Here is a 51725-nt window from a genome sequence, read left to right on the forward strand (position 1 = left end):
AGATGATAGATGATAGATGATAGATACAAATTTACTTTAAATAAAAAAACCTTGTCAATATTTTGAAATTTGACAAGGTAATTATATAAGATAAAAGGAATTTATCCCATTTTTCGGTGCGTACTTTTCGGCGCTCCTTTCGCAGACGACGTTGAAGCTTTTGCTTTTGGAGACGTTGTTTTTTCAGCTTTAGTAGCACCTTTTTTAGAATCAATTTGATCTGTAATTGAAGGCTCTTCTGTCGCTGATTCTTCAGACTTAACAAAACTGTCTGGAGTGATGTATCCCGCTTTGTGAAGAATATTATACCATTGTGCCAGTTTTTTGATGTCAGAAACATACACTCTTTCATGATCGTAATCAGGTAGAGAAACAGTCATAAATTCTCTCAATTCTGCATCAGTTGATTTGTGAGAAATCGTTTCTTTATACTCACTGTTTTTTGCAACGTTTTCGAAAACTTCAAACAAAGGAACTTCTTTGTCGAAAGTAAACATCGCAATATTGTCAAGCAGACTTACTTGTGAAGAATTAGAAATACTTACTTTTTTCTTGGTTAACACATCTTCGATAATGAAACCATTTTTCAACTGCGAAATCAACTTGTAAAGTCCTGGTTTCCCGGAAATTGAAATTATCTTTTCTAACTGCATTTTATTATTATTTTTTTGAATTTAAATATTTTTGGGTCCAAATTAAATTGGATCTATTTAGGAAATCTCATCTTATAATTCACAGAAACATCTCCCTGCGAAATCTTCGCTAATTTTCCTTTGACTAATTTTTTCTTTAAAGAACTTAAATGATCGGTGAACAAAATCCCTTCGATGTGATCGTATTCATGCTGAATAACTCTGGCGCGCATGTCGGAAAAAGTGTCGGTATGTTTAACGAAATTTTCGTCATAATATTCGATAACGATCGTTTCTTTTCTTTTCACATCTTCGCGAACATCTGGAATCGACAGACAACCTTCATTGAATTTCCATTCTTCACCACTTTCTTCCAGAATTGTAGCGTTAATGAAAACTTTTTTAAAATTTCTAAGTTCATCAGCAATATCTTCGTAATCCTCATCATCCGCCAACGGGGAAACATCAACTACAAAAAGTCGAATATCCAAACCAACTTGCGGTGCAGCCAACCCAATGCCATTAGCGCTATCCATGGTTTCGAACATGTTCGCAACAAAGGTTTTCAGCTCGGGATAATCTTTATCGATCTCGTGGCAATGTTTTCTTAAAATAGCATCTCCAAATGCTCTTATCGGTAATATCATCTTTGTTTTTGCTCTAAATAATTTTGCAATATAATCGTTGCACTTACTTTATCAATCAATCCTTTTTCTTCTCTTTTCTTCTTGGTCTTTCCACTTTGAGAGATAAAAAAAGAGGCCATCTTAGAGGTGAACCGTTCATCAAAACGATCAACTCCAACGGTCGGAAATTCGGATTTAAACTTGTCTATAAACTTTAAAATATGAACTTCTACGTCATTAAGATTTCCCTTTAAATCTGTGGGAAGTCCTACTACGATTTGTTCTACCTTGTTTTCAATAAAGTACTTTTTTAAAAATACAAATATATCTTTTGTAGGCACAGTATCCAAACCGCTTGCAATGATTTGCATATCATCGGTGACTGCAATACCGCACCGGGCTCTTCCATAATCAATTGCTAATATTTGTGACATCGTGTGCAAATTTAATAAAATTTTGTTGAAATGGTTTTCAGCATGTTAATATTTCTTTTTCAGAATCTGATACATTCCTTATTGTAGATCAAATATTATTCTATTGAGTTAAAATGAATTTGATCAACTTTAAATTTTATGCAAGTTCTTATTAAAATAATTTATAATTTTAATGTTTTAAAGAATTCAGCATGAAGACATTAATTCTCGTAAGACACGCTAAAAGTGATTGGCCAGAAAATACAGAAGATTTCGATCGGCCTCTAGCCGAAAAAGGATTGCACGATGCCGAAAAGATGTCTCACTTCTTAAAAAACAACAATATCGAAATCGACAAATTCTTTTCGAGTCCAGCCTTACGGGCTTTAACAACCTGTGAAATTTTCAATAAAGAATATCAAATAGAAATTGAGACGATACCAAAACTTTACAATGCGTCTGATACCAATTTCGAAAATATTACTCTTGGTTTAGATGATTCTTTAAATAAGGTCGCCATGTTTTCTCACAACAACGGAATTTCCAACTTCGCCAACAGCATGTCAGACATTATGTTTATGTTCCCAACTTGCGGCGTGGCAGGTTTTCAGATTGACTGCAACTCCTGGTCCGATTTTCACGATGCAAAAAAGAAGTTGATTTTCTTTTATGAACCAAAGAAAATTTAACCAGACTTTAAACACAAAAAAAAAACTCATCAAAATAAATTGGTGAGGTTTTTCATTGCTAAATGATCAGCTTATTTTGTTCTCTGTAAATCCAGATCTTCAAAATCAAAGCTAAAGTCCGTGATATCAGAAATTGGCTTTAATTTCATTCCTTCCGCTTTTCCGTTTTCATCTAAATTAAAATTAACAAACGCATCTGCATCGTAACTTCTATCATCCCATTTTGCGATCATTACATTAGGTGAATACGGCAACAACTCCCCTTTTAATCTCGGAGAATTCTTACAAAAAATTCGGAAACTGTTTCCTTCTTTTGAAATCATAACATCACCAAACCATGGATCGGTATAAGTTCCTACAATTTGCTCACTTTTGATTTGGCTGTTTTTATCTTTTTTAAAAGTATCCGATTTTGCAAAAATTTCTTTCTTTCCTTTTGCATATTCGTCGTTTATTTTAGACATTCTATCGCCATAGGTTTTTAGCCAGTTTCTATCTGCAACTCCTAAATAAGAATCTTTAATAGTGTTGGTAATTGCACTGAAGGCCGCGCCACTTTGTTGATTGGTCAATACTACGATCCCTAACTTCATGTCTGGAATTAAAGTGAACTGCGTCACCGTTCCAATTAATCCACCCGTATGATAAACCTGTTTGTGACCTTTTACATCGGTTACAAACCAACCTAATCCATATCCATTAAAATTCGTGTCGTACGGATTTTTTAAAGCAACAGGCGTAGAGATCTGCAGATTCCACAATTGCTGAATTTGTTTATCGGTCACGAGCTTCTTACCGTCTTTGGTGGTAAAGCCATTCATTAAAAATTCTGCCCAAATGTTCATATCTTTAATGTTACTCATAATTCCACCGGCTGCATTTCCAGTTTCATTCCAGTCATGTGGAACGGCGACAACTTTCCCATCAACTGGCGCGTGAGCATCAATGATGTTTGGAACGTTAGCCGCTTTCGCTCTGTTATAACTTCCGTAACTGGACGTCATTCCAACTGGTTTTAAGATTTTCTTTTCAATAAATTCTGCCCAAGAAAGTCCGGAAACTCTATGAATCACTTCACCAGCAACTATGAACATAATATTATTATAATCTAAATTACTACGAAATGAATTTTCTGGTTTTAGATATCTCACGTTGTGTATAATGTCATTCACAGTTAACGGTCCACCTTCTGGAAAAAACATCAGATCGCCTTGACCTAAACCAAGTCCGGCACGGTGCGTAATTAAATCTTTGATGGTTACTTCCTGAGAAACATAAGCATCATTCATTTGAAATTCAGGAATATATTTGGACACTTTATCTTCAAACTTTAATTTACCTTCATCAGCTAACATTGCCAGTGCAGTTGCTGTAAAACCTTTTGAATTAGAAGCGATTCCCACTAAAGTTTCATCGGTCATCTTTTGATTATTGGTAAGTGATCTTACACCAAACCCTTTTGAATAAATTACTTTTCCATCTTTTATAACTCCAACCGACATTCCGGGAACATCGAAAGTTTTTAAAGTATTTTGAATGAGTTCGTCGAGTTTCTTTTCCTCCATCTGCGAAAAAGCAAAGAAGGAAATAAAGATAAAGAGAAGTGAAAGTTTTGTTTTCATTGAATTTTTGATTTGCACGAAGATAGATAATTTTAGAAATATTTCATCATTCTACTGAAGTTCTTATGCTAAGCTTACTACAGGTTTAACTGCCAGGAAGTCGCATTTTACTATTGTCAACATTCTTAAAAATGTTATATTTGTTATCTTTTGTGTTTAAATTTAAATTGATTAAATGATTTTAATTGTCGATGATTCTCCGGAAAATATAATTTCCTTACAGAAAGTGCTTGAAAAAAATGATTTCGAGGTAGATACCGCATCTTCAGGAGAAGAGGCATTAAAAAAAATTCTTAAAAAATCTTACGTTCTAATCATCCTGGATGTTCAGATGCCTGGCATGGACGGCTTTGAAGTTGCCGAAGCAATTTCGGGGTACAGCAAGGCAAAAGAAACAGCGATTATTTTTCTTTCTGCCGCCACAGCAAATATCAACCTCATCACTAAAGGTTATTCATCTGGTGGTTTGGATTATATCAGCAAGCCAGTTGATATGAATATTCTTCTGCTAAAAGTAAAAACATTTTACCGTATTTACGAGCAAAGTCGCGCCCTGAACGAAATGCAAATCGCTTTACGGGCAGAAATTGAATTTCGAAAAGAGGCCGAACGAAAAAAAGATGAATTCATCAGCATAGCGAGTCATGAGTTAAAAACGCCGATGACCAGTATCAAAGGATATATTCAATTACTGGAAAGAAGTTTGGATAAAAACGATAAAGAAACCATTAGACTTCGGTTACATAAAGTGCAGAATCAAATTGAAAAATTAAATTTATTGATTGCCGATCTTTTAGATATCTCAAAAATTGAAAGCGGGAAACTGAAGTTTAATAAAAAATACTTTGCGTTTGATGACTTATTGGAGCATATCATCGAGGTTATGCAGCAATCAAATCCCCAAGTAAGAATTTTGAAAAAGGGGGACTTTGAAGCGGATGTTTACGCCGACGAAATGCGCATCGAGCAGGTGATTATTAACTTTATAACCAACGCCATAAAATATGCGCCTGATGGTAAAGAAATTCACATCACCACTGAAATGCGCAACGACGAAATTTATTTTTCTGTGCGTGATTTCGGCATTGGAATGTCGGAGGAACACCAGCAGAAAGTCTTCGAGAAATTCTACAGAATAGAAGAAACTTCAGCCAGATTTCAAGGTCTTGGCATAGGATTATATATATGTCAGGAAATAATTGAACGACACAACGGAATTATTGGAGCAAACAGCATCCCTAATGAAGGATCTGAATTCTATTTTCAAATACCGACTCATCCTGCAAACGGTATATTAAATAACTAACATTATGACTTTTAAAAGAAATCTACTTTTTGGCCTGGGTCTATCCATGATCCTTTTATTAATAAGTGCTTTTGCGTCTTACTTCAGTATTAGAAATCTGATTGACAGTTCGCACATGGTTCGAAACAGCAATCGTATTATTAAGGATTTAGATCATGTGTTCTCATTAGTCAAAGACGCTGAAACTGGTCAGAGAGGATATTTACTCACAGGAGATCAAGTTTTTCTGGATCCTTATACCAAGGCAAAATCAAAAATATCCGTTTCAATCAATGATCTCGCTGGCGAATTTACAGATACCAAAACACAAAGTGAAAATTTTGAAAAATTAAAACTTAATGTTGAGAAACGTCTCAGAATATTAGATCAAAATTTAGGTGAAAAGAAATCTAAAAATGACGTTACTACAGACCAACTTCTAGCCGGTAAGGAGTACATGGATGAAATCCGCAGGTTGGTTGATAATATGCAAACCGAGGAACAGTCCATTCTTAAATCCCGTACAGAAACACTGGATGAAATGGCCTCTTACACGCCATTGCTTATTATCTTTTCGGCCTTACTTGCAATAGCAATTACCCTTATATTCTTCCGTAAAGTTTCTCTGGATTTTGATGAAAAAAATAAGTTGACCGAAGAATTAGAACATAAGAATGAAGAAAGTGAAAACCGACTTTCTGCTATTGAAAAAGTGACTTCCCAAATTTCAGCTGGTGATTATAATATTCTATTAGATCAAAATGCTAAGAAAAACCTTGGCAGCGTGGCAGAATCGCTGAATAAGATGGCTCAATCACTTCAAAACTCCTTTAATTCCTTAGAGGAAAAAGAATGGTTAAGCTCTTCTATTTCAAAGTTGAATGACCGTATGATGGGTGAAAAAAGTATACAAAAATTGGCGGACGATATTCTGGAAGGGATCATTGGAAAGACCCAAAGTATGATTGCCGCGATTTATTTACAAGACGATGACAATAGACTTCATTTAACAGGAAGCTACGCAATGGTCGGCAATGACACTAAAAAAACACTTAAAATTGGTGAAGGAATCGCTGGTGAAGCCTTTAAATCAAGAAAGCAAATAGTGCTATCCAATATTCCAGATAACGAAGCGACCATTAGTTACGCAACTGGAAGTACCAAACCGAAAAACATTATTGCCATTCCAATTACAAGATATAATGTTCCGTTGGGAGTAATCGAATTAGGAACTATAGGCGATTATTCACCTTTGCAGTTAGAATTTCTTCACGCAGTAGCCGGGAATATCGGTTTAGCATTTTATGGTGCACAAAGCAGAATTAAAATGCAGGACTTGTTAGAGGAAACTCAGGCACAGTCGGAAGAACTTCAGACTCAGCATGCAGAACTGGAAAACATCAATGAAGAACTGGAAGCTCAATCGCAGAAACTGCTCGCCTCCGAGGAAGAACTACGCGTACAGCAGGAAGAACTGATGCAGAGCAATCAGGAACTGGAAGAAAGGACCGGTTTATTAGAGGAAAAAAATGTACTGATTGAAGAACGCAATGCTTCAATTCAGCAGAAATCAATGGAGTTAGAGCAAAGCACCAAATACAAATCAGAATTCCTGGCCAATATGTCCCATGAGTTACGAACGCCGCTTAATTCTATATTATTACTTTCTAAATTGATGACAGAAAGTGATGATCTGGATGAAACCTATGTGGAATATGCTTCGGTAATGCAAAGCTCGGGACAAGGTTTATTAACACTCATTGACGAGATTTTGGATCTTTCTAAAATTGAATCTGGAAAAATGACTTTGGAAATCAGCGAGGTTCCTTTAGAGGAAATTGCTGCGGATATGAAAATGCTGTTTAATCCAATGGCTAAGCAAAAAGATCTTGCTCTAAATATTGAAATTGAGTCTGAAACTTCAAAATTTTTGCACACCGATAAACTGCGGATCGAGCAAGTATTGAAAAACTTACTTTCTAATGCCATTAAGTTTACCTCGCAGGGAAGCATCACTTTGAAAATCGAAAATGATGATACCAAGGAAAAAATTCGCTTTAAAGTAATTGATACCGGCATTGGTATCGCCAAAGAAAAACTGCGTATGGTTTTCGAAGCTTTTCAACAAGCGGACGGATCTACCCAGCGAAAATATGGCGGAACCGGTTTAGGACTTTCTATCAGTCGGGAACTAGCACGATTGTTAGGTGGCGAAATTGAGTTGACAAGTAAAGAAGGCGTTGGTAGTGAATTTACACTTACTGTGCCCGTTCATATTACAGAAGGAGCCATAGAAGAATGGCAACCATCAGCTCAGAATATTGTCTATCCTGTTGTTGAAATAGCAAAGCAGCCAGAACGTTTTATTGCAGAACATATTCCGCAACCAATTCAGGATGATCGCGACCATATTGTAGAAGGAGATAAAATTATTTTAATCATTGAAGATGATACACCGTTCGCCAAAATACTGATGGATTTCGCGAGAAAGAAAGGTTACAAAGTAATTGCTGCCGTTCGCGGTGATGTCGGGATTGAACTGGCTCAACATTATAAACCGATTGCCATTTTACTCGATATTCAGTTGCCAATTATGGATGGTTGGCAAGTGATGGAAGCGTTGAAAACGAATCCAGAAACAAAACCAATTCCTGTTCATATTATGTCCTCCATGAAATTTAAACAGGAAAGTTTATTAAGAGGTGCGGTGGATTTTATCAATAAACCTTTCGCTCTGGAGCAAATGCAGGAAGTTTTTAAGAAACTTGAAAATGCGATGAACCGTTCGCCTAAAAAGGTTTTGATCGTAGAAGAAAATGAACAACATGCCAAGGCTCTAAGTTATTTCTTAAGTGCCAACAGCATCAGCACCGATATCGTGAGCAATGTTTCAGAAAGTATCGACGCATTACAAAAACAGGAAATAGACTGTGTAATTCTAGACATGGGAATGCCAGGTAAAAATGCTTACGACACTCTGGAAACCATCAAACAGAATAAAGGACTTGAGCAACTTCCTATTATCGTGTTTACCGGTAAAAGTCTTTCGCAAGGTGAAGAAAACCGAATTAAAAAATATGCAGATTCGATTGTCGTGAAAACGGCGTATTCTTATCAGCGTATCTTGGATGAAGCTGGATTATTCCTACATCTTGTTGAAGAAAAACAGAAGAAAAAAGGGGATAAGATCGGAAATTTTGAAAATCATGGAGAGTTAAGAAATATCTTAAACAATAAAACCGTATTGCTCGCAGACGATGATGTTCGTAATATTTTTTCACTAACCAAGGCGCTGGAAATTCAGGGAATGAAAATAATTCCTGCTATGGATGGAAAAGAAGCCCTAAAAATTTTAAAAGAAAATTCCGAAATCGATATCGTCTTAATGGATATGATGATGCCTGAAATGGACGGCTACGAAACTATTCGTGAGATTAGAAGCTCATCACAGTTTAAAAACCTACCCGTTTTGGCAGTGACTTCAAAAGCAATGATGGGAGATCGCGAGAAGTGTATTGCCGTAGGTGCTTCAGATTATATTTCAAAACCAGTAGATATTGATCAAATGGTTTCTTTGTTAAGAGTTTGGTTATACGACAAAATCTAAAATTCAGTTTATGAACAACGAAAAAGAGATCCTCATCATCGATGATGACAGTAAAAATATATTTGCGCTCAGCGCTGTGCTGAAAGCAAAAAAATTCCAGTGTATTTCTGCCTTGAGTGCGCATCAGGGATTGAAAATGCTTTCATCCAATAAAAATGTTGGCGTGGTTCTCATGGATATGATGATGCCTGAAATGGACGGCTATGAAGCGATCGAAAAAATGAAAAGCGACCATCAGCTCAAAAATATTCCGGTTATTGCGATTACTGCACAAGCTATGACTGGCGATCGGGAAAAGTGCATGGAAGCTGGTGCAGATGGCTATATATCAAAACCGGTAGATGTAGATGAACTTCTTCTACTACTCAACCAATTAATCGATTAAAAAGTGAATTCAACGGAACACAGTGATGAATATGTCGAAACCCTACTTTCAGATGTCCTGGAAGTGTATGGTTACGATTTCACGGGATATTCTCGTGCTTCTGTAAAGCGCAGAATTCTGCGACTCTATGCTTTAGACGGCTTTGTAAGTTTTGCTGAATACCGATATAAAATTAGAACCGAACCCGCTTACTTTAAAAGATTTTTAGAACAGGTAACCATCAACGTTACCGAAATGTTCAGAGATCCGGAGTTTTACAAAACTTTGAGGAATGATATTCTTCCCAGATTAGGAACCTACCCTTTTATCCGAATTTGGATTGCCGGCTGCAGTACCGGCGAAGAAGCCTACTCTGTTGCTATTTTTTTAAAGGAACTCAACCTTCTTCACAAGTCGCTGATTTATGCCACAGACATCAACAGTGCAGTTTTAGAAAACGCCGCACAGTCTATGATTCCCATGAACAAAATTCAGTTATATACCGAAAATTATATTGCAGCGGGAGGAAGTGAACAATTCTCTGATTATTACACCGCCAACTATTCGCTCGGAAAACTGAAAGACGATCTGAAAACCAAAATTATTTTTTCTACGCACAATTTGGTTTCAGATAATTCCTTTAATGAGTTTCAATTGATTTTATGCAGAAATGTTATTATTTATTTTGACAGACCTTTGCAAACAAAAGTGTTCGAATTATTTGATAATAGTTTAGAAAAATTTGGCTATCTTGCTTTGGGCACTAAAGAAACGCTGGATTTCTCTCCAGTTTCTAAAAATTTCGAAAGATTAGATAACGCTAAAATTTGGCGTAAAATTCAATAAATGAATAATTGTGAAGCATTGATTATAGGCGGATCCGCCGGCAGTCTGGACGTGCTTATACAGGTATTGCCCGACATCAATCCTACGCTTCCATTTCCTATTATTATTGTACTTCATCGAAAATCAGGAAAAGAAAGCTTGTTAACCAACGTGTTGAGTACCAAAACAAAATTGAAGGTAAAAGACCTCGAAGAAAAAGAAAGGATGATGGCTTCTACCATCTATATTGCGCCTCCAAATTATCATTTACTGATTGAAAACAATCAAACATTTTCACTCGATGCTTCTGAAAAAGTTAACTTTTCCAGACCTTCCATTGATGTTACTTTCGAAAGTGCCGCACAGGTATTTGAGGAAAATCTCGTATGTTTGCTGCTTTCTGGTGCGAACAGCGATGGCACTTCTGGTTTGCAGACTGTTAAAAAATACGGCGGCCGGGCAATCATTCAAAATCCAGGATCTGCAATTGTCCCTTTTATGCCAGAATACGCAATGGAGCACGTCGCGATCGACGCAATTCTGGACCCGAAAGAAATGGCGAATTATATAAACCAATTACAAAATGACTGACCAAGTTGCTCTAAAAGCGAGTAAAAAAGTATTTATTTTTGATGACAATCTGGAAATTCTGGAGTTGTGTACCGAAATTTTAAAGGATATCGGATTTCAGGTAAAAACATCGCCGACTACCAACGGAATTGAACAGCAGGTTAAAGAATTTTTGCCAGATCTTATTTTCATGGATAACTGGTTGCCAGATATCAGCGGAATTGAAGCGACCAGATTGATAAAAGCCAACGAAGAATTAAAAAATATACCTGTCATTTATTTCTCGGCGAACAGTAATATCAGCGAATTAGCCGCTGAAGCACAAGCTGACGATTTTATTGCTAAACCTTTCGACATCGATCATTTTGAGGAAATAGTGTGTAAATATATTGGTTGCTAACCGATAATTTAAATCATTGAAAAATTATTCATTGTCCAATAGCATTTTTAAAAAAACACGAAATCAAAGTAATCTACTTTTAGCATTTATTAACCTTTTATCTATCTTCGAATTTGCCATAAAATCTTAACTTTGTGATAAAGTAAAAAGTACATGGAAACTAAGAAAGAATTTTTTCTGGAGTGTTATAAGCTCGGCATCATTAAGTTTGGGAGATTTACCCTGAAATCGGGAATCGAAAGCCCTTTTTACGTGGATTTACGTCCGCTTGCTTCTGATCCTAAAATCCTAAAATTGCTCGCTAATTATTTGTTGGATATGCTTCCGTTAGATAATTTCGATCTGATTTGTGGCGTTCCTTATGCGGCACTTCCGATGGCTACAGCGATGTCTCTGGAAAGTTATCTTCCTTTGATCATCAAACGGAAAGAAGCCAAACAATACGGTACCAAAAAAATACTCGAAGGTATTTATACTCCTGGTCAAAACTGTCTTTTAGTAGAAGATGTAATTACTTCTGGAGCTTCTTTGCTTGAAACTATTCCTGAAATTGAAAACGAAGGAATTACGGTTTCTGATATTGTCGTTGTTTTAGACAGACAACAAGGCGGTAGAGAAATGTTGGAAAACAAAGGTTTCCGGGTCCATTCTCTTTTCACTATTTCTGATGTTTGCAAAATCTTGAAAGATGAAGGCCATTTAACGGATGAGGAAGTCGAGAGAATCAACGATTTCTTAGCCGGAAATGTTGTCAAATTTGAAGAAGAGAAAAGAATTTCTTACGAAGAAAAATTAGATATTTGCGACCATTCTGTGGCGCAAAAGTTATTGGAGATCGCAATTGAGAAAAGATCAAATCTTATTGTTTCCGCAGATGTTACTTCAACTCAAGAATTATTAGCTCTAGCCGAAAAAGTAGGTCCTCATATTGTTGCGCTGAAAACGCACATGGATATTTTGATGGACTTCGATCCTGATGCTACAATTTTACCATTGAAAGATCTGGCGACCAAATATAATTTCCTTTTAATGGAAGACCGCAAATTTGCAGACATCGGGAACACTCAGGAACTGCAGTTTGCTTATGGAATTTACAAGATTTCAAATTGGGCTGACTTTGTGACCGCACAGGTAATTGCAGGTTATGAATCGCTCAACTGTTTCCGAAATGTAGGAGTTGTTGCCATTTTGGGCATGTCATCCAAAGGAACTTTAACAAATTCTGATTACCGTGAAGCAGCAACGAAAATCGCACTTTCCCATCCCAATGTGTTTGGCGGAGTTTCACAAAACAAAACACCCAACGAATTACTCCTATTCACGCCTGGAATTAACTTAGCTGAAGCTGGCGACGATAAAGGTCAACAATACAATACACCAGAATACGCTTTTGAACAGTTAGAAACTGACTTCATCATTGTAGGACGTGGCATTTATAAATCTCAAGATGCAGAAAAAGCGGCCTTAACTTATAAGATCGCAGGCTGGAATGCTTACGAAGCGAGTTTGTAAACCGTTCTTCATTTCATAAAAAATAATCTCTCGCACATTTTGTAGATGACACAGGTTAATAAAAAAAATCTGCACCATCTGCTTAATTTGCGGGAGTTTTGATATTATAGCAATATTCTTGCTTTTCAAAGTCAAATCAACATCTTAATAAAATTAAAATTTGTCGAATATAATTTTACTTTTTCTCTGCTTATTTCTGGGGTTTTTTCTGCGGAAAACCAAGCTGTTTCCAGAAAATGGACATCTTGCTTTGAACTCTTTTGTAATTAATATTTCTCTTTCCGCCTTATCACTTTATTATATTCCTAAAATCGCATTGAACTTCCAAGTGCTATTTCCAGTGATGGTTCCTTGGTTGAATATTATTTTAGCAGTTTTATTTTTTAGCTTTTTAGGCAAGAAAATGAACTGGTCAAAATCATTAATTGGCGCTTTGATTATGTGCGCCGGTTTCGGGAATACTTCTTTCGTGGGTATTCCGGTCATTCAATCTTTGTATGGCGAAAGCGGTTTAAAAACAGTAATGCTTGTTGATCAGCCTGGTTCTTTTGTCGCGCTTTCTACGTTAGGAATCACGATTGCCAGCTTTTATTCAGGTGATAAAATCGGAATCACCCAAATCATCCAAAAAATTTTAAAATTTCCACCATTTATCGCTTTTGTGATTGCCGTTATTTTAAACATTTTTAGTGTTGCTATTCCAGTACAAATTGATGAAGTGTTTGCTAAATTAGGCGCAACAACGGTTCCACTTGCGTTGGTTTCGGTGGGAAGTCAACTCCGCTGGCAAAAATTAGATCATGATTCAAAACCTTTATTTTGGGGTCTTTTATTTAAACTTATTTTATTTCCAACTTTTATTTTCACTCTCTATTTTCTGATCTTAAAACAGCGGGGAGAAATGATTGAGATATCGTTTCTAGAATCTGCGATGGGACCAATGGTTACCGCAGCAATAATCGCCTCAGCTCATCGGTTAGAACCTAAATTCTGTAATCTGATCCTTGGTGTCGGAATTCCGCTATCATTTCTGACTTTAACTTTATGGTATTTGGTGATGAAATATGCTGGAGTGTTGGGCATGTAAATTTCTCCATCTTTAGTTATAAAATTTCTTCACTTCAAAAAAAGTAAAAAATCTCTTCCTATCATAAGTCAAGGATTACAGATTTTAAGATTTGTATCTTTGTTATTCTTAAAAATTTAAAGTTATGAAAGTAGATATTTGGAGCGACATTCGTTGTCCGTTTTGTTATGTTGGAAAAAAGAATTTTGAAAAGGCTTTGGAACAGTTTCCAGACAAGGACAAAATTGAAGTAACCTGGCATAGTTTCCAACTGGATCCAGAATTAAAAACACAACCTGAAAAAAGTTCCTTGGACTATTTCTCTGAAGCAAAAGGAGTTTCTGCAGATGAGGCAAAAGCAATGTATGAAAACGTTTACAATGCTGGAAAAGGTGCTGGAATAGATTTTAATTTCGACCATCAGAAAGTTGCGAATTCTTATCGTGCGCATCTTTTACTGCAACTGGCTGCGACAAAAAATGTAGCCAACGAAACGGAAGAAGCATTATTTAAAGCACAACTCGTCGATGGAAAAAACATTGATGATGAAGCGACTTTAATTGAATTAGGAAAGTCTGTTTCTTTAACCGAAGAAGAAATCAAAGAAGCTTTGGTGTCTGATGATTTGGGAATGGAAGTCACACGCGATATGATGTTGGCGCGTCAAATGGGAATTAGTGGTGTTCCGTTTTTTGTGATTAATGATAAATACGGAGTTTCTGGAGCGCAACCTCCGGCAGCATTTACCGATGTTTTAGAAAGTTCGTGGAAAGAGTTTTCGGCTGGAGACAAAGGTTTGCAAATCATCTACAGCGGTGAAAGTTGTGATATTGATGGCAATTGTGATTAATTAAAAGTTCAATAAAATTTAAAACTTCTGAAGTCGCTGATTTCAGAAGTTTTTTTTTTGCATTGAATTCAGTAGAAATCAAGGTCTAAAAGTTGCATTAATAAACATTAAATCAAAACAATTATGAGCAGAGGATTTGTAAAAGAAGATGATCAGGAAGAAGTTCCTTTAGTTCCGCCCAGAGCCGATCTACCAACTGGAACGGAAAATTTCGTCACCCAAAACGGACTGGATTCGTTACTGGAAGAAAAAGAAATATTATTGCGTGAACAGGAAAACTTAGATGCATCACAAGAAAAAGAATACCGAATTTCATTTAATCATATCAATGCGAAACTGCAATTATTAAATGAAAGAATTAATTCAGCGAAAATAATCGACCCGACCAAATTACCGCAAGACGAAATTCATATTGGCGCGAAAGTTACTTTCAAAAATACAGCGAACAATTCGACCCAGACTTTTCAAGTTGTTGGCGTTGATGAAGCTAATATCTCAGAAAAGAAAATATCTTTTATTACGCCCTTAGCCAAAGCATTGATGCATAAAAAAGTGGGTGAACAGGCTATTCTAAACTTGGGTGAAAAGAAAAATACTTTTGAGATTTTAAAGATTGAGTATTGAAGATGTTTGAATCAAACAAAATTTTTGCTCTCGCAGAATTTGTTATTGAGCAGATCAATTCTATGCAGAATCATTTTAAATAGGTGTCATCTTGAAAACTTGAAAGAAAAATTTAATCTACTTATTTTAAATCGTCTTCTTATTGGTCAACAATTGTACAATCAAAATAATTCCAGAGAAAACTAAGCCTACAACAGAAACGCCAGTCCAGCCAAAGTAATTCCAAGCCAGTGAGCCGAAGCTTGTTCCCGCTGCACCGCCGATAAAAAAGCCGACCATGTAAATGGTATTCACCCTATTTCTAGCCTCTGTATTTTTAGAAAAAACGATATTTTGATTGGTAATATGAACGCCTTGGACCCCTAAATCAATCAGCACAACTCCGATAATTAATCCAATGATTGAATGAGACGAAACTAGAAATATCAACCACGATGCGATAATTAAGATCGCTCCAAAGATGATCAGTTTACTTTTCTTAACGCGGTTGTTCAATTTTCCAACAACGGTTGCACCCAAAGCGCCCGCAATTCCGAACAAACCAAATCCTCCCGCGATTGCACTTCCGTAGCCAAAAGAATCTTCCATCAGAAAAACGAAAGTGGTCCAGAACGCACTTAAACTTCCAAACGCTAAAGCTCCTCGTAAAGTTGCCAATCTCAAAGTTGGTTCGGTCTTTAAATAAAACCAAAGCGATTTCATTAACTTCACATAACTTTCGCCAAATTTTGGTTGAATGACTGGCAGTTTAGCATTTAATAAAAAGAATAACATGGTCATTAAAGCCGCTGCACCATAGAAAACGCTTCGCCATCCAAAATATTCGCCGACTAAACCACTCAAAACCCGACTTCCTAAAATCCCGATTAAAAGTCCGCTCATTACAATTCCAATAGCACGACCGCGGCCTTCATTATTACTGAGATGCGCAACCATCGGCACAAATAATTGTGGAAGTGTGGACGTAAAGCCTATTAAAAAACTACTGAATATTAGTAAGGATAAAGACTGCGAAAGGGCCGCTCCCAACAGTGAAAGCACCAGAATTAAAAAGTTAAGTCTGATAATTTTCAGATTATTCACTTTATCTCCCAACGGAATAATAAACAGCAATCCCAAAGCATACCCGATCTGAGTCGAAAGAGCAACGTTGCTCACTTTTGAATCGCTCACATTTAAACTTAAAGCAATATCGTGCAGCAACGGTTGATTGTAATACAAATTCGCCACGACCAAACCTGCTGAAACACTTAAAAGATAGAGTAAGGAATTGGGTAATTGATTTTTCATAGAATGGTCTGTAGAGCTATTTCTTAACAGAGTGCAAAACTAAAACTTCTCTACAAATAATAACTTACTTTATTCATCGCTTTCTCTAATTGCAAAAATGATAGGGTCTATTGCTTTTTTTAAATACACCTCAAAAATTAAGGAAGCGCATGAAATCTTTTGATAGAAGTCGGTTTGAAAATATATTTAGCAGTAACGGTTTGAGGCGCATTCACATCAAGTTCATACCAAGGTGAAAGTTTCGGATTTTTATGATTGACCAAAATATGAATATCCTGAGCTGGCATATAACTTTCGGCCAGCAAATACAATTTTTTACCCGCTACATTTCGGGCAACACCAACAATAATCACCGAATGACCAGGACTTCCGGGCTTGATGATGAAATCTCCAGCTTTGATAGAAGCATTATCTTTCACAGGATCAGATTCGACATCTAAAGAAATAGTACCTGCATATCGAAAAATCACTTCTAAATATTTTTGGAAGCTTTCGTAAGAATCATCAAATTTCCCGGTGTTGATAAAACTTACTTTCTTATTGACTTCTTTGGTGCGATAGCCGATTTTATAATCATCCCAGGCGAAAAACTGCGTGCTTGTAAATTCAAATCCGATATCATCGAACCGCTGATTGAGCCATAAATATTCTGCGTATAAACGGATCCAGGCATCTGCACACTGTTGCAGGTTTTTTTCACCAACATCAATTTTCAAAATCGCAACATGATGTTGTTGCTCTTCTATTGGAACTCCTGTAAAATCCCGTACTGGCAAGTTGGGCGGATGAAGGGGAAAGTTCGAAAGAAACTCACTGAAACTTCCAGGTTCTTGTTGTACCCACGAAAATCCATTTGGAGGATTAAAGCGGGTACGGATCGTAGATTTTGTTTGATCAATCTCCAAAGGTTGTGTAGTCACATAGATTTGTGAAAAGGAATTTTGAAAAACGACGAAAAATAGTAATAGCAAAAACTTTTTCAAATGGAACGATATTTCAAGTAATCAAAATTACCTATTATTTCTAAATATGGAAAATTAACACTAATTTTTAAAAAACATCGTTATATTTGAGCCACGTTTGAAAATGAAAAGATATTCTACAGCCCTCTTATTTCTTCTAGTTTTTGTTGGGATTTCTGCTCAACAGGATACCATTAACATTACTGCAAAAATTAGTGAAAACAGTAATCTTATTTCGGTAGATCAAGATATAATTTACTACAACACTACCGACTTACCGATAAAGAAAATTAAGCTACTCAACTGGATATCGGCGTATAAGAATAGAAACACTCCACTCCTTTCCCGAACTCTACAGGATCGAAAGACTGATATGTATTTTGCAACGAAGGAAGAATTAGGGGATACCGATGACTTAAAAATTAGAATAGGATCTTCCGGTTGGGATTATCTTTCAGGCAATGATGAAAACATTTATTATCCACTTGCTGAAGAATTGAAACCTGGCGAAAGCGTCAAAATATCTTTACAATATCTTTTAAAAATACCTCATAAGAAATTCACGGGTTACGGAATTGACCAAAATTCATTGTCATTCAAATATTTTTTCATCGTTCCCGACTCTTTCGAAAACCCAGATCAAAGTCCCCAATATTTTCAAAATATTGAAGAAAATCAAAGTCCTGGAAATTACTGGAAAATTAATTTTGACTTGCCAGCTACCTATTTTGTGGAAAGTAATTTAGAGCGAATTGAGCGAACTTCATTTGCCGGACCACTCAATAAAGATCCCGAATTTTTAATTACCTTAAAATCTACGGATCAAATGATCACGGAGATTGACGGTCAAAAAATCGAACTTGATTTCGGTTATAAGCTGAATGCTGATGAAAGACAAAATCTAGAATTTTATCTTCCGCTACAGCTTCATTTCATCAAAAATAAAATTGGAAATCTGCCAGCGAAAATTTTCATTACAGAAAAATTTAAAAAAGATGAAGATTTCATCGGCATTGACGATCTGCAATTTTGGAAATTTCACTACCAACTTTTTAAAAACCACGAGCAAACCGATCTCAATTATTTCAGCATCTTGTCTAAAGCAATTGTTCAGCGAAGTGTCATTTTTGAAAAAAGCAATGATCATTGGTTGATGAATGGACTGAAAACGTATTTGGAAATCGAATATCTGGACCGTTATTACAAGGACAGAAAACTCTTGGGAGATTTACCAGACCAACTGAAAATCTTCGGTTTGAAACCTTTGAAGTTTTTCCGTCTTTCTAAACTGGAGTTGAGTGAGAGATATGGTCTTGCTTACCAATACATGGTGACTCAAAATCTGGATCAAAAAATTGATGAACCGTTTGAAAAGATGAGCAATTTCAATGCAACTGCCATTAGTCATTTCGAAACTGGAAGTCTCTTTGCCTTCATCGCCGAAAAGATGGGTCAGGAAAAATTCGATGACTTTTTGAAAAACTATTTGACGAAATACGCTGCGGAACAGGTGGATCAAAAAGTGTTTTTAGACGAATTATCCTTAGCCTCAGGTTATTCCTCAGATTTTTTTGAAGATTTTATCAAGCAGAAAAACAGGGTCAATTTTAAGTTGAAAAGGTTTAGGAAAATCGATGATAATTTTCAGGTTAAAGTTTCAAAAAACACTCCACAAACGATTCCCTTTAAAATTGAAACAGAGGAACAGTCTGGCGAGAAACAGACTTTTTGGTTTGATACCGATACCTCTGAAAAAATCGTTGAGTACAATATTCCACAATCCAATGCCGAGAAAATAATCATTAACGATCATTATATTTTTCCAGAGAAAAACTTCCGCGATAATTATCTATATACCAAAGGAGTATTTTCTAACATGAAAAAATTAAAACTCAAAGTATTCAAGGACATTCCTAATCCAGAATACAATGAAATTTATGTGAATCCGCGGTTGAGCTTCAATGCGTATGACAAAGTTTTATTTGGAATTAACTTTAAGAACGGTTCTTTGTTTGACCGAAAATTTCAATATTCATTCACTCCTTATTTCAGCTCAGGTACCGGACAATTAGCTGGATCAGGAGGAGTTTCCTATTCTTTTCAGCCGGCAAATAGTTTTTACCGAAGTTTAGATTTTGGCGTTTCGGCTTCTCATTTTCATTATGATTTTGATCTAACGTACAGAAAACTGGGTGCATTTGTCGGTATTAATTTTGCGAAAAACCCACGTTCTGATATAGGTCGTGGTATCGGATTTTCTTATAATTATTTAGAAAAAGATTTAGATCCAACCAAACAGAACCAAACAGAATACGGCAAATACAACTTATGGAATTTAGGATACGGTTATTCTGATCGTTCTTTAATTCATGAAAAATCCAGCAACATCAATTTTCAGTGGATGGAAGATTTCCAGAAAATTTCAACAGAATTTTCTTATCGATGGGAATTTGCAGAAGATAAAAAAGTGAGCTTCCGATTTTTCGGTGGTTACTTCATCAATAATAATACGAAAAACGACCTGTTTAATTACGGTATTTCAAAAGTATCCAACTATGCTTTTTCTTATGGTTTATTGGGACAGAGTGCAACTTCTGGCGTATTTGCACAACAGTTAATTGTGGCCGAAGGTGGTTTCAAATCTTATCTTGGTTCCACCGCAAACAAATGGATTACCTCAGTCAACGTAGATTCCCATGTGTGGCGTTGGTTTAATGTTTATGCAGATGCTGGCGTTTACAAAAACAAAAATCAAAGTGCCGAATTCATCTGGGATTCTGGCGTTAAAGTAAAAGTAATTCCCGATTTTCTGGAAGTATATTTCCCGATTCAAAGTTCACTTGGGTTTGAACCTTCCTTTAAAGATTACGGACAAAGAATACGCTTTACGTTGGTGCTGAACTTTAGTGCGATCACGAGTTATTTTAGAAGAGGTTGGTTTTAAAAAACCCTTCCAAAGTCCTTTAAAACTTTTTAAAAACGAAGCAGTTATATTTTTATCATTTAACCATTAAGAATCCATTAAGCAGTTAAGAAGATTAAGGTTTCTGGAATTAGATCGTGTAAAAAATTTCAACCCATAAAAAAAGCGACTCCAAATTGGAATCGCTTTCATTTTTATTATAAAGAAATATTAGTTCTTCATTACTTTTCTGCTCACTTTCGCAGAACCATTGTCAACAGTTACAATATACATTCCTTTGGTTAAAGAAGAAGTGTTGATCGATTGTCCGCTGTCAATTCTGTTTGAACTTACTAATTTTCCTTCAGCAGTATAAATGTTTACCGTTGCTCTTGCAGGAAGAATTACGGTTAAAGCATTTCCTACATTAGTGTTCATTTTGATTTGTTTGTCGAAACCAGCGACGTCGGTAACTGCCATTGACGCTTTATCCTGAAACAAAATGTCGTCAAAGTACACAAGACCTCCTGAGGTGCCGTCTGCATCCTTGTAAGTTCTCAACGATAATCTTGCAATAGTTGCAGATGCGGGAGCTACGGCTTCTACGCTAAATTGAACCCATTGCGGAGCATCTGTAGAATAATCCGCGCCTTGCAAAGTAGTTTCTGTCAATAATGCGGCATCTGTTCTCCATTGCCCCCAATATCTGAATCGACCATTACTTACGTTGTCATAGTACCATCCAGAATAAACATAAGTTTTTCCTGCTACCACAGCTATATCTGGTGCACCAATATTACTGGTTGAATTAGCAGCCAACAAACCTACAGCAAACCCACCCGAATGTACCGGGTTCGTACTTTGAATAATTTGTGCAGGCGTTGCAAACCATCCATCTGGCTTACCATCCGCCCAGGTTTCAAATCCTGCGTTTGGTATTAAATTTTGAGCACCCATAAGGGCTACTCCTGCGATTCCTAAAATTGTAAAGATTTTTTTCATTGTATTGAAATTTAATTGTTTATGATTAATTGGTAATACGAATTTACAAAATTGTTTTTAAAATAACTAGTTTCAAAATATAAATCATGTTTAGCACAAAAAAAAGATTACCATTGCTGATAATCTTTTTTTTTATAAAATTTCTGAGAAATTATTTTTTGATAATTTTCTGAGAAACTGCTTTTCCATTCACGTTTGCAGTTACTACATACATTCCTTTAGCTAAAGAAGAAACCTCTAAAGAAGTATTTTCATTAACAGATGCAGTTTTAACAACCTGACCGTTCATGTTAAGAATCTGTACGTCAGCTTTAGCAGCAAACAAGATTGCATTTCCTACTACCGTGTTTTTTACCAGATTAACTTTTGCAGTGTTTACATCAACTACAGCAGCAGTTGCGTTAGCGGTCCAAGAAATTCCATCAATAGTGATTTGCTTGTTACCAGTTTGAGTTCCTGCAGGATAAGTGATTTTTACTTTAACAAGACCAGATTTGTTGATAGCCGTTGTAGAGGTATATACAGTAGAATCTTCACCTGCTGTACCGAATGCAGGAGTAACAGTTGTTTCAACTCCGTCAACAACTAAAGCTAACACTCTGTTATTTGTACCTCCTGTAAAAGCTTTTCTATACTTAAAAGTAAATGTACCTACTCCATTTGGAATTTCAAATTCTACAGAACTAGGTTCGTCAGATCTTCTAAGCATCAATCCCTTACCATTGATAGCAAAAGTGTCCTGGTCTCTAGAATGAACGTAATTTACAGTAACTCCACTAGTTTCTCCAGCAAAAGTGCCATCAGCATAAGTTGCAGTTAATGCAGTTTGAGTTTCAAAAGTTTCAGCACCTTGTGCGTTTACAGTTGCAGCTAAAATTACAGCTGCGAATAAAGAATAGAATTTTTTCATGTTTGAAAATTTAAATAATTAATAATTAATAGCACAAAAATACGAACAATTTTACTAATTCCCTAATTTCAACATGAATTAAATGTTAAATCTGCAACAACAATTTTAAAAAGACTTTTTCGTTACTTTTACACCACTGTTTTTAAAGCGCTTTGATTAAAAAAATACTATTCTTATTCATTTATGTATCTGCATTAAGTCTAATTAATGCTCAAATTTTTACGTGGCAAAATCCAAACATATCAAAAGATTCTTTAAAAAAAGATTCTATCCTTGCGGCAAAAATTGAACAAGACGTTTTTTCTAAAGACACTTTGGATTTTATCAGAATGCCGAATAAAACCATTATTGATGAAGGCGTTCTGGTTAAAAATACACGATCTCAAATTCTAGGCGATCTAAATTCAAAAGGTTCTATCATCCGAGGAATTACTTTTGGGAATAACCAGGGGCAAAGTGTGCAGAGTTCCATGGATCTGCAGGTTACCGGAAACCTGTCCAACGATGTTTCGATTCTCGCTTCTATTTCGGATCATAATTTACCTATTCAAGCCGATGGTTATACGCAAACGCTGGAGGAATTCGATAAAATTTATCTACAACTCAATATTAAAGACAACTCCATTCTGCGTGCTGGTCATTTGGATTTGCTGGATGAGAAAACCTATTTCGGACGCTTTCAAAGACGAAGTATGGGTTTAGAATATCAAACGCAATTTGGAATTGAAAATAAAACCTTCGCCAACATTTCTGCGGGTGTGGCCAGGAGTGAATTCCACCGAATCCGTTTTCAAGGCGTAGAAGGAAATCAAGGTCCTTATCGTTTAAATGGAAAAAATGGCGAACAGTTTATTACTATTATTTCTGGGTCTGAACAGGTTTTCATCGATGGAATTTTAATGAAACGCGGTGAAAGTCAGGATTACGTCATTAATTACAATACGGGTGAAATTACTTTTACCAGTTTTCGTCCGATTTTTAAACAGAACTTTATTACCATTTCTTATAATTACACCAATCGAAATTACTCCCGTTTTTTAGTGACTGGCGGAGTTCAGCATGAACGGGAAAAAGTAAAAATTGGTTTCAATTGGTTTATGGAAAATGACAATAAAAACGCACCACTTTCTTTAAATTTATCTAAAGAAGATGAGCAGATTTTAGCCAATGCCGGAAATAACACCGATTTAATGTATGCTCCTTCCGGAACAGTTTCCGAATATGATGTGAATAAAATTCTCTATCAACTTATTCAAAATCAAAATGGAAATTATTACGAATTCTCCAGCGATCAAACACAAACATTATATCAGGTTGCATTTACTTATTTTGGCGACAATTTAGGAGATTACCGTTTAAAGCAAACTACCAATAACGGAAGGGTTTTCGAATACGCTGGTCCAAATGCCGGAACTTACAAAGCCGTACGAAAATTACCATCACCACAGAAAGCACAGGTTTTTTCTACCAATGCCGAAGTTCTTTTAAAGGAAGGAAAAATCGGAGCAGACTTTTCTTTAAGCAATTACGATATCAATCTTTTCTCCTCGAAAGATGCGAGTGATAACATCGGCTACGCCGGCAGAGTTTTCGGTTACAAAACTTTTAGCAAAAATAACTGGAAAGGAACGCCGAGTTTTGAATACCAACACATTAATTCACAGTTTCATATTTTAGATAGAATCAATGATGTAGAGTTTTCACGGGATTTTAATTTGACTGAGGAATTTAATCAAATTACTCAAAACCGTTTAATTTTTAGTTTTCTGAATCAATGGAAAAACACTTCTTTCCTGAATTACAAAATCAATTATTTAGATGAAAAAGATTCTTATACTGGAATAAAAAACGATCTGGATTTTGGCTGGATCAAAGGGAAATTTAACACCAACGGAAATTTCTCTTACCTCGACACCAAATCAACTTTTCAGAATACCAACTTTGTCAGAACTGGCGTTGCGACAGAATACGAGGGCAAAAAAGGAAGTTGGGCAGTCGGCGCTGGCATGGAACAAAATATAAAAAACTTCAACCAAACCGATGTGCTTGATGTCACCAGTTATCGCTGGAAAGAGGTTTTTGTTCAGAAAAAAATTGGGGATTCAACCCGAACAAAACTTTTAGCAAAAATGTATTTGCGTGACAATGATTCTGTCAGAAATAATACTTTGCAAAATAGAAATCAAATTCTTGGTTTTATGGCTGAAAGTCAAATCATCAAAACAGAGAAAACCACGTTATCTGCACTCCTCCATTATCGAAAATTCTTTGAGAAAACGGATGATTTACAGTCCACATACAATCAGGACTTCATTGTTGGAAACATGACTTATCAGCAACAATTATTCAATAATGGAATGCGTTTGCAGGCTTTTTATGAACTCGGAAATGGACAGGAAGCACAACGCGAATTTCAGTATATCAAAGTTACGGACGGGCAAGGTGTTTATAAATGGACCGATTATAACGGTGATGGAATTCAGCAGTTAGATGAATTTGAAATTGCAGAATATGCAGATTTGGCGCAATTTATTAGGATTTACACGAATACCGTAAATTATATTCCATCCAATAAAAATAAAATGCAGTTGGCTTTATTTGTAAACCCGTCTGTAATTTTTGATTCTGAAAATCAATTTCTAAAACGCTGGAATTTTAATATTTCAATTAATTCTCAAAACTCTTACTTTAAAAAAGAAAAGGTTTTTGTGCTTAATCCTTTTGAAAAAAATGAAGATCAAATTCTAAAAAATCAAAATATTTTGGCATCGGCACAGTTTAATCCGACCGACAAATCGGGTTGGAATGGAAATTACCGCTTCATCGCCAACAATAATTTAATTAATGCTAACTTTAGCAATGAAGAGCGGACGCAGGTTTCTCATTCCCTGAATATCGGACATTGGTTTGGGAAAGATTTCCGGATAGATTGGGAGAATTCGCTTCACGATATTGACAACGCGTCGCAACTTTTTACCAGTCGAGATTATCAATTGCAAAATGTAGAAACCAAGCCAAAAGCAACCTATAAATTTACGGAAGCGATTCAGTCAGAATTTTCTTCGGCCTTTCGTCAGAAAAAAAGAATTGATGGTGAAGAGTTTTTAAAGACTTTTGACCTTACGGGAAGTTTGCAATGGGATTGGCGAAAAACTTCGGTTCGTGGGAATTTTTCTTTTATCAATAATGATTTCACGGGAAATAATTTTTCGATTGTCGGCAACCAAATGCTCGATGGTTTGAAGCCAGGGAAAAATCAGGTTTGGTCGGTATTTCTTCAACAAGCGATCAATTCATTTATTCAACTTGATTTGAATTATGAAGGCAGGAATTCTGGTGAAAGAACGATTCACATGGGATCAATGCAGGTGAAAGCAAGTTTTTAGATTATTGATATTTTTGCCACGAATGCAAGGATATTTTTAAAATTTTCCTTTAAACTTTCAAAAAATTTAAGATGAGATTTATGGTAGAAATTCGAAAAATGAAAAGATTACCGTTAATATTCTTTTAGGAATTAAGAAGATTAAGATTTCCTTCGGAAATTGAACCCGAAAGTTTTTGTCTCCTTCTATATTAAAAAAGAGTTCGAAAATTAACTATTCACAATTGACCATTCACGTTATTTCTTGGCTCTTTTTACTTTTTACTTGGCTCTTGAAAATTAATCTTCATACATCACATACTTCGCTCTGATTTTCTGAAAATTATCCAAATCACCTTTCCACGAATTCTTAATTTCAACAGCAGATTTTCCAGCTACCATTTGTTTTCTTAATTCATCAGTTCCCGCTAACTTATCAAAAAACAGATTCTTTAAAAAGAAATCCTGTTGTGGATTTTTATAATCTTTATACACTTTCAAAAGCCAGTCTATATTCAGAACTCGTAAATCTTCCGAATATTCTGACAGATTTTCGCCGTAACATAATTTGCCATTTAAGAAAGGATCTTTCGCACCTGCTGACGGTTTTGGTGTAAACTGATACGGCAAATCTTTAGTCCAGGGAGAACCATAAATCTGGAAAGGCAAAGCAGTTCCACGCCCAACAGAAACCTGCGTTCCTTCAAAGAAACATAAACTCGGATACAAGTTAATTGACTGATCATTCGGTAAATTCGGTGAAGGTTTATCCGACATTTCATAGCGTTGTTTCTTGTGATATCCCTGCATCGGAATCAAAGTATATTTCGCCTGAATTCCGTTATTCAACCACTTTTCTCCGTTCACCATTTTTCCATACTCGCCAATTGTCAATCCATAAACAACCGGAATTTGATGCATTCCGACAAAACTTTTCCACTGGTTTTTAAGAACTGGACCATCGATATATCCATCGTGTGGATTCGGTCGATCAAGAACGATTACTTCTACCTTATTTTCAGCAGCGGCTTCCATCACATAAGTCAACGTAGAAATATAAGTATAGAACCGCACGCCAACATCCTGAATATCAAAAACAACAATATCAATTCCTTTTAACTGTTCTGGCTTAGGTTTTTTATTCGATCCGTAAAGAGAAACAATTGGAATTCCCGTTTTGGTATCAACGCCGTTTTTGACATGTTCGCCAGCATCGGCATCGCCGCGGAAACCATGTTCAGGTGCAAAAATTGATTTTATTTTAATATTATTTTTTACCAGAAAATCAACCAGAAAAGTTTGATCTTTCATCAAACCTGTTTGATTGGTAACGATGCCAATGGTTTTATTTTTTAATAAAGGCAGATAGAGTTCCGGTCGGTCGGCTCCGGTTTTAAAACAGTTTTTATCGAGGTTTTGCGCAAAACTGATTTGGCAAAAACCAAAATAAATTAGCACAATCAGAAGTAAATCTTTATTTTTGAGGCTTAAAATCATACGATTGAACTTTCCGTTATATTTTTCTAAAAAAATTGCATTTTCCAAAGATAATAAAAATAATCTCTCACGGGTTATTGTCTTTATTGGTCGGCTTTCCGTCGCCTTGGGAGTTATTGTTTCGCTCATTACCGTTTCTACCGGAGTCGGGTCCAAAAAAGCGATCAAGGAAAGAATGGCCGATTTCTCCGGACACATTTCGGTAAAATCAAAACAGTCCAACAATTCTTACAATTCATCGATTCTTAGTAATGATGGATTTCAACTGGATAAAATAAAAGTCCTACCCGACGTTGCTTCTACCCAAAAGTTTATCGCCGTAAGCGGAATTTTGCGCAATGAACATAATTTCGCCGGCATCATTTTTAAAGGAGTTGGTGAAGATTTTGACTCGGCACGCTTCCGCAAATTTATTATTGAAGGTAAATCACCGGTTATTACTGAAAAAGGTTTTGCCAGCGGAATTGCCATTTCCCAAAAAATCGCAACCGATCTTCACTTAGGAATTAAAGATAGCATCGTTGCTATTTTCTCCAAAGAAAATCAAAGTCCGCTTTACCGAAAGTTTGAAGTAGTTGGAATTTATAAAACTGACATTAAATTAATTGATGATGTTTTTATCATTGGTGGCATTAATCACGCCCGCAAAATTCAGGGAATGAAAGATTCAGAAATTGGCGGAATCGACATTTTCCTGAAGAACATTAACTACATCGATGAAGATGCGCCCAAAATTGACGAACTCGTTGGCTATAAAAACTACACCGTAAAAGCCACGGATGAATATCCACAGATCATGGATTTCATTGCGATTTTTGATACGAATATTGCTTTGATCATTACCATTATGCTGATTGTGGTCATCATTAATATCATCATGGTTTTACTAATTTTAATTATCGAAAGAACCAATTCCATCGGAATGTTAAAAACATTAGGCGCAACTAACGGGCAGATTCGAGCCATATTCATTAATTACACTTTACTGATTATGATTCCGGGTTTGATCATTGGAAACTTAATTGGCTTAGGATTTTTACTCATTCAAAAATATTTCGGCGTTATTACTTTAAATCCTGAAAACTATTATTTAAGTGTCGTCCCAGTTGAAATCAACATCTTCCATATTTTATTGATCTCCGTGGGAATTCTTATTGTTTCAGGAATTTCACTGGTTCTTCCAAGTTATTTGATCAGTAAAATCTCTCCGGTAAAAGCCATTAAATACAATTAATTTTAAAATTATATCTTTGCAAATTCGTAAATTTCTTATCGATTTTTACGAAATTAACAATTTAAATAACATCACTTAAATCCTTTTAAAATTTATTTTTTTAAAGTTGTGGAAAGTGATAATCAAACTATAAAATTCTTATGAAGTACGCGCAAAATATTCTTGAAACCATCGGAAATACTCCACTTGTAAAACTGAACAAAGTTTTGGGTGACGATTTTCCAGCCTTGGTTTTAGCAAAAGTAGAAACTTTCAATCCCGGAAATTCTGTGAAAGACAGAATGGCTTTGAAAATGATTGAAGATGCTGAAAAAGACGGACGTCTAAAACCAGGTGGAACTATTATCGAAGGGACTTCTGGCAATACCGGAATGGGTCTGGCTTTGGCTGCCATCGTAAAAGGGTACAAATGTATTTTCGTAACGAACGCCAAACAATCCAAAGAAAAAAATGATATTTTAAGAGCCGTTGGTGCAGAAGTGATTGTTTGTCCGACAGACGTAACGCCAGATGATCCACGTTCTTACTATTCTGTTTCTAAGCGATTGGGCGAAGAAACTGAAAACGGTTGGTATGTGAATCAATATGATAATTTATCGAATCGTACAGCCCATTACGAATCTACGGCACCAGAAATTTGGGACCAAACAGAAGGCAAATTAACGCATTTCATGGTTGGCGCTGGAACTGGTGGAACCATTACGGGTTGCGGAACTTTTTTTAAAGAAAAGCATTCTGAAATTCAAGTGATCGGCGTTGATACCTATGGCTCGATTTTAAAAGAATTTCACGAAACGGGTGAATATCATCCAGACAACGCCTACTCCTACATAACAGAAGGAATTGGCGAAGATATTATTCCTCAAAATTTCGACATGTCTGTCATTGATCATTTCGAAAAAGTGACTGATAAAGACGGTGCGATTTACGCCCGTAAACTGGCAAAGGAAGAAGGTATTTTCTGTGGTTATTCTGCCGGAAGTGCGATCGCGGCTTTAATTCAGATGAAAGATCAATTCACCAAAGATGATGTGATTGTCGTTTTATTACACGATCACGGTTCCCGATATGTGGGGAAAATCTACAATGATGAGTGGATGAAAGAAATGGGTTGGTTGTAAAATAATTTGGGCGTGCCCTTTATAAAAATAGCCGTAAAAGTTTACTTTTACGGCTATTTTTATAAACGTCGGTATCCGGTTCCAATCTTTTTTTATGTAGTTTTCTCTCAATTTCAAAGTTAGGATCAGAAAAAAGGATTTCCACCTTCTCCCTCATGCGAAGTGGATCACAGAAGTTCAGTCAGTTTTTTAGTCAAATTTTTTCGGGAGAATTGTTCAATATTTTGAGTCTGAGAATTTGAAATCCCGGATTTCCATTCTTCGAATTTTTCCGATAAAAACGTTTTTAATTCTGATTCATCATCATAAGAAAAATGTTTCCCAGCCTTGGTCGCTTCTAGAATTTTCTTCACATCACTATCTTTCGGACCAAAAGAAAGGATCTGTTTTCCGGTCGCCAGATATTCGAAGATCTTTCCCGGAATAATTCCTTTTGAACTTTCATCAGGGAAGTTCGTAATTAAAAGTAAATCAGAATTCGTCATCTCTATATTCGCTTCTGAATGAGAAAGATAGCCTAGATTATTTACCAAATATTTCAGTTCTGATCTTTCAATTTCACTTAAGATTTTATCATCAATTTTGCCGACAAATTTTAATTCGAAAGCATTTTTAAAAGCTTCGTTTTGGGAAACTAATTCGTTTAAAACTTTCCACAAAACCTCCGGATTTCGCAACTGTTCTAAAACTCCGATATAACTTAAAGTGAATTTTGAATTCTTTTCTTCAACGGAATTCTCAACCTCATTTTCATCAAAACCATTGGTAATACAAAAAGAATTCGCTCCTTTCTTTCTGAAATTTTCAGCATCTGCATAACTTGTTGCTAAAGTAATATCAGCAGTTTCAAAAACTTTCTGCTCCAGACTTCTATGTTTTTGATCTGCAGATTTAGTGAGTTTCAAATGTTTATAATAAGAAATTTCTGTCCACGGATCGCGGAAATCGGCAATCCATTTTAGAGAGGAAAACTCCTTCTTTAGTTCTAAACCGATCAAATGCATCGAATGCGGCGGACCTGTCGTTACAAAAGCATCAAACTGATTTTCTTTCAAATACTTTTTCAAATATTCAACTGAAGGTTTAACCCAAAAAACGCGGGCATCAGGAATGAAGAAATTTCCACGAACCCAAATTGAAAGTTTCGATTTCCACGATTGATTTTTACCGACATCAAATTGTCCGGCTTTAAATTTCTTATTGTCTTTCCCGAAGATTTCGGCTAATTGATAAGGTTCCCAAATCCTCGTTTTAATGGTTTCTAAATCCTCAGAAACTTCCCGTTCTAAAGTTTCATCAACAATAGGATAACTCGGATTCTCTGGAATAAAAACGGTCGGCTTCCAACGAAATTCGGGTAAATATTTTACAAATTTCAACCACCGTTGAACACCTGGTCCACCAGCAGGCGGCCAATAATAAGTGATGATTAATATTTTTTTTGTTGGTTCCATTTTTTATCTGACAGGAAGTTGACAACCGTAAAGTTGCTTTCAAAAATTACAATTCATAATCATTGTAAAAGCAAAATTGAAATCAAACCATTAAGAGATTAAGAATAATTAAGTCTTCATCAACTTAATTTCTTAATGGTTTATTTTAAGATTAATTGATTGCTTCTTTTGCGGTAAAAAATTAAAAGCATGAAAATCCCCCAAACGTTTTGCAACTTATCAGTTCCTTACACAGCCAAATTTTTTCTGGTTTTTTCACGGTATAAAAAATAAATCCCCAAGCCACTCAACAATAAAAACAATCCAAACGCAATCATCGAAATTATCTTTCCTGTTGCGATCACGTTTGGTGCGAAAATCATTTTAATAGAATGTTTTCCAGCAGGAACATAAACGGCTCTCAACAAATAATTGGCTTTGATGTATGGAACTTCTACGTCATCAACAAACATCTTCCAACCTTTTGGATAGTAAATTTCTGAGAAGACCGCTAACTGCGGTGTTTTCGATTCAGAGGTAAATTCCAGTTCGTCTGCTTGATACTTTTTTAACTCTAAAAAAGCGGTAGCATCTTGTTGCAGCGGTTTTCCTTCAAAATATTTCCGATCTTCTTTCGCAATAACGGCAACCTTTTTATTATCAACAATACCAATCTGATCCAATTCTTCATTGGGAGTATCCACGAATTTCAGTTCGGACACAAACCAGGCATTTCCGTTGGTATCAGCATTAGTAACTCCCTGAGGCTGTTCAGAAGATCCAAAAATCATATACTTGGTGTTGAGCATATTGAGGATTCTTGGAACTTTTACGGTATCCATTTTGCCAAAATACTCATTGATCAAATCGTCATATCTGCGTAATTTTACAGCGTGATAACCACCAACAGAAGATTTAAAATAAGAAGTATTGGTTTCGCCGAACGCTCCTAAAACCTGGTTATAAATTCGATAATGACCTTTATCTTTTTCGGCAATGGTTTCCAATGTTTTGTTCATATTGGTATTATCCAATAGCGACTTTAAATTGGCGTTATCACCTACCTTTTGCATCAGTAAATCTGAATTTTCAGTTTGAAAAGGATTCTCAGTAAATGATTTATCAATGAAATTATCGTTGTTCAGATATCTTTTGTTCACACTCCACAAATCAAAGAAACTCACCAAACCAATAATGATGATGGCAATATTTTGAGTGACTTTATTCTTTAAGCTTAAAAATAAAACGGCTGCTGTAATACCCACAAATGCGATCGCCTTCATCGCATCGATGCTGAACATTTTATAACGTTCATCAACAAGAAAATCCAGTAAAAATGGAGGTAAATAGGTTTTTTCGGTAGGTGTATAAAATCCTAAAATTGATTTCCCGAAAACCAACAGTAAAACCGTAATTCCTAAAACTGCAGAACTAACATAGATCAAAGTTTTCTTCTTGTAATCTTCTGTCAATATGTTATCCGCAGAAGTTTCTATTTTTTCATTTGAATTAAAGAAACGATATAATCCAACAATGGCAATCAAAGGAAATAATAATTCTACAACGACCAAAATGGAACTCGGCGCTCTGAATTTATTATAGAAAGGAATGTAATCGATGAATAAATCGGACACGATCATAAAGTTACTTCCCCAAGCTAATAGTATAGTTAAAATTGACGCTCCTAAAATCCAAAACCTGTATTTCCTCCAACCGAAGAAAAACCCTAGAATCGCCAGGAAACAAACTACTGCACCTTGATAAGCTGGTCCAGAAGTGCCCGGTTGTTCGCCCCAATAAGTAAGCGATCCGAAACCTTTGGAAATTCTGTCCATCTCTTGCTGCGAACCAACATTTTCTTCAACCAACTGCTGCACTTTCGCCATCATTTCCTGCGAACCTTCTTCATTACTCGATCCACCCATTAAACGTGGAATAAACAAATTCACCGTTTCTAATTTCCCATAACTCCACATCAACATGCTTTCTTTGTCCATGCCCGATTGGTCGGCAGAATGTATTTCGTTATCCAAAATCTGCTTACCGCGAACTGTTTCGCCAATATATTCGGAGTTCGCCATGATCCGTTGAGAATTCATTCCAACTCCCAACACAAATGCTAAAGCCAAAACTCCAGTTGAAATACCGAAATGTTTCCAGTCTGTCTTTCCCTGGAACGCGCGAATCAGTTCTGATAAGAATAAAAAAGCCAGTGCAATAAACAGATAATACGTCATCTGCGGGTGGTTGGCGGCAATCTGCAAGCCCATAAAAAGTGCTGTAAGAATAAATCCTATCACATATTTTTTACGGATATAAACCAAGAGTATTCCGGCTAAAAGAGGCGCAAAATAAGCAACGGTATGTATTTTACCATTGTGCCCGGCTGCGAGCGCAATGTAAAAATAAGTAGAAAGTCCAAAAAAGGTGGCACCCAAAAGTGCATATTTCCAATTTCTAACTGCCACTAAACCTAAAAGAAAAAACCCAGAAAAAAGAAGAAAAATATAATTCGCAGGCTTCGGTAAGAAGTTCAGTAAATTATCAATGTTCTTAATTACATCGCCTCGAAACTGTGATCCCATTTGATAAGTCGGCATTCCACCAAACATCGAATCGCTCCAATAGGTTTCTTTGCCATGTTCTGCGCGATAGTCCAAAAGTTCTTTTGCACCGCCTTTATACTGCACAATATCGTGTTGAAAAAGTTGCTTTCCGGTCAACACAGGATTGGCATAAACGACCGCCAACAAAATGAAAACCACCAGGCTTCCGATAATGAAAATTAAGTTTTTGTTTTTTAACATCTTTAGGTTTATTATTGAGAAAAACCCTTTGACATGGTCAAAGGATTTACAATCTTTATTTTTCTTTGGGTTCTTTAACCTCTTCGTAATCGACGGTTTCAGCATCCCAATGGATTTTAGAATCCAAATTTTTATTGGTTTTCTGCTGAGTTACATTCTCCTCTTTTCTCGGCTGTGGGAATTTAAAAATCCTCTTAAAAAACATTCTTTTTAAAAAATTCCAAACAAAAAAAATGATTACTGTGGTTAGAATTAATTCTAATATATATTTCATTTCTTATTTTTGATAACAGATAATTTTAGTATTTAAAATCGTTCTTTCAATTTATTTCGAAGGGTTTACCACCACTGTTGAATTCGATACTGACTTCATTGTTTGAGATTGCTTACCATCTGAAAGCGTTTCGGTCTGCGTAGTTTTCACTGCGATATTTTGATTTTTCACCCAACCTGTTTTTTGATCTAAAGTGATGGTACCGTTTTGAGATAATTCAGAACTCATTGATCTCGTCACACCCTCTTTGGTTTGCTTATCCGATTTTTTTGGAATCCCACCTGAAACAGCGATTTTCGCGATTCCATCATCAACACTTTTCAAAGTATAAGTCGTCGTTAATTTAATTATCCCATCCGGAGTTGCGTTTTCACTCTGTGACCATTTATCACCGATCTTCGCTCCTTTTGCGGGAATTAAAAGTAAGTTTTTGGTGAACTGATCCTTCAACATTTTCTCGTTAAAACTTTGTTTAAAACTATTAACGAATCCTGCTTTTTCTTTAGCATCTTTAATTGCTGGTCCAACAGAAGCCGCGATTTTATTATAAATGGTATCGAAACCGGTAATCGAAAGCACTTTTCCACTTTCGTTCATTTTCAAATTTAATTTATTTCCAACCAAAGCCTTATTGACTTTCCACATCATTTTCAACTGCTCATCCTTTGGCTCATCTTGTTTTGTATCGATAGCAACCGTTTTTCCATTAGCGGATTGCGAATTTCTCTTTCCTGTTAAATTGATAGTGATATCGTAAATACCATCTTTTAAATCATTCACGGTGAATGACATTTCGTCGGTCATTTCGCTGGTTCCACTTTGAGATTTGCCATCAGGAGCAGTCATTGTTTGAACGTCTTTTTGATACGTCACCAACGGATATGTTTCCCCTTTTTCTAATTTGAAGGTCTGCTTATAAACACCTAAAGAATCTTTAATCGCGAAAACTTCAGCTTGCGGAGTTTCTACTTTTAAAGAATCGGAGTTGGTTACCGGCACTTCTACCGTAATTGTTTTACCGGTTTCCGGATCTACTTTCGTAACTGTTTTGGTTTCTTTTTTACAGGCAACTAAGGTTATAGCAAGGAACGCAATGGCTGTGAATTTTTTCATTTACTGATTTTTCTGAATTTTATTTAAAGTCGTTTACCAAATATTTTAATTTTTAGAAACGAAGCACAAATTTAAGTTAATTATTTCTGATGGATTCAAACATTATAACAATTTAACATGCTTTTAAAAATAGCCAATCAAGTTCCTATTAGTTGGTGTTCTCCTTAAAAACGTAGAATTAATTTTTACTTAAATTTGCACAACATTATTCACTTTAAGAATAGTATTAATAGAATTATATGCACAATCCATTATTGAAAACCTTTTCAACTCCATATCAATCTGCGCCTTTTAATGAAATTAAAGAGGAGCATTTTCTCCCCGCTTTTCAGGAATTAATTATACTTTCTGAAAAGGAAATCGACGACATCGTTCAAAACAAAGAAGAACCGACTTTCGAAAACGTGATTGAAGCTCTGGCTTTTTCAGGCGAAAAGTTAGAAATTGTTTCCGGTATTTTCTTCAATTTAAATTCGGCTGAAACCAATGAAGAGATTCAGAAAATCGCTCAGGAAGTTTCTCCACTTTTAACAGAATTCTCTGCGAAGATCTCTCAAAACTTAGCGCTTTTTGAAAAGATTAAAAAAGTCTTTGATGAAAAAGAAAAATACAATCTAAACGAAGAACAACAAATGCTTTTAAACGAAACTTATAAAGGTTTTGTAAGAAGCGGTGCCTTGTTAAATGATGCTGACAAAGAAAAATTCAAAAATATCAGTATTGAATTATCCAAAAAATCACTTCAGTTCGGACAAAATGTTTTAGCAGAAACGAATAATTATTTCAAACATATTACCGACGAAAAAGAATTGGCAGGAATTCCGGAAGCCATCTTGGAACAATATCGCGAAGAAGCCAAAGAAAGAAATCTGGATGGTTTCGTGGTGACGTTGCAATATCCAAGTTTTCTTCCTTTAATGACTTATGCTGAAAATCGGGAATTAAGAAAAGAACTCGCTTTGGCAAATGGTAAAAAGTCTTTTCAAAATAACGAATTCGACAATCAGAATTTAATAAAAGAGATCATTTCTCTAAAACAGGAAAAAGCAAAATTATTAGGCTACGAAAATTACGCAGATTACGTTCTGGAAGAAAGAATGGCAAAATCTCCCGCTCAAGTAAAATCATTTTTAAATGAACTTTTAGAGAAAGCAAAACCTTACGCCGAAAAGGAAATTGAAGAACTGAAAAAACTTGCAAAAGAAGATGGAATCGGAGACATGGAAAGCTATGATCATACGTTCTACGCTGAAAGATTACGAAAACAAAAATTCGATATTGATGATGAGGAATTGAAACCTTATTTCCAATTAGAGAAAGTTCAGGAAGCAGTTTTCGGCTTGGGTAAAACTCTTTTTGGGTTAGAATTTAAAGAAACAACTGAAGTTCAGAAATACCACGAAGAAGTAAAAACCTACGAGATCTTCGAAGACGGAAAATTCAAAGCCCTACTCTATGGTGATTATTTCCCGCGAAAAGGAAAAAGAGCCGGCGCCTGGATGACGAGTTTTAAAAGTCAGTCGATTAATAATGGAGAAAATAACCGTCCGCATATTTCAGTAGTTTGTAATTTTTCAAAACCAACATCAGACACGCCAAGTTTATTGACTTTCCAAGAAGTGACAACGCTTTTCCATGAATTTGGTCATGCTTTACACGGCGTATTGGCAAATACGACTTATCCGAATCTTTCAGGAACGTCTGTGAAATGGGATTTTGTGGAACTTCCATCGCAGTTTTTAGAAAACTACTGTTATGAACAAGAATTCCTAAAAACCTTTGCAAAACATTATCAAACCGGCGAAGTTTTACCTGATGAGAAAATTCAGAAAATATCAGATTCTAAGAATTTTATGGAAGGTTACCAAACTTTAAGACAAATCGGATTTGGACTTTTAGATATGGCTTATCATTCCGATTCAGAAAAAGTAGGAGATGTAAAAACTTTTGAAGTGGAAGAAACCAAAGCAACCAACCTTTACCCAAGCAATCCTGAAACAATGATGAGTACAAGTTTCTCCCATATTTTTCAAGGTGGCTATTCTGCTGGATATTATTCTTATAAATGGGCAGAAGTTTTAGATGCCGACGCATTTCAATACTTTAAAGAAAACGGAATATTCAACTCTGAGATCGCTGCGAAATATAAAATTTTACTTTCATCAGGCGGAACAAAAAATCCGATGGAATTGTATAAAAGCTTTAGAGGAAGCGAACCGAAAGTAGAGAGTTTATTAAAAAGAGCCTTTGGATAATATGGACGAAAAAGAGAATATCATTCCCGCGATTCGATTAATGCGGGATTCAGAAGGAGAAAGTTTTTTTGAAAAAGGAAGAATGCGTACTCACGTAAAGATAAAATCAGACGACTTTTGGTTTGCCAATGAGATCGACTCCTGGCAAGTCGGCACTCACCTTGCACCACGAAAACAATTCGTGATTACATTGAGTGGCAAGTTGAAATTCACGACCAGCGATGAGAAAACTTTTGTAATCGAGCCCGGAATTGTTTTGTTAGCCGAAGATATCGAGGGTGAAGGTCACATCTGGGAAATGATTGAAGGACATGAAATTTGGCATCGTATCTATATTCCAATTGTAGGTGAAGCAGCATCTTCGTTTATTAAGGATTAATTTAATTTGAAAAAATAAAAAAGGGTTTACTAACACAGTAAACCCTTTTCGATGCTGATATTTTTAATTTAATTTTTCTGATTCTTTACAGCAGTATTTCTCGCTTTCGCTAAAACAGGAATTGAGATCGCACCCATCACCAACATGATCACCAATTGCATCGTGTGGGAGATAAAAGCGTATGATAAACCTACTTCACCACCTTCTTCCGGGTTTTTACCCATAGAAAGGAATAAGGCCATGATACCAAACTTTAAAGCAAGGTGAAAAGCTCCGATTCCACCAGATGCCGGAACCATCATTCCTAAGGTACCAACCACGATGATAAAGAAACCATCAGCGAACGTAAATTGAGAGGTTTCTGGCAGTGCAAAACACACTAAATAAGCTGCTAAATAATAACAAATCCATATTGCTAAAGAATAAGCGATGAATTTCACTTTCTGCTTCATTTTAAAAATGGAGGTCAAACCGTCAGCGATTCCTTTTGCAAAATTAAGCACCTTTTGATAAATAGCAAACTGCTCCAGTTTTTTTCTAAACATGAAAAACAAAATTGCTATTAAGAAAAGAATACCAGCAACAATATAGAACTTCGAGTTGGATGTTGCAGTTTCTGTTTTGCCTTTTTCCTCAGTGATATAAGAGTAGAAGGCGACGAATGCTTTGTATTTGAATATTAAGGTTAAACCTAAAAAGCCAACCATACACATCAAATCAATCACTCTCTCCAAGATAATGGTACCAAAAGATTTTTCAACCGGAACTTTTTCAACGCCAAATAAAGCTGTTGCACGAGCCAGTTCACCACTTCGGGGAATGCTTAAATTCATTAAGTATCCGAAAGAAATGGTCCAGAAAGAATTGGAGTTGGAGATTTGATAACCCATCGGTTCCAATAAAAGATTCCAACGGATTGCCCGAAACCAGTACGCCAGAATTCCGAAGATAGAAGCGATGAAAACCCAAAGATAATTTGCCTTGGCAAAATAACCAGCGATTTTTTTGAACTCCATTCCCTTTAGCGCCAACCACATAAAAAGCGCAGCAATAGCAAGAGAAACTGCAACGGTTAGAAAGGTTTTAAGAGGATTTGATTTTTTGGTCTGTTCCAAGAGTAAAGAATATTTCAGGAATTAAGTAAGAAGATTGGTGTGCTCGTCTGGGAAGATAATTTTCGGCTGAAAAGTTTTGGCTTCCTCTGGCGTCATTTGCGCATAAGACATAATAATGATAATGTCATTTTTCTGAACGCGTCTTGCGGCAGGTCCATTTAAACAAATTGCTCCCGACTTTCTTTTACCTTTGATTGCGTAGGTATCGAACCGCTCTCCATTATTTACATTGACGATATACACCCTTTCACCCACGATAATTCCTGAGGCTTCAAGCAATTCTTCATCAATGGTAATGCTTCCTATATAGTTAAGATCTGATTCGGTAACGCGTACGCGATGGATCTTAGATTTAAAAATTTCAATTAACATGGCGCAAATTTAATTATTTTAATTAAAGGAGTAAAATTAATTTTACATTACCAGCTCAATATCCTTTCATCATTAAGAATTAGATAATGAAAATAGCGTAAAAAGCTTTTTAAATTAATAATATTCAACTACCTATTTAAATTTAGTACAAAATTTCATAATTCGCAATTACAATTGTTAAATACTATTTTATATTAAATAACGATTCATATTGAGTTTGGCACGAAAATAAAACTCGCAAACCTTGATTAATCATAACAATACCGATTATAATTTTCACTATATTTGAATATTATTATTGAACATTGATTAAATATTTGCAAAAAATTTGCACAATATGAAAAATGTTTTATATTTGCTTTTATAATTGAACTAACCTTAATTAATAAATATTATGAACAAGTCTGAATTAATCGACGCTATCGCAAAAGACGCGAACATTACAAAAGTTGCGGCAAAAGCTGCTCTTGAATCTTTCATTTCTAACGTAACTACTACATTATCACAAAAAGATGGTAAAGTTTCTTTAGTTGGTTTCGGAACTTTCTCTGTAGCTGAAAGAGCTGCAAGACAGGGGATCAACCCAGCTACTAAAAAGCCAATCAAAATTGCTGCTAAAACTGTAGCAAAGTTCAAAGCAGGTTCTGATTTAGCAGACTCTGTAATGGGTGGTATGAAAAAATAATCTTCAGATTATATTACAATTTAAAGTCCCGATTAATCGGGACTTTTTTTATGGTGCTAAGCGTGAGATCTCCCAGTTAAAATCTTCTTGTAATTGATAAATGATTCTGTCGTGAAGGCGATTTGGACGACCTTGCCAAAATTCGATCTCATACGGTTTAGCCAAATATCCGCCCCAATTTTCTGGACGTGGAACTTCTGTATTTTCAAATTCGGCTTCCAGATTCTTTAACTTCTCTTCCAGAAATTCACGATTCGGAATCACCTGACTTTGTGGAGAAACTACGGCACCAAGTTGACTTCCTTTCGGACGGGAATGAAAATAACCATCACTTAAATTCTCTGCCAACTTTTCTAGATCCGCTTTAATAATGATCTGACGCTCTAAATTAGGCCAGAAAAAATGCAAACAAGCCTTATGATTATTTTCTATGGCTTTTCCTTTTCTACTGTCATAATTGGTGTAGAAAATAAAACCTTCCCAAGTATAAGATTTCAACAAAACCATACGGGTTCGTGGGCAGCCATCATTTTCCAGCGTAGAAATAGCCAAGGCATTGGCTTCAGAGATCTGAGGACTTTGTTCAGCTTCTAAAAACCAATCCCGGAATTGCTCCATGGGATTTTCTTTTATCTGGCTTTCCAAAAGTTCAGCGCGGTCGTATATTTTTCTTTTGTCGTGCAGGTTTTCCATTAAATTTTTATTACATTTGGTTCAAGATTCTTTATTAAAACTGATCTATCAGATGAATTATTCTTACAAAGGTAAAATTTTAATTTCCACTCCCGATATTTCTGGGGACATATTCTCACGCTCTGTTGTTTTAATCGTTGATCATAATGAGAACGGTGCTTTTGGATTAATATTGAACAAGAAAAATGAAAATATGAGTTCACGTTTGCTCGAAATTTTCGGATTTCAAGTGACTGTTTATGAAGGTGGACCCGTCGAAAATGACAAAACCTTTTTCATTTGTAAAGGCAAGCAGGTCACTGAAGATTTCTTAGCGATCAATGAGGAATATTACCTTACCGAAGATATTGAAAACATTGTTTCATCCATTTTAGATCATCAAATTTCGGTGAACGATGTCAAAGTGTTTTCCGGTTATTCCGGTTGGTCTGGTCAACAGCTGGAAGGTGAGATCCGAAGAAAAATGTGGACGCCGGTTGATGTTTACAATCTCGATTACACCTCTCCGAATGACCAAGGTTTATGGAAAAATATTATGCAAAATCTGGGTGGCGAATTTCTTTTGTGGGCCAATGCACCGGAAGATGTTTCAATGAATTAGAATTGTTTGCTGGGTGTTCGATGTATGTTGACGGATGTTAAAATTGGTATAGTTACCAAATCTTACTCAGTAAACCAATTAGGTTTCGTTCCTCCAAAAACATCCTTTTTTAAGGTCGCTTCGATTTTGATTTTTAAAAAGAATACACTTATTTTTCTGCTACGAATGCACGAAATTATTCTAAAATTTTTGCGAATAATTTAGCAAAAATGTTCTCACTATCGAAAAATCAGAATTATTTCACTTTGAAAAATAATCCCGACTTTTTAAAAAATTAACAAAACTTTAGCATTATTTAAGAATACTTTACAAAATTTAATAGGATTGATTGCGTTATCTTTGAAAACTAATTAGAACGATCATGAACAGATTTTTTAAATTATTCAGTCTCCTTTTCCTGGGCATTCTTTTATCTTTCACGACTTTTAACGACAAAAAAATAATCGTCATCGACGCTGGTCATGGCGGAACAGATTTAGGAGTTTCTAAAAATGGAATTTCAGAGAAAGATATTGTTTTAGATATTGCGAAAAGGATCAAAGCATCAAACAAAAACGAAAACATTGAGATCGTTCTTACCAGAGAATTTGATGCTGCTACTACTTTATCAGGACGAACAGATTTAATCAATAAGCTAAAACCTTCTATGGTTATTTCACTTCATATCAATAACAGTAAAAATACTGAAACTGCTGGAAACATCATCTTTACGAAACCCGAAACTTTTGACTTTGCTAAAAATTTAGCTTCAAAATTTGGCGATTGTAAAATTGAAGAGGCGAATTTGCATTTGCTCAGAAACTCCAAATCACCGGCAATGCTTTTGGAATTAGGGTATATGTCAAATGAAACTGACAGAACCTATTTAAATAGTGAAGCTGGAAAAGATGAAATTTCAAGAAAAGTAATAGCTTTTATCAACGAACATTAGGAAAATTTATTTTCTCATAAAACCCGGTTAATGACTTTCTCTAAAGGTTGTTAACTGGGTTTGTCAATTTTAGTCGAAACTTTTTTTCCACAGGTCGATCATTTCTGCAAAACGTTCTTTTCCAAAACTTTTATTTCGGATCTTAGTCACTGAGAAGATTCCTTTTAGATCGGAGATCATTAAAATCTCTTCCGCCTTTTGAGATTCGAAAGCGATCATTTCTGACTCCTGAATTTGAGCTAAATTATTTTTATGAACAAAGGTGACGAAGTTCTCTAACAACGGCGAAATATAAGCTCCTTCCGTCGTCTTTGGGATCTTGATCACTTTCCCTTCCAGGAATAATAGATTACCATAAATACTTCGCGCAATTCTTTTATTAGGATTTAGGAAAATAACATCATCAAGATCATTTTCTTTCGCGTAAATCTCTGCGTAAATATTCTCCGGACAGTGAACATGAATATTGCTGAGAAGATTGGTATTCACATTGATCTCTTTCATCAGATCAAGTTCGTAATCACGCTGAATATTCAAAAGATCATCCACTTCATCAACTTCGAAATAATAGGAAATTCCACTTTTAGACAACACATTTTCATCCATATTTCGATAGACGAAGAACTGAATAATTCCATTAGTTATTCCCTCATTTAAAACCTGATCAGCAAATAAATTCTGAAAAAATTCGAGCGTATAAGTAAGCGGAATCGCCATTCTCATTTTACGCATAGAAGCCATTAAATAAAAATAGCATTCCTCAGCCATAATCAGCTGCGAACCGCGAATAAAAAAAGAAACCTGCACTGCATCGCCGTATAAAAAAGAGCGATTTTGCAGTTGAAATTGCTCCGAAGCAAAAGATAATTTCACCATCTTCAAGATTTTAGCAACAAAAAATGAACGACAAATCGTTCATTTTATATTTAGATTAAAAAAATTAGGATGCGCCTAATTTCAATTTTAAATTTTCGATTAAATTTTCCCAGTACAGGCGATTTTCTTCCTCATCGCCAGCATCACAAAAGTCAGTAATATTCAACGCCAAATCATCCGTAATATCATCGATAACGATGGTCATTTCAAAATAATTTTTGGTTCCTTCATCTTCTTCCCAACGAAAACGCACAAAACTTTCCGGCTTGTAACGAATCAACGTGGCTTTCTCGTCAGGACCATTACCCCAACTAAAATAGAAGTCATCCCCCTTTTCCACTACATCATCTGCAAACCACTCCGAAAGTCCCTCTGCGCTCGCCATATATTCGTATAAAATCTCTGACTGACAGTGCATTGGAAATTCATATTGCACTTTCGCTTTCGCCATATTATTACCTTTTTTTAATGTGTCGCAATATATAAATTAATTTCTAATATACGCAATATATTTCATGAAATCGCTTGAACAGCTCAGGAGCATCACAACCTGATTTTTTTACGAAACCCGTCCCGCTGTCCACTATATCCGCGATTAAGAAAAACTGCTTTTAAAATCATGACATATATCATCGCGGGATGCCGTTGCCATCGGGGCTAAATTAAAATTCAGTTTTTATTTTCAAAGGACTCTACAAGAACATTTGATAAGAAAATAGATGGCGCAGTTTTCAGATCGACGAATAAATTTGAAATTAAAAGTGTTTAGGTTCAATCAAATTATAACATTAACCATTTTCGAAAGATGTGTATATTTACGTTTCAACAAAGACAAAAAAAATTTTTAAAATTCTTATGAAAAAAAATATCAAAGCTTTCCTTAAAGATATTATTCCGATTATCGTTGGGATTTTGGTAGCATTGTGGATCAACAATTGGAATGAAATCCGAAAAGATAAAATTTATCTCCAACAAATAAGTTCAGCAAGCAATAAAGAATTAATGGAAACTAAGGACGATATCAAAGAAAATTTAGTTTTACAGAAATCATTCATTGACACTATAGATGCTTATTTGTTAGATGATCAAATATCTTTACTTGATATTACCGTTAAGACCAAGGGAATCTATGCACCAACCATAAAAATAAATTCCTGGAAATCAATCTCAAATTCGAAGATCGAATTAATGGATTATGAAAAAGTATCTGCTTTGGCAAGTATCGAAGAGCAGAAGGAGATTTTAAAAAATAAAACGATAAGACTGGAAGATTTTCTTTATTCAAATCCAAATGAAACTGGAAAAGATAAAAAAGAATTTATGAAAATATTAATGTTGGATATTATCGGCACCGAAAAAAACTTACAGAAAAACATTTCAGAAATTTTAAATAACTCAAAATGAAAAAAGCAATTTTACCTCTGTTGACGTTAATGATATTAGGATCGTGCAGCGATTCAAAAGCTGATACTAAAGAGTCTTCAAAAGAAGAAATAGAAAATTCTGTTAGCGATAAGGTAGCTCCTGTTAAAAATTATTTAAACACACCAGAGCTGATCAAACTAAACGGAACTGATTTTGATTTGTCCTGGAGCTCACATCCGAGCGAGAATTATTATAAACAAGAATATGTTCCAAGCGATAACGTGGTGGAAAAATACAAAGAAATGATTGCCGTAGAGTTGGTTGTAGGTGACTTGACAGCAAAAGATGCAGTAAATCAAAAGATTCAGGAAATTGAAGCAAGAAAAGCTACAGACCGCGTTTCTAATTATGCCTTAAAAGAAGATACAGAAACCAAAGAATTAATTCTAGACTTTATGATGAGTGAAGGCGCTGGAGAAAGTACCATTTTAGAATGGAATGTTTATCGTTACAAAAACTATGAAGATGCTGGCGGCAATAAAGGAATCTCTCTTTTCTCTTTAAGTAAGCGCGGTTACGGAATAGACGTTGCGCAATTTGGACCAGACATTCGAGACAACAGACCGAGATATATGGTGGAATTTCTCGCTCTTCCGAGACCTTCAATTAACTTAAAAAAACAATAAACACCAATCGTTTTTTTAATATTACTACAAAAACAAACCTCTTTTAAAACAATTTAAAAGAGGTTTGTTTTTTTCCTGAAGCAGGTATTTAATTCCCGTTCAAAACATCAATTATAATTTCACAACCTTCCCGAATCTCCTCCAAAGAAATTGTTAGTGGTGGTGAGATACGTAAATATTCATTTCGGTACAATTGCCAAAAAACGATCAGTCCTTTTTCCATACATCTCTTTGCAACTTCCAAGGTAAAATCGGGTGAACCGAGATTTACGGCCAGCATCAAACCTTTTCCGTTGACATTTTTAATTTTTGGATGAACCAATAATTCACGGAATAAGTTTTCTTTCTCCTCAATTGCAGTCATCAAACCACTTTCAAGTACTTCATGCAAGGTCGCGTGACTTGCGGCAGCAATCAAGGGATTTCCACCGAAAGTCGTGATATGTCCCAACTTCGGAGAATGTGAAAGCGAGTGCATGATCTTTTTGGAACTCATGAAAGCTCCAACCGGAACGCCGCCGCCCATTCCTTTTCCCATGACCAAAATATCTGGCACCATACCGAAATGTTCAAAAGCGAATAGTTTTCCTGTGCGTCCGAATCCTGGCTGAATTTCATCCAGAATTAATAAAGCTCCAACTTCTTCGCAGCGTTTCTTTAAATTATAAAAATAATCAGCATCAGGAACTAAAAAACCTGCTGCACCCTGAATGGTTTCTGCTAAAACGCAGGCGGTTTTTTCGGTGATCTTCGAAAAATCCTGTTGATTATTAAACTCGATAAAACTCACCATCGGCAAGAGCGGACGAAACTCACGCTTGTGATATTCATTCCCAGAAACCGATAAAGCTCCGTGGGTATTTCCGTGGTAAGAATTGGTCATTGAAATGATATCTTCACGACCGGTATATCGTTTAGCTAATTTTAAAGCGCCGTCAATTGCTTCTGCACCGGAATTGACGAGATAGGTAACTTCTAAAGGTTCAGGTGTTGAATCTGCTAGAAGTCTGCATAATTTCACGGGCATTTCCTGCGCGTATTCACCGTAAACCATGACGTGCAGATATTTTTCCGCCTGGGTTTTGATGGCTTCTACAATTTTCGGATGCGAGTGTCCTAAAGTATTGGCAGAAACTCCAGCTACAAAATCAAGATATTTCTGACCGTTTTTTCCATAAACGTAAGAACCGGCTGCCTTTTCTACTTCAAAACCTGCAGCGAACTGCGTCGTTTGGGCTTGGTATTTAAAAAAATCTGTTTGCATAAAATCAAAATTAAATTAAAATTTCCCAGCTGCGCCCCAGCCTGAGTGGAGCTCTTTTTTCTGAAACGTAGTGGAAGAAAAAAAGCGGGAACGGAGGATGGATGAAGGCGTCCAAATAACAAAATTATTTACGAACCCTTTTCGGTTTCTTGGCTTCTTCTTTGGCTTTCTCGTCATCAATGGCTTTCTGAGCAGCATTATATAACGCGTCATCGGCTTCGTATTTGGTCTCCTCGTATTCTGGTGATTCTACAAAAATATCCCGCCAGGTTCGAAGTCGGTCTTTGGTATTCCAATTAAAATCCGGAAAAAACCGCTGTTCACGCGAAATCAAACTCATCGGATAAATATCGTTCTGGGCTCCAATATTACAGGAAATGATCTGCACTCTTCGATCTTCAAATTCTGCTTCGATCGTGCCGCACGTTGAAAGTGCAACCCCGATTCTTTCGACTTCTTTGGTTTTTTCGTTCTGATCATCGGCGTAGGTAATGGCTTGTCCGTTTCCGATCACTTTCGCCAGCGAGATCTCATTGTTGGTATAATAAACCGTCATCAGCTTCCCTTTGACCTGGTTGAATTCGTCTTTTAAATTTAGAGAGTCTGCTTTGCTGATGGCGAAGGCATTTCCGATCACTCTTAAGGAATCTATGAATTCATTTTCGGTATCAAAATAAGCTTCTATTTTATCGCCGGTAATTTGTTTTTCACCACTCCAGGCGATTGGTTTTCCATCGAGATGCATGATTCCGTCGGTTTCATTAAAGCTTAAGGAATCTGCACGAACCTGAATATTGGTCTTAAACATTCGGGCTTTTTTGTAAGCACGCAGGAAACTTTTTTTCTTCAATGGGTTTAGAGTGTCCACTTTTTGATAAGCCAGAATTCGATCTGCAGAAAAGTACATCGAATCTTTTTCTAATATTTTTACGGCATACGGTTTTTCAGTCATCATCGCGGAATCTTTTTTCTCATAGATCTCGCCGTAACCGCCTTTCATGTAACGTTTTTCTAAAGGATCGCGTAAAGTGACATTTCCTTTTCCGGTTCCAAATCCAGTGATCTGATTGAAGTATAAATCGTCGCCAGTTAATATTTTTCCATTATAATGAATGCGGGAGTTCTTCTTTAAATAAACTTCCTTGGAGTTCATATTATAGGTTCCCTTTTCTGTATAAATTAAATTGGACGGATTTTTTTTATTGGTAATGGTTGTAGCTCCATTAAAAGTTGCGGTGTTGGTATTTTGATTTTGAACAATATTGACACCATCAACGGTATAATCGGCATTGTCAATTTTTACATTTCCTGTGAAATCTATTAATCTGCTATTCAAATCATACGTAGCAGATTTCGTATACATGACGTTTCCATCTTTTTTGATGGTTCCCCCAGTGTTGAAATAGGCTTTATTGGAAAGTCGGTCGTAGTACAGGATTTCTGTCTCGATCGTCTGACCTGGATCAACCAACAATACTTTCTTTCGCGCGATTCCTTTTTGTGTATTTCCGTCATACTCCATTTCACCGGACGTAATGACAGAACCGTCAGCATTCTGAAGTTTTACATTTCCAATGGCTTTAACGAAATTCTGATCCTGATAAAAAATCACTTCATCTGCAGTCAGTACAGAGCCTTGATGGGTGAATTGAACATTCCCCGAAAAATAAGGATTGCCATTGTATTTGTCTAAAGCTTTCTGAAAAAAATCGGAATGAACCAATTTAACTTTCTCGGCTGGCGCACTCTTTTGTGGATTATTAAAAAAGGGGTCTTTTACCAGATCCTGATTCGGTTGGGTATTGATCTGCGCAAAAACATGGGCATTTATGAAGAGAAAAAAAACAAGAAGTTTTTTCATTAATCCTTTTTGGTTCCGTAAAAATAAAGTGAATGCGAATCAATATTTACGCCAAATGCTGCTTCGATAGCCTCTTTGATTCCTTGAATTCTCGGATCACAAAACTCGATAATTTCCTGAATTTCTTTATCAGAATCTTTTTTATAAATCACCAAGTGATCGTGTTGCTTGTCAAAATAGGATTTTTCGTAGGACGAAGAAGTCAATGTTTTCTCACCAAACTGGTGTTTTCTGATCAATCCTGCATCCAAAAAGATTTCGATGGTGTTGTAAATAGTCGCTTTGGAAACGTGGTATTTCTTCTGCATCATCAAAAGATACAAATCATCAACATTGAAATGATGTTCCATGTTGTAGATTTCTTCCAAAATCGTATAGCGTTCTGGTGTATTTCTAAAACCTTTCGTCTGAAGATATTGTCTTAGAACCTCCTTAATTGTTGAAATATTGAGTTCCTTTTGTTTAGCGTCCATTAAAAATAATTATATGCAAATTTATCGATTTTTTTATTAATGCTCCGGAGCAAAAATTAAGATGACAATCTGCAAATTTAGGAATCGTACCGCTTAAAATCGGCTTGCTGAATTTTATTAGTATTAATTTTCTGATCCAGTAATGGTGCTGATTCTACTACAACATTATGAGCAGAAACTCCCCAGGCTTTGAAATCATCACTACCAATATATTTCACGAAATTGTAAATATTAAGTGTTATTTTTTCTTTAACGGTCAGCAAAGTATCATTAATGTAAGTATTATCAATAATTACATATTTTAAATCAGGTGGTACGTTATAATGTCGAAGTGACGGGTGACTGCTACGAGATGGAATACTTCCCTCTTCCATCATATCTTCTAAAACCTGATCAAAATAATCATTGATTCTACGGTCAATCTTAAATCCTAACAAGAAATTGACACGATAAATGGTACCAGGCATAATCTCATCGATGGTATATTTAAAAGTGTAAGGATTTTCCTGATTAGAAATATTCAAAATGAAATAATGATCCGCTCTTTTCGGCTGCTTGCGTAAGATGGAATAAATAATTTTAGATTCTACCTCATCTTTCCTTTTGGCGCGGCTTAAAAAAGCAAGATTGGTGGCGTATTTTGGAATCGTTTCATCTAATTTCAATTCTTTAATAACGGGAACATATTTGTCTAATTTAACAAATTTGATAAACTTCGATTTGATCAATCTTCCGTTATACCACGCGTACATACAAACTGCTATAAACCCTCCGAGAACCATGGTTAACCAACCTCCGTCGAAAAATTTAATAACATTGGCATAAAAGAATCCAAGTTCGATGAACAAATAAACGACTACAAAACCAACCGCAAAAACTTTGGCAGTTTTCGTTCTGCTTAGCCAAAAGAACAGTAAAGTGGTTGTCATTAACATCGTAATAGTAATGGTTAAACCGTAAGCAGCTTCCATCGCCTCTGACTTCTGGAAATAAATAACCACAACAAAACATAAGAACATTAGACCCCAATTAATTCTGGGAATGTACATTTGTCCTTTAACTCCTGACGGATAATCAATTTGTTGATTGGGCCAAAAGGTGACAGACATCGCTTCTGAAAACATGGTAAACGAACCGGTGATCACCGATTGACTGGCGATAATTGCTGCCGCAGTGGCTAAAATAACTCCTGGTAAGATTGCCCATTCTGGCATAATCCCAAAAATTGGATTGATTCCCTGGGAAACTGAATCAGGATTATCGAGTAACCAGGCACCCTGACCCAAATAATTTAAAATCAACATCACTTTAACAAAAATCCAACTTACCCGAATATTTTGTTTTCCACAATGTCCTAGATCTGAATAAAGCGCTTCTGCCCCGGTAGTACACAGAAATACTGCTCCCATAATCACAATTGCACTGGGCGAATCGACTATCAATTGATAGGCATAATAGGGATTAAATGCTTTTAAAATTTCGAAATGATCAACGATGTGAATAGATCCGAATATTCCTAAAACCAAGAACCAAAGGACCATCACGGGCCCGAACAGTTTACCAATAGAGGCCGTACCAAACTGCTGAACGATAAATACAATCGCCAGGATGACTATTGTAATTCCGACAACGGGCGTATTGGGAGAAAATATTTTTAAACCTTCCACCGCAGACATTACCGTTAGTGATGGAGTAATGATACTGTCGGCCACCAGGGTTGAGGCCCCAATAATCGCGACGACATACAGCCATTTTTTTTTCAGTTTCTTAGCCAGAGAGTACAGCGATAAGATTCCACCTTCTCCATTGTTGTCAGCGCGTAAGGCGATGATGACATATTTGATAGTGGTTTGCATGGTCAAAGTCCAGATGATACAGGATAAGGCTCCTTCGATATATTCATCAAAAGGCAAATTCCCAACGCCATGCCGGGCATTCACAATCGCTTTCATCACATAAAGTGGCGACGTTCCAATATCCCCGAAAACAATTCCGAGCGAAACCAAAACTCCCATAGCGGTGAGTTTCTTAGTATCAAAGTGAGATGAAACGGTTTGTGCCATAGTTTGAAAAAAATTTCGTCAAAGGTAATCGATTATTGCTCTTTCTTTTCAAACTATTTATAAATGAAAAAACTCTCTTTCGAGAGTTTTTATCTATTATGCTTTGATGTATAAAGCATTTTTTATTTCTTCTTTTACTTTTTCCAGTTTCGGGAACCAATCAGCAAATAGTGGCGCTGAGTAAGGTGCCGGAGCATCTGGTGTGGTAATTCTCTTAATTGGTGCATCCAGATAATCGAATGCTTTTTGCTGAACCATGTAAGTGATTTCAGTTGCGATGGAACCTAATGGCCATGCTTCTTCTAAAATAACCAGTCTGTTGGTCTTCTTAACAGATTCTAAAATCATATCATAATCCAAAGGACGAACTGTTCTTAAATCGATTACTTCTACAGAAATTCCTTCTTTCTCTAAATCTTCAGCAGCTTGCATCGCCATCTTCATGATTTTACCAAAAGAAACTAAAGTTACATCGGTACCTGCTCTTTTAATATCAGCTTTCCCGATTGGGATATAGTATTCTTCTTCTGGAATTTCCATCTTGTCGCCATACATTTGTTCTGACTCCATGAAAATTACAGGATCATTATCCTGAATTGCAGTTTTTAATAAACCTTTTGCATCATAAGGATTTGAAGGCACTACTACTTTTAAACCTGGAATGTTGGCGAACCAAGATTCTAATGCTTGAGAGTGTGTTGCTCCTAATTGTCCTGCTGAACCTGTTGGACCACGGAAAACGATTGGGCAATTCCACTGTCCTCCACTCATTTGACGGATTTTCGCAGCATTATTAATAATCTGGTCAATTCCTACCAACGAGAAATTGAAAGTCATATATTCGACAATAGGTCGGTTTCCGTTCATTGCTGCTCCGATGGCGATCCCGGTAAATCCTAACTCAGCAATTGGAGTATCAATCACTCTTTTCGCTCCGAATTCATCGAGCATTCCTTTAGAAGCTTTGTAGGCACCGTTATATTCTGCAACTTCTTCACCCATTAAGAAAATGGACTCATCTTTTCGCATCTCTTCACTCATTGCCTGTGCAATCACTTCTCTAAAAGTATATTCCTTCATGATTTATTAAAAAATTAAAGTACAAAAGTAAG

The 51725-nt window shown here is 35.9% G+C and carries 45 protein-coding genes; 22 read left to right on the forward strand and 23 right to left on the reverse strand.

Features of this window, described 5'->3' with window-relative positions; all coding sequences use genetic code 11:
* Nucleotides 1–101: 101 nt before the first annotated feature.
* Genes ACEYOS_RS02030 through ruvX form a run of 3 tightly spaced genes read right to left on the reverse strand, consistent with a single transcriptional unit; the run spans nt 102 to nt 1692 of the window.
* Nucleotides 102–653 carry a DUF5606 domain-containing protein gene (locus ACEYOS_RS02030; protein WP_373708412.1) on the reverse strand — a complete coding sequence of 184 codons (552 nt, stop codon included), beginning with the start codon at nt 651–653 and terminating at the stop codon, nt 102–104.
* Nucleotides 654–706: 53 nt separating this feature from the next.
* On the reverse strand, nt 707–1279 hold the full coding sequence (gene def / locus ACEYOS_RS02035; protein WP_373708413.1) for a peptide deformylase: 573 nt from the start codon (nt 1277–1279) through the stop codon (nt 707–709).
* Nucleotides 1276–1692: a Holliday junction resolvase RuvX gene (ruvX, locus tag ACEYOS_RS02040; RefSeq protein ID WP_373708414.1), complete on the reverse strand. Its 417-nt coding sequence runs from the start codon at nt 1690–1692 to the stop codon at nt 1276–1278. Before ruvX ends, def begins: the two co-directional genes overlap by 4 nt.
* Before the next feature lie 191 nt (nt 1693–1883).
* On the opposite strand from ruvX, the gene ACEYOS_RS02045 reads away from it, so the two are divergent.
* Nucleotides 1884–2360: a histidine phosphatase family protein gene (locus ACEYOS_RS02045; RefSeq protein WP_373708415.1), complete on the forward strand. Its 477-nt coding sequence runs from the start codon at nt 1884–1886 to the stop codon at nt 2358–2360.
* A 71-nt stretch (nt 2361–2431) separates the two neighbouring features.
* Here the strand turns inward: ACEYOS_RS02045 and ACEYOS_RS02050 are convergent, their stop codons facing one another.
* Entirely contained in the window at nt 2432–3982 is a 1551-nt protein-coding gene (locus tag ACEYOS_RS02050; RefSeq protein WP_373708416.1) for a serine hydrolase, read from the reverse strand.
* A gap of 175 nt (nt 3983–4157) precedes the next feature.
* On the opposite strand from ACEYOS_RS02050, the gene ACEYOS_RS02055 reads away from it, so the two are divergent.
* The 10 genes from ACEYOS_RS02055 (at nt 4158) to ACEYOS_RS02100 (ending at nt 15085) form a co-directional block, all read left to right on the forward strand.
* Nucleotides 4158–5288, forward strand: coding sequence for an ATP-binding protein (locus ACEYOS_RS02055; RefSeq protein WP_373708417.1), 1131 nt, complete (start codon nt 4158–4160; stop codon nt 5286–5288).
* 4 nt (nt 5289–5292) lie between these two features.
* A complete protein-coding gene (locus ACEYOS_RS02060; protein WP_373708418.1) occupies nt 5293–8874 on the forward strand; it encodes a response regulator in 3582 nt (1193 codons plus the stop codon).
* Nucleotides 8875–8884: 10 nt separating this feature from the next.
* Entirely contained in the window at nt 8885–9259 is a 375-nt protein-coding gene (locus ACEYOS_RS02065) for a PleD family two-component system response regulator (protein ID WP_373708419.1), read from the forward strand.
* A 3-nt stretch (nt 9260–9262) separates the two neighbouring features.
* Entirely contained in the window at nt 9263–10084 is an 822-nt protein-coding gene (locus tag ACEYOS_RS02070) for a protein-glutamate O-methyltransferase CheR (RefSeq protein WP_373708420.1), read from the forward strand.
* Nucleotides 10085–10654, forward strand: coding sequence for a chemotaxis protein CheB (locus ACEYOS_RS02075; RefSeq protein WP_373708421.1), 570 nt, complete (start codon nt 10085–10087; stop codon nt 10652–10654).
* Nucleotides 10647–11033: a response regulator gene (locus ACEYOS_RS02080; protein ID WP_373708422.1), complete on the forward strand. Its 387-nt coding sequence runs from the start codon at nt 10647–10649 to the stop codon at nt 11031–11033. The genes ACEYOS_RS02075 and ACEYOS_RS02080 overlap by 8 nt, the downstream gene beginning before the upstream one ends.
* A 153-nt stretch (nt 11034–11186) precedes the next feature.
* Nucleotides 11187–12545: an orotidine-5'-phosphate decarboxylase gene (gene pyrF, locus ACEYOS_RS02085; protein ID WP_373708423.1), complete on the forward strand. Its 1359-nt coding sequence runs from the start codon at nt 11187–11189 to the stop codon at nt 12543–12545.
* 160 nt (nt 12546–12705) lie between these two features.
* Nucleotides 12706–13632, forward strand: a complete 927-nt coding sequence (locus tag ACEYOS_RS02090; RefSeq protein ID WP_373708424.1) for an AEC family transporter — start codon at nt 12706–12708, stop codon at nt 13630–13632.
* Nucleotides 13633–13756: 124 nt separating this feature from the next.
* Nucleotides 13757–14461, forward strand: a complete 705-nt coding sequence (locus tag ACEYOS_RS02095; protein ID WP_373708425.1) for a DsbA family protein — start codon at nt 13757–13759, stop codon at nt 14459–14461.
* A gap of 123 nt (nt 14462–14584) precedes the next feature.
* Complete coding sequence (locus ACEYOS_RS02100) at nt 14585–15085, forward strand: GreA/GreB family elongation factor (protein WP_373708426.1); 501 nt, start codon at nt 14585–14587, stop codon at nt 15083–15085.
* A gap of 126 nt (nt 15086–15211) precedes the next feature.
* On the opposite strand, the gene ACEYOS_RS02105 is transcribed toward ACEYOS_RS02100, so the two are convergent.
* Both ACEYOS_RS02105 and ACEYOS_RS02110 read right to left on the reverse strand, forming a co-directional pair.
* Entirely contained in the window at nt 15212–16375 is a 1164-nt protein-coding gene (locus tag ACEYOS_RS02105) for an MFS transporter (protein ID WP_373708427.1), read from the reverse strand.
* Between the two features lie 137 nt (nt 16376–16512).
* Complete coding sequence (locus tag ACEYOS_RS02110) at nt 16513–17295, reverse strand: DUF4846 domain-containing protein (protein WP_373708428.1); 783 nt, start codon at nt 17293–17295, stop codon at nt 16513–16515.
* Between the two features lie 166 nt (nt 17296–17461).
* On the opposite strand from ACEYOS_RS02110, the gene ACEYOS_RS02115 reads away from it, so the two are divergent.
* Nucleotides 17462–20281: an aminopeptidase gene (locus ACEYOS_RS02115; RefSeq protein ID WP_373708429.1), complete on the forward strand. Its 2820-nt coding sequence runs from the start codon at nt 17462–17464 to the stop codon at nt 20279–20281.
* 189 nt (nt 20282–20470) lie between these two features.
* Here ACEYOS_RS02115 and ACEYOS_RS02120 read toward each other — a convergent pair whose 3' ends face one another.
* Complete coding sequence (locus ACEYOS_RS02120; protein ID WP_373708430.1) at nt 20471–21241, reverse strand: T9SS type A sorting domain-containing protein; 771 nt, start codon at nt 21239–21241, stop codon at nt 20471–20473.
* A 151-nt stretch (nt 21242–21392) separates the two neighbouring features.
* Nucleotides 21393–22151, reverse strand: coding sequence for a T9SS type A sorting domain-containing protein (locus ACEYOS_RS02125; protein WP_373708431.1), 759 nt, complete (start codon nt 22149–22151; stop codon nt 21393–21395).
* Between the two features lie 329 nt (nt 22152–22480).
* Here ACEYOS_RS02125 and ACEYOS_RS02130 point away from each other — a divergent pair, with 329 nt between their 5' ends.
* Nucleotides 22481–25537 carry a hypothetical protein gene (locus ACEYOS_RS02130; RefSeq protein ID WP_373708449.1) on the forward strand — a complete coding sequence of 1019 codons (3057 nt, stop codon included), beginning with the start codon at nt 22481–22483 and terminating at the stop codon, nt 25535–25537.
* 278 nt (nt 25538–25815) lie between these two features.
* Here ACEYOS_RS02130 and ACEYOS_RS02135 read toward each other — a convergent pair whose 3' ends face one another.
* On the reverse strand, nt 25816–27012 hold the full coding sequence (locus tag ACEYOS_RS02135) for an exo-beta-N-acetylmuramidase NamZ domain-containing protein (RefSeq protein ID WP_373708432.1): 1197 nt from the start codon (nt 27010–27012) through the stop codon (nt 25816–25818).
* A 4-nt stretch (nt 27013–27016) separates the two neighbouring features.
* Here ACEYOS_RS02135 and ACEYOS_RS02140 point away from each other — a divergent pair, with 4 nt between their 5' ends.
* Both ACEYOS_RS02140 and ACEYOS_RS02145 read left to right on the forward strand, forming a co-directional pair.
* On the forward strand, nt 27017–28246 hold the full coding sequence (locus ACEYOS_RS02140) for an ABC transporter permease (protein ID WP_373708433.1): 1230 nt from the start codon (nt 27017–27019) through the stop codon (nt 28244–28246).
* Nucleotides 28247–28386: 140 nt separating this feature from the next.
* Nucleotides 28387–29367: a PLP-dependent cysteine synthase family protein gene (locus ACEYOS_RS02145; protein WP_373708434.1), complete on the forward strand. Its 981-nt coding sequence runs from the start codon at nt 28387–28389 to the stop codon at nt 29365–29367.
* Between the two features lie 167 nt (nt 29368–29534).
* Here the strand turns inward: ACEYOS_RS02145 and ACEYOS_RS02150 are convergent, their stop codons facing one another.
* The 4 genes from ACEYOS_RS02150 to ACEYOS_RS02165 form a co-directional block, all read right to left on the reverse strand.
* Entirely contained in the window at nt 29535–30821 is a 1287-nt protein-coding gene (locus tag ACEYOS_RS02150; protein ID WP_373708435.1) for a glycosyl transferase family 1, read from the reverse strand.
* 227 nt (nt 30822–31048) lie between these two features.
* A complete protein-coding gene (locus ACEYOS_RS02155) occupies nt 31049–33607 on the reverse strand; it encodes a YfhO family protein (RefSeq protein WP_373708436.1) in 2559 nt (852 codons plus the stop codon).
* Nucleotides 33608–33662: 55 nt separating this feature from the next.
* Nucleotides 33663–33881: a hypothetical protein gene (locus ACEYOS_RS02160; RefSeq protein WP_373708437.1), complete on the reverse strand. Its 219-nt coding sequence runs from the start codon at nt 33879–33881 to the stop codon at nt 33663–33665.
* A 51-nt stretch (nt 33882–33932) separates the two neighbouring features.
* A complete protein-coding gene (locus ACEYOS_RS02165; protein WP_373708438.1) occupies nt 33933–34994 on the reverse strand; it encodes a DUF6263 family protein in 1062 nt (353 codons plus the stop codon).
* 239 nt (nt 34995–35233) lie between these two features.
* Between ACEYOS_RS02165 and ACEYOS_RS02170 the strand changes: the two genes are divergently transcribed.
* The gene (locus ACEYOS_RS02170; RefSeq protein WP_373708439.1) at nt 35234–37249 is read left to right on the forward strand and encodes a M3 family metallopeptidase; all 2016 of its coding nucleotides are present in this window, start codon (nt 35234–35236) and stop codon (nt 37247–37249) included.
* Entirely contained in the window at nt 37242–37628 is a 387-nt protein-coding gene (locus ACEYOS_RS02175) for a hypothetical protein (RefSeq protein WP_373797490.1), read from the forward strand. Before ACEYOS_RS02170 ends, ACEYOS_RS02175 begins: the two co-directional genes overlap by 8 nt.
* A 68-nt stretch (nt 37629–37696) precedes the next feature.
* Here the strand turns inward: ACEYOS_RS02175 and ACEYOS_RS02180 are convergent, their stop codons facing one another.
* Both ACEYOS_RS02180 and panD read right to left on the reverse strand, forming a co-directional pair.
* A complete protein-coding gene (locus ACEYOS_RS02180) occupies nt 37697–38743 on the reverse strand; it encodes a lysylphosphatidylglycerol synthase transmembrane domain-containing protein (protein WP_373708441.1) in 1047 nt (348 codons plus the stop codon).
* Between the two features lie 21 nt (nt 38744–38764).
* On the reverse strand, nt 38765–39115 hold the full coding sequence (gene panD / locus ACEYOS_RS02185; RefSeq protein ID WP_373739164.1) for an aspartate 1-decarboxylase: 351 nt from the start codon (nt 39113–39115) through the stop codon (nt 38765–38767).
* Nucleotides 39116–39509: 394 nt separating this feature from the next.
* Between panD and ACEYOS_RS02190 the strand changes: the two genes are divergently transcribed.
* Nucleotides 39510–39800, forward strand: coding sequence for an HU family DNA-binding protein (locus ACEYOS_RS02190; RefSeq protein WP_373708443.1), 291 nt, complete (start codon nt 39510–39512; stop codon nt 39798–39800).
* A 48-nt stretch (nt 39801–39848) separates the two neighbouring features.
* On the opposite strand, the gene pdxH is transcribed toward ACEYOS_RS02190, so the two are convergent.
* On the reverse strand, nt 39849–40493 hold the full coding sequence (pdxH, locus tag ACEYOS_RS02195; RefSeq protein ID WP_373708444.1) for a pyridoxamine 5'-phosphate oxidase: 645 nt from the start codon (nt 40491–40493) through the stop codon (nt 39849–39851).
* 52 nt (nt 40494–40545) lie between these two features.
* On the opposite strand from pdxH, the gene ACEYOS_RS02200 reads away from it, so the two are divergent.
* The gene (locus ACEYOS_RS02200) at nt 40546–41094 is read left to right on the forward strand and encodes a YqgE/AlgH family protein (protein WP_373708445.1); all 549 of its coding nucleotides are present in this window, start codon (nt 40546–40548) and stop codon (nt 41092–41094) included.
* 361 nt (nt 41095–41455) lie between these two features.
* Nucleotides 41456–42025, forward strand: a complete 570-nt coding sequence (locus tag ACEYOS_RS02205) for an N-acetylmuramoyl-L-alanine amidase (RefSeq protein WP_373708446.1) — start codon at nt 41456–41458, stop codon at nt 42023–42025.
* Nucleotides 42026–42094: 69 nt separating this feature from the next.
* Here the strand turns inward: ACEYOS_RS02205 and ACEYOS_RS02210 are convergent, their stop codons facing one another.
* Nucleotides 42095–42901 carry an aminotransferase class IV gene (locus ACEYOS_RS02210; RefSeq protein ID WP_373708447.1) on the reverse strand — a complete coding sequence of 269 codons (807 nt, stop codon included), beginning with the start codon at nt 42899–42901 and terminating at the stop codon, nt 42095–42097.
* A 64-nt stretch (nt 42902–42965) separates the two neighbouring features.
* Nucleotides 42966–43352, reverse strand: a complete 387-nt coding sequence (locus ACEYOS_RS02215) for an START-like domain-containing protein (protein ID WP_373708448.1) — start codon at nt 43350–43352, stop codon at nt 42966–42968.
* Nucleotides 43353–43756: 404 nt separating this feature from the next.
* On the opposite strand from ACEYOS_RS02215, the gene ACEYOS_RS02220 reads away from it, so the two are divergent.
* Both ACEYOS_RS02220 and ACEYOS_RS02225 read left to right on the forward strand, forming a co-directional pair.
* Nucleotides 43757–44305 carry a hypothetical protein gene (locus ACEYOS_RS02220; RefSeq protein ID WP_373707687.1) on the forward strand — a complete coding sequence of 183 codons (549 nt, stop codon included), beginning with the start codon at nt 43757–43759 and terminating at the stop codon, nt 44303–44305.
* On the forward strand, nt 44302–44952 hold the full coding sequence (locus tag ACEYOS_RS02225; protein ID WP_373707688.1) for a hypothetical protein: 651 nt from the start codon (nt 44302–44304) through the stop codon (nt 44950–44952). Before ACEYOS_RS02220 ends, ACEYOS_RS02225 begins: the two co-directional genes overlap by 4 nt.
* Nucleotides 44953–45040: 88 nt before the next feature.
* Here the strand turns inward: ACEYOS_RS02225 and ACEYOS_RS02230 are convergent, their stop codons facing one another.
* From ACEYOS_RS02230 to ACEYOS_RS02250, 5 genes are all read right to left on the reverse strand, one after another.
* Entirely contained in the window at nt 45041–46216 is a 1176-nt protein-coding gene (locus tag ACEYOS_RS02230; RefSeq protein ID WP_373707689.1) for an aspartate aminotransferase family protein, read from the reverse strand.
* A 124-nt stretch (nt 46217–46340) separates the two neighbouring features.
* Nucleotides 46341–48077, reverse strand: a complete 1737-nt coding sequence (locus tag ACEYOS_RS02235) for an OstA-like protein (protein WP_373707690.1) — start codon at nt 48075–48077, stop codon at nt 46341–46343.
* Complete coding sequence (locus ACEYOS_RS02240) at nt 48077–48550, reverse strand: Fur family transcriptional regulator (RefSeq protein WP_373707691.1); 474 nt, start codon at nt 48548–48550, stop codon at nt 48077–48079. The genes ACEYOS_RS02235 and ACEYOS_RS02240 overlap by 1 nt, the downstream gene beginning before the upstream one ends.
* A 77-nt stretch (nt 48551–48627) precedes the next feature.
* Nucleotides 48628–50613 carry a KUP/HAK/KT family potassium transporter gene (locus ACEYOS_RS02245; protein ID WP_373707692.1) on the reverse strand — a complete coding sequence of 662 codons (1986 nt, stop codon included), beginning with the start codon at nt 50611–50613 and terminating at the stop codon, nt 48628–48630.
* 96 nt (nt 50614–50709) lie between these two features.
* A complete protein-coding gene (locus tag ACEYOS_RS02250; protein WP_373707693.1) occupies nt 50710–51693 on the reverse strand; it encodes a pyruvate dehydrogenase complex E1 component subunit beta in 984 nt (327 codons plus the stop codon).
* Nucleotides 51694–51725: the final 32 nt, after the last annotated feature.

This window comes from Kaistella sp. (assembly GCF_041824135.1).
GTDB lineage: Bacteria > Bacteroidota > Bacteroidia > Flavobacteriales > Weeksellaceae > Kaistella.

Excerpts from the sequence above, each read along its gene's own strand:
- ACEYOS_RS02030 (WP_373708412.1), bottom strand. The coding sequence starts at position 653 with ATGCAGTTAGAAAAGATAATTTCAATTTCCGGGAAACCAGGACTTTAC.
- def (WP_373708413.1), bottom strand. The coding sequence starts at position 1,279 with ATGATATTACCGATAAGAGCATTTGGAGATGCTATTTTAAGAAAACAT.
- ruvX (WP_373708414.1), bottom strand. The coding sequence starts at position 1,692 with ATGTCACAAATATTAGCAATTGATTATGGAAGAGCCCGGTGCGGTATT.
- ACEYOS_RS02045 (WP_373708415.1), top strand. The coding sequence starts at position 1,884 with ATGAAGACATTAATTCTCGTAAGACACGCTAAAAGTGATTGGCCAGAA.
- ACEYOS_RS02050 (WP_373708416.1), bottom strand. The coding sequence starts at position 3,982 with ATGAAAACAAAACTTTCACTTCTCTTTATCTTTATTTCCTTCTTTGCT.
- ACEYOS_RS02055 (WP_373708417.1), top strand. The coding sequence starts at position 4,158 with ATGATTTTAATTGTCGATGATTCTCCGGAAAATATAATTTCCTTACAG.
- ACEYOS_RS02060 (WP_373708418.1), top strand. The coding sequence starts at position 5,293 with ATGACTTTTAAAAGAAATCTACTTTTTGGCCTGGGTCTATCCATGATC.
- ACEYOS_RS02065 (WP_373708419.1), top strand. The coding sequence starts at position 8,885 with ATGAACAACGAAAAAGAGATCCTCATCATCGATGATGACAGTAAAAAT.
- ACEYOS_RS02075 (WP_373708421.1), top strand. The coding sequence starts at position 10,085 with ATGAATAATTGTGAAGCATTGATTATAGGCGGATCCGCCGGCAGTCTG.
- ACEYOS_RS02080 (WP_373708422.1), top strand. The coding sequence starts at position 10,647 with ATGACTGACCAAGTTGCTCTAAAAGCGAGTAAAAAAGTATTTATTTTT.
- pyrF (WP_373708423.1), top strand. The coding sequence starts at position 11,187 with ATGGAAACTAAGAAAGAATTTTTTCTGGAGTGTTATAAGCTCGGCATC.
- ACEYOS_RS02095 (WP_373708425.1), top strand. The coding sequence starts at position 13,757 with ATGAAAGTAGATATTTGGAGCGACATTCGTTGTCCGTTTTGTTATGTT.
- ACEYOS_RS02100 (WP_373708426.1), top strand. The coding sequence starts at position 14,585 with ATGAGCAGAGGATTTGTAAAAGAAGATGATCAGGAAGAAGTTCCTTTA.
- ACEYOS_RS02105 (WP_373708427.1), bottom strand. The coding sequence starts at position 16,375 with ATGAAAAATCAATTACCCAATTCCTTACTCTATCTTTTAAGTGTTTCA.
- ACEYOS_RS02115 (WP_373708429.1), top strand. The coding sequence starts at position 17,462 with ATGAAAAGATATTCTACAGCCCTCTTATTTCTTCTAGTTTTTGTTGGG.
- ACEYOS_RS02120 (WP_373708430.1), bottom strand. The coding sequence starts at position 21,241 with ATGAAAAAAATCTTTACAATTTTAGGAATCGCAGGAGTAGCCCTTATG.
- ACEYOS_RS02125 (WP_373708431.1), bottom strand. The coding sequence starts at position 22,151 with ATGAAAAAATTCTATTCTTTATTCGCAGCTGTAATTTTAGCTGCAACT.
- ACEYOS_RS02130 (WP_373708449.1), top strand. The coding sequence starts at position 22,481 with ATGCCGAATAAAACCATTATTGATGAAGGCGTTCTGGTTAAAAATACA.
- ACEYOS_RS02135 (WP_373708432.1), bottom strand. The coding sequence starts at position 27,012 with ATGATTTTAAGCCTCAAAAATAAAGATTTACTTCTGATTGTGCTAATT.
- ACEYOS_RS02145 (WP_373708434.1), top strand. The coding sequence starts at position 28,387 with ATGAAGTACGCGCAAAATATTCTTGAAACCATCGGAAATACTCCACTT.
- ACEYOS_RS02150 (WP_373708435.1), bottom strand. The coding sequence starts at position 30,821 with ATGGAACCAACAAAAAAAATATTAATCATCACTTATTATTGGCCGCCT.
- ACEYOS_RS02155 (WP_373708436.1), bottom strand. The coding sequence starts at position 33,607 with ATGTTAAAAAACAAAAACTTAATTTTCATTATCGGAAGCCTGGTGGTT.
- ACEYOS_RS02160 (WP_373708437.1), bottom strand. The coding sequence starts at position 33,881 with ATGAAATATATATTAGAATTAATTCTAACCACAGTAATCATTTTTTTT.
- ACEYOS_RS02165 (WP_373708438.1), bottom strand. The coding sequence starts at position 34,994 with ATGAAAAAATTCACAGCCATTGCGTTCCTTGCTATAACCTTAGTTGCC.
- ACEYOS_RS02170 (WP_373708439.1), top strand. The coding sequence starts at position 35,234 with ATGCACAATCCATTATTGAAAACCTTTTCAACTCCATATCAATCTGCG.
- panD (WP_373739164.1), bottom strand. The coding sequence starts at position 39,115 with ATGTTAATTGAAATTTTTAAATCTAAGATCCATCGCGTACGCGTTACC.
- ACEYOS_RS02190 (WP_373708443.1), top strand. The coding sequence starts at position 39,510 with ATGAACAAGTCTGAATTAATCGACGCTATCGCAAAAGACGCGAACATT.
- pdxH (WP_373708444.1), bottom strand. The coding sequence starts at position 40,493 with ATGGAAAACCTGCACGACAAAAGAAAAATATACGACCGCGCTGAACTT.
- ACEYOS_RS02200 (WP_373708445.1), top strand. The coding sequence starts at position 40,546 with ATGAATTATTCTTACAAAGGTAAAATTTTAATTTCCACTCCCGATATT.
- ACEYOS_RS02205 (WP_373708446.1), top strand. The coding sequence starts at position 41,456 with ATGAACAGATTTTTTAAATTATTCAGTCTCCTTTTCCTGGGCATTCTT.
- ACEYOS_RS02210 (WP_373708447.1), bottom strand. The coding sequence starts at position 42,901 with ATGGTGAAATTATCTTTTGCTTCGGAGCAATTTCAACTGCAAAATCGC.
- ACEYOS_RS02215 (WP_373708448.1), bottom strand. The coding sequence starts at position 43,352 with ATGGCGAAAGCGAAAGTGCAATATGAATTTCCAATGCACTGTCAGTCA.
- ACEYOS_RS02220 (WP_373707687.1), top strand. The coding sequence starts at position 43,757 with ATGAAAAAAAATATCAAAGCTTTCCTTAAAGATATTATTCCGATTATC.
- ACEYOS_RS02225 (WP_373707688.1), top strand. The coding sequence starts at position 44,302 with ATGAAAAAAGCAATTTTACCTCTGTTGACGTTAATGATATTAGGATCG.
- ACEYOS_RS02230 (WP_373707689.1), bottom strand. The coding sequence starts at position 46,216 with ATGCAAACAGATTTTTTTAAATACCAAGCCCAAACGACGCAGTTCGCT.
- ACEYOS_RS02235 (WP_373707690.1), bottom strand. The coding sequence starts at position 48,077 with ATGAAAAAACTTCTTGTTTTTTTTCTCTTCATAAATGCCCATGTTTTT.
- ACEYOS_RS02240 (WP_373707691.1), bottom strand. The coding sequence starts at position 48,550 with ATGGACGCTAAACAAAAGGAACTCAATATTTCAACAATTAAGGAGGTT.
- ACEYOS_RS02245 (WP_373707692.1), bottom strand. The coding sequence starts at position 50,613 with ATGGCACAAACCGTTTCATCTCACTTTGATACTAAGAAACTCACCGCT.
- ACEYOS_RS02250 (WP_373707693.1), bottom strand. The coding sequence starts at position 51,693 with ATGAAGGAATATACTTTTAGAGAAGTGATTGCACAGGCAATGAGTGAA.